The sequence below is a fragment of the Streptomyces sp. NPDC002643 genome (genome assembly GCF_053592555.1).
Map to the genome: position 1 here is coordinate 79,097 of NZ_JBSFVY010000002.1, position 57,671 is coordinate 136,767.

General features: G+C 70.2%; 44 protein-coding genes and 1 other RNA gene (2 of these 45 running past the window's edge). 34 read left to right on the forward strand and 11 right to left on the reverse strand.

Annotated elements, in window-relative coordinates:
* Window positions 1-1,207 carry the 5' portion of an FHA domain-containing protein gene (locus tag ACWD4G_RS02875; protein ID WP_451290360.1) on the reverse strand. Its footprint begins 3,755 nt before the window's first position, so only the first 1,207 of its 4,962 coding nucleotides appear in the window; its start codon is at window positions 1,205-1,207; the stop codon falls past the left edge of the window.
* A gap of 600 nt (window positions 1,208-1,807) precedes the next feature.
* Here ACWD4G_RS02875 and ACWD4G_RS02880 point away from each other — a divergent pair.
* The 7 genes from ACWD4G_RS02880 to ACWD4G_RS02910 all read left to right on the forward strand — a co-directional run bounded on the left by ACWD4G_RS02880 (window position 1,808) and on the right by ACWD4G_RS02910 (window position 19,151).
* On the forward strand, window positions 1,808-3,571 hold the full coding sequence (locus ACWD4G_RS02880) for a protein kinase domain-containing protein (protein ID WP_451290362.1): 1,764 nt from the start codon (window positions 1,808-1,810) through the stop codon (window positions 3,569-3,571).
* A gap of 273 nt (window positions 3,572-3,844) precedes the next feature.
* Window positions 3,845-5,077 (forward strand): serine/threonine-protein kinase, encoded by a 1,233-nt coding sequence (locus tag ACWD4G_RS02885; RefSeq protein ID WP_451290363.1) that lies wholly within the window; start codon window positions 3,845-3,847, stop codon window positions 5,075-5,077.
* Window positions 5,078-5,603: 526 nt separating this feature from the next.
* Window positions 5,604-9,380 carry a LamG domain-containing protein gene (locus tag ACWD4G_RS02890; protein WP_451290364.1) on the forward strand — a complete coding sequence of 1,259 codons (3,777 nt, stop codon included), beginning with the start codon at window positions 5,604-5,606 and terminating at the stop codon, window positions 9,378-9,380.
* A 150-nt stretch (window positions 9,381-9,530) separates the two neighbouring features.
* Complete coding sequence (locus ACWD4G_RS02895) at window positions 9,531-16,037, forward strand: RHS repeat-associated core domain-containing protein (RefSeq protein ID WP_451290365.1); 6,507 nt, start codon at window positions 9,531-9,533, stop codon at window positions 16,035-16,037.
* Window positions 16,037-16,573 (forward strand): hypothetical protein, encoded by a 537-nt coding sequence (locus tag ACWD4G_RS02900; protein WP_451290366.1) that lies wholly within the window; start codon window positions 16,037-16,039, stop codon window positions 16,571-16,573. Before ACWD4G_RS02895 ends, ACWD4G_RS02900 begins: the two co-directional genes overlap by 1 nt.
* Window positions 16,574-16,790: 217 nt before the next feature.
* Window positions 16,791-17,897, forward strand: a complete 1,107-nt coding sequence (gene prfB, locus ACWD4G_RS02905; RefSeq protein ID WP_451290368.1) for a peptide chain release factor 2 — start codon at window positions 16,791-16,793, stop codon at window positions 17,895-17,897.
* A gap of 324 nt (window positions 17,898-18,221) precedes the next feature.
* Window positions 18,222-19,151, forward strand: coding sequence for a hypothetical protein (locus ACWD4G_RS02910; RefSeq protein ID WP_451290369.1), 930 nt, complete (start codon window positions 18,222-18,224; stop codon window positions 19,149-19,151).
* A gap of 90 nt (window positions 19,152-19,241) precedes the next feature.
* Here the strand turns inward: ACWD4G_RS02910 and ACWD4G_RS02915 are convergent, their stop codons facing one another.
* Window positions 19,242-19,433 carry a hypothetical protein gene (locus ACWD4G_RS02915; RefSeq protein WP_189786824.1) on the reverse strand — a complete coding sequence of 64 codons (192 nt, stop codon included), beginning with the start codon at window positions 19,431-19,433 and terminating at the stop codon, window positions 19,242-19,244.
* A 292-nt stretch (window positions 19,434-19,725) separates the two neighbouring features.
* Here ACWD4G_RS02915 and ftsE point away from each other — a divergent pair, with 292 nt between their 5' ends.
* From ftsE to ssrA, 5 genes are all read left to right on the forward strand, one after another.
* Window positions 19,726-20,415 (forward strand): cell division ATP-binding protein FtsE, encoded by a 690-nt coding sequence (gene ftsE / locus ACWD4G_RS02920; protein ID WP_451290370.1) that lies wholly within the window; start codon window positions 19,726-19,728, stop codon window positions 20,413-20,415.
* 61 nt (window positions 20,416-20,476) lie between these two features.
* Window positions 20,477-21,388 carry a permease-like cell division protein FtsX gene (ftsX, locus tag ACWD4G_RS02925; RefSeq protein WP_451290371.1) on the forward strand — a complete coding sequence of 304 codons (912 nt, stop codon included), beginning with the start codon at window positions 20,477-20,479 and terminating at the stop codon, window positions 21,386-21,388.
* Window positions 21,389-21,538: 150 nt separating this feature from the next.
* Complete coding sequence (locus tag ACWD4G_RS02930; protein WP_451290373.1) at window positions 21,539-22,720, forward strand: S41 family peptidase; 1,182 nt, start codon at window positions 21,539-21,541, stop codon at window positions 22,718-22,720.
* Between the two features lie 105 nt (window positions 22,721-22,825).
* The gene (gene smpB, locus ACWD4G_RS02935) at window positions 22,826-23,365 is read left to right on the forward strand and encodes an SsrA-binding protein SmpB (protein ID WP_451290752.1); all 540 of its coding nucleotides are present in this window, start codon (window positions 22,826-22,828) and stop codon (window positions 23,363-23,365) included.
* 114 nt (window positions 23,366-23,479) lie between these two features.
* Window positions 23,480-23,879, forward strand: a transfer-messenger RNA (tmRNA) gene (gene ssrA / locus ACWD4G_RS02940).
* Between the two features lie 147 nt (window positions 23,880-24,026).
* Here the strand turns inward: ssrA and ACWD4G_RS02945 are convergent.
* The 3 genes from ACWD4G_RS02945 to ACWD4G_RS02955 all read right to left on the reverse strand — a co-directional run bounded on the left by ACWD4G_RS02945 (window position 24,027) and on the right by ACWD4G_RS02955 (window position 29,134).
* On the reverse strand, window positions 24,027-25,031 hold the full coding sequence (locus tag ACWD4G_RS02945) for a LacI family DNA-binding transcriptional regulator (RefSeq protein WP_451290374.1): 1,005 nt from the start codon (window positions 25,029-25,031) through the stop codon (window positions 24,027-24,029).
* Window positions 25,025-27,337 carry an alpha-xylosidase gene (gene yicI / locus ACWD4G_RS02950; RefSeq protein ID WP_451290375.1) on the reverse strand — a complete coding sequence of 771 codons (2,313 nt, stop codon included), beginning with the start codon at window positions 27,335-27,337 and terminating at the stop codon, window positions 25,025-25,027. Before yicI ends, ACWD4G_RS02945 begins: the two co-directional genes overlap by 7 nt.
* Before the next feature lie 411 nt (window positions 27,338-27,748).
* A complete protein-coding gene (locus tag ACWD4G_RS02955) occupies window positions 27,749-29,134 on the reverse strand; it encodes an MFS transporter (protein ID WP_451290376.1) in 1,386 nt (461 codons plus the stop codon).
* Window positions 29,135-29,217: 83 nt separating this feature from the next.
* Between ACWD4G_RS02955 and ACWD4G_RS02960 the strand changes: the two genes are divergently transcribed.
* The 5 genes from ACWD4G_RS02960 (at window position 29,218) to ACWD4G_RS02980 (ending at window position 36,241) form a co-directional block, all read left to right on the forward strand.
* Complete coding sequence (locus ACWD4G_RS02960) at window positions 29,218-30,228, forward strand: LysR family transcriptional regulator (protein ID WP_451290377.1); 1,011 nt, start codon at window positions 29,218-29,220, stop codon at window positions 30,226-30,228.
* A 291-nt stretch (window positions 30,229-30,519) separates the two neighbouring features.
* Window positions 30,520-31,551 (forward strand): hypothetical protein, encoded by a 1,032-nt coding sequence (locus ACWD4G_RS02965; protein WP_451290378.1) that lies wholly within the window; start codon window positions 30,520-30,522, stop codon window positions 31,549-31,551.
* A gap of 197 nt (window positions 31,552-31,748) precedes the next feature.
* A complete protein-coding gene (locus tag ACWD4G_RS02970) occupies window positions 31,749-33,992 on the forward strand; it encodes a glycosyltransferase (protein WP_451290753.1) in 2,244 nt (747 codons plus the stop codon).
* Window positions 33,989-35,191, forward strand: a complete 1,203-nt coding sequence (locus ACWD4G_RS02975) for an acyltransferase family protein (RefSeq protein ID WP_451290379.1) — start codon at window positions 33,989-33,991, stop codon at window positions 35,189-35,191. The genes ACWD4G_RS02970 and ACWD4G_RS02975 overlap by 4 nt, the downstream gene beginning before the upstream one ends.
* 138 nt (window positions 35,192-35,329) lie before the next feature.
* A complete protein-coding gene (locus ACWD4G_RS02980; RefSeq protein WP_451290380.1) occupies window positions 35,330-36,241 on the forward strand; it encodes a hypothetical protein in 912 nt (303 codons plus the stop codon).
* A gap of 105 nt (window positions 36,242-36,346) precedes the next feature.
* Here the strand turns inward: ACWD4G_RS02980 and ACWD4G_RS02985 are convergent, their stop codons facing one another.
* The 4 genes from ACWD4G_RS02985 to ACWD4G_RS03000 form a co-directional block, all read right to left on the reverse strand.
* On the reverse strand, window positions 36,347-36,763 hold the full coding sequence (locus ACWD4G_RS02985) for a hypothetical protein (RefSeq protein ID WP_451290381.1): 417 nt from the start codon (window positions 36,761-36,763) through the stop codon (window positions 36,347-36,349).
* 262 nt (window positions 36,764-37,025) lie between these two features.
* Window positions 37,026-37,838 carry a S1 family peptidase gene (locus ACWD4G_RS02990; protein WP_451290382.1) on the reverse strand — a complete coding sequence of 271 codons (813 nt, stop codon included), beginning with the start codon at window positions 37,836-37,838 and terminating at the stop codon, window positions 37,026-37,028.
* A 224-nt stretch (window positions 37,839-38,062) separates the two neighbouring features.
* Window positions 38,063-38,452 carry a hypothetical protein gene (locus ACWD4G_RS02995; protein ID WP_451290383.1) on the reverse strand — a complete coding sequence of 130 codons (390 nt, stop codon included), beginning with the start codon at window positions 38,450-38,452 and terminating at the stop codon, window positions 38,063-38,065.
* Between the two features lie 25 nt (window positions 38,453-38,477).
* Window positions 38,478-38,870: a hypothetical protein gene (locus ACWD4G_RS03000; RefSeq protein ID WP_451290385.1), complete on the reverse strand. Its 393-nt coding sequence runs from the start codon at window positions 38,868-38,870 to the stop codon at window positions 38,478-38,480.
* 294 nt (window positions 38,871-39,164) lie between these two features.
* Between ACWD4G_RS03000 and ACWD4G_RS03005 the strand changes: the two genes are divergently transcribed.
* Both ACWD4G_RS03005 and ACWD4G_RS03010 read left to right on the forward strand, forming a co-directional pair.
* Window positions 39,165-39,704: a GNAT family N-acetyltransferase gene (locus ACWD4G_RS03005; RefSeq protein ID WP_451290754.1), complete on the forward strand. Its 540-nt coding sequence runs from the start codon at window positions 39,165-39,167 to the stop codon at window positions 39,702-39,704.
* A gap of 67 nt (window positions 39,705-39,771) precedes the next feature.
* Window positions 39,772-40,005 carry a hypothetical protein gene (locus ACWD4G_RS03010; protein WP_451290779.1) on the forward strand — a complete coding sequence of 78 codons (234 nt, stop codon included), beginning with the start codon at window positions 39,772-39,774 and terminating at the stop codon, window positions 40,003-40,005.
* Here the strand turns inward: ACWD4G_RS03010 and ACWD4G_RS03015 are convergent.
* Together ACWD4G_RS03015 and ACWD4G_RS03020 are read right to left on the reverse strand one after the other, a co-directional pair.
* Window positions 39,968-40,150 carry a DUF397 domain-containing protein gene (locus ACWD4G_RS03015; RefSeq protein WP_451290386.1) on the reverse strand — a complete coding sequence of 61 codons (183 nt, stop codon included), beginning with the start codon at window positions 40,148-40,150 and terminating at the stop codon, window positions 39,968-39,970. The two genes, ACWD4G_RS03010 and ACWD4G_RS03015, sit on opposite strands and share 38 nt — an antisense overlap.
* A gap of 18 nt (window positions 40,151-40,168) precedes the next feature.
* Window positions 40,169-41,020, reverse strand: a complete 852-nt coding sequence (locus ACWD4G_RS03020; protein WP_451290387.1) for a helix-turn-helix domain-containing protein — start codon at window positions 41,018-41,020, stop codon at window positions 40,169-40,171.
* A 200-nt stretch (window positions 41,021-41,220) separates the two neighbouring features.
* On the opposite strand from ACWD4G_RS03020, the gene ACWD4G_RS03025 reads away from it, so the two are divergent.
* The 15 genes from ACWD4G_RS03025 to ACWD4G_RS03095 form a co-directional block, all read left to right on the forward strand.
* On the forward strand, window positions 41,221-41,751 hold the full coding sequence (locus ACWD4G_RS03025; RefSeq protein ID WP_451290388.1) for an ATP-binding protein: 531 nt from the start codon (window positions 41,221-41,223) through the stop codon (window positions 41,749-41,751).
* Between the two features lie 129 nt (window positions 41,752-41,880).
* Window positions 41,881-43,158: an NAD(P)/FAD-dependent oxidoreductase gene (locus ACWD4G_RS03030; protein ID WP_451290390.1), complete on the forward strand. Its 1,278-nt coding sequence runs from the start codon at window positions 41,881-41,883 to the stop codon at window positions 43,156-43,158.
* Between the two features lie 109 nt (window positions 43,159-43,267).
* The gene (locus ACWD4G_RS03035) at window positions 43,268-44,191 is read left to right on the forward strand and encodes an RNA polymerase sigma-70 factor (RefSeq protein WP_451290392.1); all 924 of its coding nucleotides are present in this window, start codon (window positions 43,268-43,270) and stop codon (window positions 44,189-44,191) included.
* A 381-nt stretch (window positions 44,192-44,572) separates the two neighbouring features.
* Window positions 44,573-45,955 (forward strand): nitrate/nitrite transporter, encoded by a 1,383-nt coding sequence (locus ACWD4G_RS03040; protein ID WP_451290393.1) that lies wholly within the window; start codon window positions 44,573-44,575, stop codon window positions 45,953-45,955.
* A 162-nt stretch (window positions 45,956-46,117) separates the two neighbouring features.
* Window positions 46,118-47,314 (forward strand): uroporphyrinogen-III synthase, encoded by a 1,197-nt coding sequence (locus tag ACWD4G_RS03045; protein WP_451290394.1) that lies wholly within the window; start codon window positions 46,118-46,120, stop codon window positions 47,312-47,314.
* Entirely contained in the window at window positions 47,311-48,228 is a 918-nt protein-coding gene (locus ACWD4G_RS03050) for a hypothetical protein (RefSeq protein WP_451290396.1), read from the forward strand. The genes ACWD4G_RS03045 and ACWD4G_RS03050 overlap by 4 nt, the downstream gene beginning before the upstream one ends.
* Before the next feature lie 61 nt (window positions 48,229-48,289).
* Complete coding sequence (locus ACWD4G_RS03055) at window positions 48,290-48,865, forward strand: class IV adenylate cyclase (RefSeq protein WP_451290397.1); 576 nt, start codon at window positions 48,290-48,292, stop codon at window positions 48,863-48,865.
* Complete coding sequence (locus tag ACWD4G_RS03060; RefSeq protein ID WP_451290398.1) at window positions 48,862-49,413, forward strand: GNAT family N-acetyltransferase; 552 nt, start codon at window positions 48,862-48,864, stop codon at window positions 49,411-49,413. Before ACWD4G_RS03055 ends, ACWD4G_RS03060 begins: the two co-directional genes overlap by 4 nt.
* A 65-nt stretch (window positions 49,414-49,478) precedes the next feature.
* Window positions 49,479-50,153 (forward strand): HAD family hydrolase, encoded by a 675-nt coding sequence (locus tag ACWD4G_RS03065; protein ID WP_451290399.1) that lies wholly within the window; start codon window positions 49,479-49,481, stop codon window positions 50,151-50,153.
* 159 nt (window positions 50,154-50,312) lie between these two features.
* Window positions 50,313-50,948: a CGNR zinc finger domain-containing protein gene (locus tag ACWD4G_RS03070; protein WP_451290400.1), complete on the forward strand. Its 636-nt coding sequence runs from the start codon at window positions 50,313-50,315 to the stop codon at window positions 50,946-50,948.
* Between the two features lie 317 nt (window positions 50,949-51,265).
* Window positions 51,266-51,841 carry a sigma-70 family RNA polymerase sigma factor gene (locus ACWD4G_RS03075; protein WP_451290401.1) on the forward strand — a complete coding sequence of 192 codons (576 nt, stop codon included), beginning with the start codon at window positions 51,266-51,268 and terminating at the stop codon, window positions 51,839-51,841.
* Window positions 51,842-51,870: 29 nt separating this feature from the next.
* Window positions 51,871-52,671: a zf-HC2 domain-containing protein gene (locus ACWD4G_RS03080; protein WP_451290403.1), complete on the forward strand. Its 801-nt coding sequence runs from the start codon at window positions 51,871-51,873 to the stop codon at window positions 52,669-52,671.
* Window positions 52,672-52,778: 107 nt separating this feature from the next.
* Window positions 52,779-55,079, forward strand: coding sequence for a HelD family protein (locus ACWD4G_RS03085; protein WP_451290405.1), 2,301 nt, complete (start codon window positions 52,779-52,781; stop codon window positions 55,077-55,079).
* 519 nt (window positions 55,080-55,598) lie between these two features.
* Window positions 55,599-57,011 (forward strand): malic enzyme-like NAD(P)-binding protein, encoded by a 1,413-nt coding sequence (locus tag ACWD4G_RS03090; RefSeq protein ID WP_451290406.1) that lies wholly within the window; start codon window positions 55,599-55,601, stop codon window positions 57,009-57,011.
* Window positions 57,012-57,427: 416 nt separating this feature from the next.
* On the forward strand, window positions 57,428-57,671 hold the 5' portion of the coding sequence (locus ACWD4G_RS03095; protein ID WP_004000874.1) for an HU family DNA-binding protein. Its footprint extends 38 nt past the window's final position; the window shows 244 of its 282 coding nt (coding positions 1-244); its start codon is at window positions 57,428-57,430; the stop codon falls past the right edge of the window.

Consider the following 57,671-nt stretch of genomic DNA (forward strand, 5'->3'; position numbering starts at 1 on the left):
CATGCGCCCCGGAGCCTCCGTGGGCCCCTGAGCCGCCGGATGAGTCGGGAGCCCCGGAACGGTCGGCCCCCCGTCCATCACCGGCGCCGAAGCCATCCGCCCGGCGCACATCTCTCGCCGAGCCACCCCGTACGCCGCCACCCACCCCGGCCGAGCCCCTGCCCGCCCCGGACGAGTCCCCCGGACCGGCCGTCCCGGCACCCGTCGCCCGCTCGATCCCCGGAGCCCCGCCCTGCCCCGGAACAAGTCGCTGTTCCGCCCGTCGCACACCATGACCAAGCCCCGAGGAGCCCTCGGCCCCTCGCCCGGCCCCACCCCCAAGAGACGGTCCCCCGGAGCCGGAGCCCCCCGCTGAACCGGCGCCCCCCGCCCGGCCCGCAGCAGCGCCCGAGCCATACCCGCCCCCAGCCGCCCCCGCAGCGCGCCCCGCGCCCCCGGAACCGACCCGGCCACCCGAAGAACCGGCACCACCGCCCGACGAACGAATCTCCCCGTCCGAGGAACCAACCCCGCTCCCCGAGCCACCACCCCCCACCGTCACCCGAACGTGCCCCTCCCCGTCCGGTGTGGTCCCCACCCCCCGTACTCCCGACGACGACGCCAGCCGGAGGGCGGACTCGCCGATGCGCAGCAGTGCGCCCGGTGCCAGGCGTACCGGGCGGTCCGTCACGCGGCGGCCGTCGAGGGTCGTGCCGTTCGTCGAACCGAGGTCGACGACTGAGACGCGGCCGTCGGCGGAGAGGGTGACGGCGCAGTGGAGGCGGGAGACGTCGGGGTCGTCGAGGGGGACGTCCGCGTCGGCGGAGCGGCCGATGTGGATCTTGCCGCCGTGGAGGAGATGGACACCGCCCGCGTCGGGGCCCGCGATGACATGGAGCTGCGCGGCGGCCTCGTCGACCTCGGGCCCGGCCTCGGCGGGGGCGCCCAGCGAGAGGACGGCGCCGTCGATCAACGGCGGCTCCCCCAGCGTGCAGCGCTGCGCGTCGAGCCGCTCGGCACCGGCGTACAGCACCACCTGGGCGCCGGACTCCCGGCCCCGCTCCGGCGGTACGGACGCGCCCTCGCCGACGGCGGAGGCGAGGCCCGAGGCCACGGCGGCCAGCGCCGTCCCCGCGGGTGCCGTGACCAGCACGTCGCAGGCCGTGGCACGCCCTCGCGGCTCCGAGGTCGGTCCCAGCGGGTCTACGACGGTCAGCCGGATCTGCATCGCCGTCTGCGATCCCTTCCGCGCGGGCACCCGCGACGACGAGGACGAGACTGCGCGGTCCCCACCGCAGACTTCCCCCACCGCTCACGGGCACGTCGGCCAGTACTGGAGGCATCCTCGCACCTGCCACCGACAACGCGCCCGCCGCCCACCGTCAAGTGATCTTGATTGGTCGGCTCTGCCCCCAAAAGTGCCTGACCAGTGCCCGACAGTTGATCACTTGAGATCGGTCACGTCCGGTTCGCGCCCGTATTCGGAACCGGGTACGTCCGTATCCGGCAACCAACAGCCCACGCCCCCGCGTCTTTCCATCGAACACACCTGGGTACGCGTACGTACTCGCGAGCACGAGCGGCCGACGGAGCGCGACGGGAGCGCGGCGGGAGTCCGACAGGAGGTGCGGAGGGTCACAGCCCGCCGGGGCGATTCACCGCAGGTCGCGGCGGGACGACACCCCGGTAACGCGGACGGCCCCACTACAGTGGGGCGGAACGTCCGAAGTCCGCGGGACGGGGCCGGGCGACCGAGTGACAGGCCGACCGGGCAGACCGAGCACCGGGAACCAGGCACCAGGCAAGCAAGCAGCAGGGAGCGCATGACGTGCGGCCAGTAGGGAGCAAGTACTTCCTTGAGGAGCCGCTGGGACGCGGCGCCACAGGCACCGTCTGGCGCGCCCGCCAGCGGGAGACGGCGGGCGCCGAGGCGGCCGTGCCGGGGCACCCGGGCGAGACCGTGGCGATCAAGGTCCTCAAGGAGGAGCTCGCCGGCGACCCGGACATCGTGATGCGGTTCCTGCGGGAACGTTCCGTGCTGCTCCGCCTCACCCACCCGAACATCGTGCGCGTGCGCGACCTGGTCGTCGAGGGCGATCTCCTGGCCCTGGTCATGGACCTGGTCGACGGCCCCGATCTGCACCGCTACCTCCGCGAGAACGGCCCGTTCACACCGGTCGCCGCGGCCCTCCTGACCGCCCAGGTCGCCGACGCGCTCGCCGCCAGCCACGCCGACGGCGTCGTCCACCGCGACCTCAAGCCGGCCAACGTGCTGCTCATGCAGGACGGCGACCGGATGCACCCGATGCTGACCGACTTCGGCATCGCCCGCCTCGCCGACTCCCCCGGCCTCACCCGGACCAGCGAGTTCGTCGGCACCCCCGCCTACGTCGCCCCCGAGTCCGCCGAGGGGCAGCCGCAGACCTCCGCCGTCGACATCTACGGCGCCGGCATCCTGATGTACGAACTGGTCACCGGGCGCCCGCCGTTCAACGGCCAGTCCGCGCTCGAAGTGCTCCACCAGCACCTCAGCGCCGAACCGCGCCGCCCCTCCACCGTCCCCGACCCGCTGTGGACGGTCATCGAGCGCTGTCTGCGCAAGAACCCGCTGGAACGCCCCAGCGCCGTCAACCTCGCGCGCGCCCTGCGCATCGTCGCCGAGGGCGTCGGGGTGCACGCCAACTCCATGCAGATCGCCGCCGCCGAGGGCGTGGGCCACATCCTCGCCCCCGACCCGGCGCCCGCCCAGGTGCCGGGCACCCCCGAGCCGTTCGGCTCCGCCGACCCGACCCAGGTCCTGCCTCAGGGCGCGGGCCCGGGTGCCGGTGCGCCGGGCGCGTACGACCCGAACGCGGCGACCAGCGTGCTCCCGCACACCTCCGGCGCGGCCCAGCCGCCGGGTGCCGCCGACCCCACCGCCGTACTCCCGCAGACCGGCCGCCCCGGTGCCGGCGACCCGACCTCCGTGATGCCGCCGGTGCCGCCGCACCAGCCGGGCGGGCAGTCGCCGGAGGAACCGCACCCCTGGCAGAACCAGCTCCGCGCCGCCCGCGACCGCAACGAACAGACCCAGGTCCAGTACCTCGACCCCAGCGAGGACCCGCTCCGCCGCCGCCCCCAGCGCCAGGCCCCGCAGCAGCCGCCGAGGCCCCAGCAGCAACCGCCGCGCCGCCAGCAGCGTCCGCCGCAGGCCGGGGCCGCCGGTTACGGCTACCCGCAGCAGCAACAGCAGTACGCGCCCCCGCCCGCGCCCCAGCAGCAGCCGCAGCGGTACGCGCCCGCTCCGCAGCCCCAGCAGCCGGCCCCGCGCCCCCAGCGCGAGCCCCGGCCACCGCGTGAGCCCCGCCAACGCAGCGCCAACCCGATGAAGATCCCGGGCCTCGGCTGCCTCAAGGGCTGCCTCTTCATGATCGTCCTCCTCTTCGTCGGAGGCTGGCTGATCTGGGAGTTCACCCCCCTCCAGGAGTGGATCGGCACCACCAAGAGCTGGTGGGACCAACTGACCGACTGGGCAAGCGACATCGGCACCTGGATCAGCGACCTGACCGGAGACTCCGGCACCGGCCCAGGCGGCGGGGGCTCGGGCCAGTAAGGGGCGCGCTGTCCCCATGCCTGGACACCCCGCGCCCTAAAGGGGCGCGGGGAACTGCGCGAGCAACCCAAGAAAGCCCGCACATACACACGACCCACAGCCCCCCCATGCCCCCCGCAGGGTCTGGGGCGGCAGCCCCAGAATCGCGGCTACCCGCCGGAGGCTGACGTTGGGGATTTGTCGACACCTGGCGGGTGATTTCCGTCCCGGCGGTGAAGGTTGGGCCCACAGGCGCGTAGCTTTGTCGCCAACACGCGGCCTGTAGGAGCAGTCTTGGGACGGAAGATCGGAAGCCGGTACACCGCGAACCAGATTCTGGGGCGGGGCAGCGCCGGCACGGTGTGGCTGGGTGAGGGACCGGAGGGCCCCGTCGCCATCAAGCTGCTGCGCGAGGACCTCTCGTCCGACGAGGAGCTGGTCGGCCGCTTCGTCCAGGAGCGCACCGCCCTCCTGGGCCTCGACCACCCGAACGTGGTCTCCGTACGCGACCTCGTCGTCGACGGCAACGACCTCGCCCTCGTCATGGACCTCGTCCGGGGCACGGATCTGCGTACCCGCCTCGACCGGGAGCGGCGGATGGCCCCCGAGGCGGCGGTCGCCATAGTCGCCGACATCGCGGACGCCCTCGCGGCGGCCCACGCGGCCGGGATCGTCCACCGCGACGTCAAGCCGGAGAACGTCCTCCTCGACATGCAGGGCCCCCTCGGCCCCGGCGGCGCCCATCGCGCGCTGCTCACCGACTTCGGCGTCGCCAAGCTGATCGATTCTCCGCGCCGCACCCGGGCGACGAAGATCATCGGTACGCCCGACTATCTCGCCCCCGAGATCGTGGAGGGCCTGCCCCCGCGCGCCGCCGTGGACATCTACGCGCTCGCGACCGTCCTGTACGAACTGCTGGCAGGGTTCACCCCGTTCGGCGGCGGACACCCCGGCGCCGTGCTGCGCCGCCATGTCACCGAGACCGTGGTTCCCCTCCCCGGCATTCCCGAGGAACTGTGGCAGCTCCTCGTGCAGTGTCTGGCGAAGGCGCCGGCCTCGCGTCTGCGCGCCTCGGAGCTGGCGGCGCGGCTGCGGGAGCAGTTGCCGCTGCTGGCCGGGATGCCACCGCTGGACGTCGACGAGCCCGGGTCGGAGACGGAGGAGCCGGCCGAGGAGGAGACCGTGCCGGTGGCGCCGAGGGAGCGGGTGCGGCGAGGGGCCGTACCGCTGGTGCCCGGGGCGAAGCCGGACTCCAACCGTGACACGCACACGTCGATGAGGGTGCCCGGGCCGGACGAGCTGGCGGGTGGGGCGCGGGGGACGGCGAGGGTGCCCAGGGCCCCGGGGGCGCCCCGGCCGGGCTCGGCCCGCCGTCGGGCGATGGCCCGTCGCCGACGGATCACACTCGGGGCCGCGGCGGTCGCGCTGGTGGTCGCGGCGGGTGTGGGCACCTGGGCGGCGACCTCGGGAGACGACTCGGGCAGCGGGTCCACGGACACGAAGAACTCCACGCCGACATCGCCGTGACGTGACCCATCGACATCCCCGTGACGTGAAATGGCGTGACATGGTTCGCCGCTCAATAGTCACATTGGCATCACAAATCCCACGCGTTGTTTGTGCGGCGTAAAGCCTCGGCATAGAACTGTCGTGCCCTGAACTACCCGGGCAGAAGGGGGACTTGAGATGGCCGGGTCTGCGTCGAGAGCGCTGGGAGCGACACCGATCGCACAGGTGGTCGCACCGGATGGCCGGGCGGAACTGCCCGATGGAGAGCCGGCGCAGGTCCAGGAGTAGACGCGCCTTTTCGTGTGGACGCATCACGGATGCGTCAGGGCTGCGCCCCGGCACGGGTTCTGTGCGCTCTGACGCGGCTGTGTCCGGTGTGATGCGTCTCTGTGTGGTCAATGACGTTCGGATGTGCTGACCCGCGGCATCTGCGAGCCGCCGTCATGTCATGTCTCGAACAATCCAGCATGGGGGACTTGTGAGATGGGGACGACGGCGCCGCGCTGACGGCGCCGATGGCAGACGGGGACGCTCGCTCGCGTCCATGGTGACCGCGTTCGCGGTACTGACCGCGGTGCCCGCGCTGGGGCTGGGCCTGGGTTCCGCCGCATCGGAGGCCGTGGCGGAGGAACCGCCCGCCGAGCAGTCGGAGGGGCAGAAGGCGCTGGCGGAGGCCAAGGAGTCGGGCAAGCGGGTCGAGGTCCTCGGCGAGCGGTCGGAGCGGACGACCGTGTACGCGAATCCGGACGGCTACTCCTTCACCCTCGAAGAATCCGCCGTTCCGGTACGGGTGTTGAAGCCGGGCGGTGGCTGGCGGACACCGGACGCGACCCTGGAGATGCGCTCCGACGGGACCATCGCGCCGAAGGCCGCCGCCGTGGAGATGGAGTTCTCCGGCGGCGGTGACGACACACCACTGGTGAAGATCGCGGAGGGCGGACGGTCCCTGCGGCTGGGCTGGGAGGGCAAGCTCCCCGAGCCCCGGCTGGACGGTACGAGCGCGCTCTACGAGGAGGTCCTGCCCGGGGTCGACCTCAAGGTCACCGCGTCGGTCGAGGGCTTCCGGCACGTACTGGTGGTCAAGACGCCCGAGGCCGCCGAGAACGCGAGTCTGGAGCGGATCGACTACCCCCTGAAGGCCGACGGGCTCCGGCTGGTCAAGGGCGAGGCGGGCAACCTCACCGCCGTCGACTCGGCCGGCAACCGCGTCTTCCGCGCCCCGCCCGCGCAGATGTGGGACTCCGCCGGCACGGACGCCGACGAGACCGACGCCCCGGCCGAGGACGCGACCGGTACGACGACCGGCGATGCGACGACCGCCGATGTGACGGAGGCCGACCCGACGACCGCCGGTGCCACGACCGCCGGTGCCACGACCGCCGCGACGGCGACCGGGGCGCGTACCGTCCGGGCGGCGCTCGCCGCCCCGGCCGCCACCGACGCGGAGGGGCCGAAGGCCGCCGACGCGGCCGGGACACCCGACGGCACCGAGCCCCGCGCCGGGGACAAGGTCGCCAGGATGGATGTGAAGCTCTCCGAGGACGCGCTGTCGGTGATCCCGGACGGCGAGATGCTCACCGGTACCGAGGAGTCGGCGTTCCCGCTGTTCATCGACCCGACGGTGACCTGGGGCGAGTCCGAGCGGACCCTGCTGCGCAGCGACGGCTATGAGTCGTACGGCTGGGGCAACGGCGACGACGACCTGGGCAAGGGCGTCGGCGAGTGCGGTACCTGGAACGGCTACTACTGCGGGCCGGGGTATGTGCAGCGGCTGTACTTCGAGTTCTCGCCCGCGAGCCTGAAGGGCAAGCACGTCCTGGACGCCACGTTCCGGGTGACCGAGCCGTGGGCGTTCCAGTGCGACCCGCGCTGGGTGGACCTGGTGCGCACGAACAACATCTCCTCCTCGACCACCTGGTCCTCGCGCCCCGCGCACCTCGACCTGATGGGTGACCGGCATGTGTCGGCCGGGCGGGGCTCGCTGTGCGACCCGGACTCGCCGGACGCGCCCATCGAGTTCAACGACAACCCCGAGGAGACGAACGAGAACCTGACCCCGACGGTGCGGAACTTCGCGGCGGGCAAGTTCTCCCGGCTGACGCTGATGCTCAAGGCCCATGACGAGACGGACACGGCGGCGTGGAAGCGGTTCAAGAACGACGCCGTGCTGGCCGTCGACTTCGTCGGTCTGCCGGCCAAGCCCACCGGTATCGGCCTGGTCACCGGCTCGGGCACGGTGTGCGAGACGACCGAGTCGGACCCGGCGGTCGTCTCTGACCCCACCCCCGCGCTGACGGCGACCGCGCAGACCGCCGCCGGCGGCGAGAAGGACGCCCAGCTGCGCGTCGCCTACGACCTCGACCACAAGAACACCGACGGCACCTGGTCGGACACCACGGCCGGCAACGGTGACCTCGCCCCGTCCAGCGGCTACGCGGGCGACGGCGTGAAGCTGACGAAGTCCTGGTCCACGCTGACCGAGGGCAAGGTGTACCGGTACCGGGCCTGGGTGCGCTCGTACTACAACGGCGGTGACAGCTATCTCGCGGGGCCGTCGAACGCCTCGACGACCGGCTGGTGCTACTTCAAGGTCGACCCGACCGCGCCCAAGGCGCCCGGAATCTCGATCGCCGCACCGTACAGCGAGTGCACCACCAACGCCTGCGCCGCGGGCGGCGGCCCCGGCACATCGGGCAAGTTCACGTTCACCCCGGCCACCGGTGACGCCAACAACGTGGCCTACCAGTACAAGCTCTCCAGCGCGGACGCCTGGTCGTCCGAGATCAAGGGGGCGACGGCCACGGCGGACATCGTGCCGGAGCGGTCGGGCACCCACAGCGTGTACGTACGCGCCAAGGACGACGTGGGCCGGTGGGGCGCGCAGAACGCGGTGGACTTCCTCGTCGCCGCCGGTGAAGGCCCCGTCGGCCGCTGGCACTTCGACGAGGCGAGCGGCGCCGCCGTGGACTCCGCCACCGCCGACGGCTCCGACGACGCCACCCTGGGCGGCTCCGCCGTCCGCGACGACCGGGGACGCCGCGGGCTGATCACCCACGACACCCAGGGGGTCCCCCTGGAGGAACCGGTCACCGACAAGGGCCTGTCCCTGAACGGGACCACCGGGTACGCGCAGACGAGCGCGCCCGTCCTGGAGACCCGCTCGGCGTTCACCCTGTCGTCCTGGGTGCGGCTGGACGAGACCGACGCCTACGCCACCGTTCTGGCCCAACGCGGCCCGGACGGCACGCCGTTCGCCTTCTGGTACTCGGGCAACTCCAAGACCTGGTACTTCGGCATCCGCAAGCCCGACAACACCGGCTACTCCGGGGTCGCCGCCGTCTACGCCGCCCAGACCGGGGTGTGGACGCACCTGGCCGGGTCGTACGACCCCGCCACGGGGGAGCTGAAGTTCTATGTCGACGGTCGTCTCCAGCGCGGTGCCGTCACGGTGGAGGGCTCGTACGAGTCCACCGAACCGATGCAGTTCGGCCGTCTGCAGAACGGCGCCAGCAGTTACGTCTACCAGTTCCCGGGCTCCATCGACGAGGTCGCCGTCTGGCAGCGGGTGCTCACGCCCAAGGAGATCGTCACCGAGGCGCAGTTGCTCGTCTCCGACGGGTTCGCCGGCGCCGAACTGGTGGCGGACTGGAAGGCCGACCTGGGCAGCGGCACCACCGTGCCCGACACCACCTCCGGGTACGGCCGCAGCCTCACGCTCTCGGGCGGGGCCGCGCTGGACGACGGGGAGATCGTCCTGGACGGCACGGACGACTCGGCGACCGCGCCGGGGCCGCTCGTGTACGACCACGCGCCGTTCACGGTGTCGACACTGGTGACCCTCGACGCCACCGAACTCGCGAGCAAGGACGTCGGCTACACCGGCCAGGTCCTCGGGCAGCGCACGGAGGACGGCTCGGCCTGGGGCTTCTGGTTCAAGCTGACCGGCAAGGACACGGTGCTCGACGAGGAGACCCTGGAGGAACGCACGGTTCCGGTCGGTGTCTGGCACTTCGGCCGGCTGAACGCCGACGGAACGTTCTCCTCGGTGGCGTCCGACGAGGCCGCGGCCCTGGACAGCCCCGTACGGCTCACCGGTCTGTACGACTCCCTGACCGGGACGATCAGCCTCTATCTGGGCCACAACCAGAACGGCGACGACACGGCGTTCACCGTCAAGCTCGGCACCGGTGACTTCGCCATCGGCAAGGGCTTCACCGACGGCGCGTGGAAGCACTATCTGCCCGCACGCGTGGCGGAAGTACGGCTCTGGGCGGGCGCGATGGCCGGCTCCGACCAGATCGACTACCAGGTCGGCGACTGAGCCGGGTGAGTGCGGGCGGTGGCGTACACCGCCCGCACTCACCTCCCGCGCGCCGCGCACGTGCGGCCGTCACCGGCCGCGCGGTCTTCTTCCCGGAGTGCCCTCGGCATTCCGGATCACGGACTTCATCCGAACGGGGGTTCATCAACCATGTCATTCGACGTGATCGGAAAGAGCCGGGCGGAGAGGGTGGGCTGGCACAGACCATGGTCACTGGCGGCCGTCCTCGCGCTGTCGCTCGTGGTACCGACGGGGCTCGCTCCTCTCGCCCAGGCGAAAACCGGCGGCCTGGGCCGTCCCGATGTGCCCGAGCAGCGGGTGAGCAAGGTCAAGGCGGTCTTTGGGCAGGGCGCGAAGAAGGCCCGGCAGAAGGTCGCCGAGGACAAGAAGGCCAACGCCCGGCAGGCCGAGAAGGCACGGGCCGAGCGGGAGACGGCCTGGCCGAAGGCGGGCGAGGCGACCGTGGAGCTGACGGCCGACGGCAAGGGTGAGGCCTCGCCCGGCGGTCTGCCGCTGGCCGTCACCCCCGAGTCCAAGGCGCTGGCCGGGGACGGGACCGAGGCACATGTCTCGGTGCTGGACCAGAAGGCGGCGGACAAGGCCGGCGTCCTCGGTGTGCTGCTGTCCGTCGAGGCGAGCGCCGCCGGCTCCGTCGATCTGAGCGTCGACTACAGCGGCTTCGCCGGCGCGGTGGGCGGCGGCTGGGCCCAGCGGCTGGGCCTGGTGCGGCTTCCCTCCTGTGCGCTGACCACCCCGGAGAAGGCGGAGTGCCGCGAGCAGAGGCCGCTGAAGTCCCGCAACGACACATCGGACCAGACCGTCTCCGCGCGGGTGCCGGTGGCCGAGGCCGAGAACGGTATGTCGACGCAGCTCGCCGAGACATCCGCCTCCGTGCTCGCGGTCACCGCGACGGCCGCCACGGGCGAGTCGCCCTCCGGCCTCGGCACCTACACGGCGACCCCCCTGGCGGAGTCCTCCAAGTGGGAGGCGGGCGGCAGCTCCGGCTCCTTCACCTGGTCGTACGACTTCACGATGCCGCCCGCCGCGGCCGGACCGGTGCCCGGGCTCTCGCTGTCGTACGACTCGGGCGGCATCGACGGGCGCACCGCGTCGACGAACAACCAGAGCACCACGGTGGGTGAGGGCTTCGCGCTGACGGAGTCCTACATCGAGCGCTCGTACGGCAGTTGTGACCAGGACGGCCATGAGGACGTCTTCGACCAGTGCTGGAAGTACGACAACGCCCGGCTGGTGCTGAACGGCAAGAGCAACCAGCTGGTCAAGGACGGCACTTCGGGCGAGTGGCGGCTGAAGGACGACGACGCCTCGAAGGTGATCCGTGACACCGGCGCGGACAACGGCGACAACAACGGCGAGCACTGGACCGTCATCACCGGCGACGGCACCAAGTACGTCTTCGGCCTGGACAAGCTCGACGGCGCCGGCGACGAGCGCACCAACTCCACCTGGACCGTGCCCGTCTTCGGCGACGACTCCGGCGAACCCGGCTACGACGCCGGTGACTCCTTCGGCGACCGGGACGTGACCCAGGCCTGGCGGTGGAACCTCGACCACGTCGTCGACACCCACGGCAACGCCGCCACCTACTGGTACGCCAAGGAGACCAACCACTACAAGAAGAACAAGGCGACCACCGCCAACGCCTCCTACACGCGCGGCGGTTACCTCAAGGAGATCAAGTACGGTCTGCGCAAGGGCGCGCTGTTCACCGATGACGCCGACGCCAAGGTGACCTTCTCCTACGCCGAGCGCTGCACCGCCTCCGACTGCGCCGAACTGACCGAGGACACCGCGGAGAACTGGCCGGACGTGCCCTTCGACGCGATCTGCGCCAGCGGCGCCGACGAGGAGGACTGCAAGACCTCCGCCCCGTCCTTCTTCACCCGCAAGCGCCTGACGGACATCAACACCTACTCCTGGTCCGCCGCCACCAGCGCCTACGCGGCCGTGGACTCCTGGGCGCTGACCCAGAAGTACCTGGACGGCGGGGACATCGGCGACTCCAGCGACCAGACGCTGACGCTGACCTCGATCAAGCGCACCGGCAAGGCGGGCACCGACATCGCCCTGGACCCGCTGTCCTTCACCTACCAGATGCGGCCGAACCGGGTGGACGGCGTCGACGACATCCTGCCGCTGACCCGCCCCCGACTGTCGACGATCACCTCCGAGACGGGCGCGATCACCACGGTGACGCTGTCCTCGCCGGAGTGTGTGCGCAGCGAGGTCGTGGACGCCGCCGAGGACACCAACACCCGCTCCTGCTACCCGCAGTACTGGAACATCAACGGCGGCTCCGAGGCGTCCGTGGACTGGTTCCACAAGTACCGGGTGCTCGCCGTGGTCGTCTCCGACCCGGCCGGCCAGAACGACGCCGTCGAGCACTCCTACGCGTACGAGGGCGCGGCCTGGCGCCACAACGACGACCCCCTGACCCCCGAGGACGAGCGGACCTGGTCCGACTGGCGCGGCTACCGCCAGGTGACCTCCTACACCGGGGCCACCGACGTCACCCGGTCCAAGACCGTCTCGCTCTACCTCCAGGGCATGAACGGCGACAAGAAGAAGGACGGCACCACCAAGTCCGTCACCCTCGCCCCGCTCACCGCCCCCGACCTCGGCATCGCCTCGACCACCGACAGCGAGCAGTACGGCGGACAGCTGCGCGAGGAGGTCACCTACAACGGCTCCACCCCCGTCACCGTGACCGTCAACGACCCGTGGTCCAAGGAGACCGCCCGCCAGGACGTGCCCGACGCCTCCGACGCCGTGGCCCGCTTCGTACGGACCGAGCAGACCACCACCCACACCTATCTCACCGGCCCCAAGACCTGGCGGGCCCGCGCGACCACCACCGGCTTCGACTCCTACGGCATGGCCGTCACCGTCGACGACTCCGGTGAGGTCGGCAAGGGCGGCGACCAGACCTGCACCCGCACCTGGTACGCCCGCAACGCCGACGCCGGCATCACCAGCCTCACCTCACGGGTGCGTACCGTCGGCCGCTCCTGCTCCGTCACCGACGCGAACCTGAGCCTGCCGGCGGACTCCGGGACACGCGGCGACATCCTGTCCGACTCCGCCACCGTCTACGACAGCCCGACCGCCACCGCCTGGAGCGAGAACCAGCAGCCCACCAAGGGCGCGGCGACCTGGAGCGGACGCGCCACCGGCTACCCGACGACGGCGACGGACGGCCAGCGCCCGCCCACGGGCTGGCAGACCACCGGCACCACCACCTACGACACCCTGGGCCGCACCCTCTCCACCGCCGACTCGGCGGGCAACGCGACCACCACCGCGTACACCCCGACCGACGCGGGACCCCCGACCAGGACCGTCACCACCAACGCCAAGGGCCACCGGACCATCAACTACCTGGACCCGAGGCGCGGCCAGGCCGACCGCAGCTACGACGCGAACGCCAAGAAGACGGAGTTCACCTACGACGCGCTCGGCCGGCTCACCGCCGTATGGCTGCCCAACCGGAACCGGGCCGCCGACCAGAGCGCCAACGGCACCTTCGCCTACCACCTCAGCAACACCGAGCCCTCCTCGGTGTCGACCTCGACGCTCAAGGCCGACGGCGAGACCTACAACACCACCTACGAGATCTACGACGCCCTGCTGCGCAAGCTGCAGACCCAGGCGCCGAGCCCCCAGGGCGGACGCCTGCTGACCGACACCCGCTACGACAGCCGTGGCCTCGCCTACGAGACCTACGAGGAGATCTTCGACAGCACCAGCACCCCGAACGGCACCTACACGCGCGCCGAGTACGGCGAGGCGCCCAAGCAGACGGAAACGGTCTACGACGGCGCCGAGCGGACCACCGCCAGCACCCTGTACGTCTACGGGGTGAAGAAGTGGACCACCACCACGAGCCACACCGGTGACTCCACCGCCACCACCGCGCTCCAGGGCGGCAGCGCCCTGCGGACCGTCACCGACGCCCGCGGCCGTACCGTCGAGACCCGTGAGTACGAGGGGACCAGCCCGGCCGACGCCGACTTCGGCACCGGCCCCGGGACGGCGTACGCGTCCGTGAAGTTCGGCTACACGCTGGACGACAAGGAGAAGTCGATCACCGGCGCCGACGGCTCCGCGTGGACCTACGGCTACGACCTCTTCGGCCGCCGTGTCGACGTCGACGACCCGGACAAGGGCAAGGCCGAGACCGAGTACAACGCCCTCGACCAGGCGATCGAGGCGACGGACGCGCGCGGCAGGAGCATCCTGACCGCCTACGACGAGATCGGCCGGGTCACGGGCACCTGGGCGGGGTCGAAGACCGACGCCAACCAGCTCACCGCCCACACCTACGACACCGTCATCAAGGGCAAACCGGCCTCGTCCACCCGCTACGTCGGCGGCAGGACCGGCACGGCGTACACCAAGACGATCACCGCCTACGACAGCCAGTCACGCCCCGTCGCCACCAAGCTGGAACTCCCCGCCGACGACCCGCTCGTCAAGGCGGGCGCCCCGTCCGTCCTGGAGTCCACCAGCTACTACAACATCAACGGCACCCTGCAGAACACCCAGGAACCGGCACTCGGCGGCCTGCCGTCGGAGACCGTCGGCTACGAGTACACGGGCCTCGGCAACGTCACCTCGATCAGCGGCAGCACCGGCTATCTGCTGGACGTCGCCTACTCCGCCCTCGGCCAGGCCCAGCAGCTGACCCTGGGGGTCGCGAACACCGAGGCGCACAAGAAGGCCTACGTCACCAACACCTACGAGGAGGGCACCGGGCGGCTGACCCGCAGCCATGTCACGGACCAGACCCACCCGTACATGCTGCAGGACCTCAACTACGCCTTCGACCAGGCCGGCAACGTCACCTCCATCGCCGACCCCGCCACCCTCGGCGGCAGCAGCGCGGCGGAGACCCAGTGCTACGCCTACGACGGACACCGCCGGATGACCGAGGCCTGGACCCCGGCCTCCCAGAACTGCGCCGACACCCGCAGTGCCTCCAGCCTGTCCGGTCCCGCACCGTACTGGACCAGCTACACCTACGACGCGGCCGGCCAGCGCACCGGCGAGACCACGCACACCACGTCCGCCACCACCACGACCACCTACTGCTACGAGGGGGACAAGCCGCACGCCCTGACCGGCACCAGCACCGACGCCGACTGCGCCGCGCCCGACGAGGTCTACGGCCACGACGAGGCCGGCAACACCGACAGCAGGCCCGGTGAGACGGCCGCCCAGGACCTCGACTGGTCCGACGAGGGCAAACTGGCCAAGATCACCGAGGGCACCAAGGCGACCGACTACCTCTACGACGCCGAGGGCACCCTGCTGATCCGCGCCACCTCCGGCGGCGAACGCGTCCTGTACGCCGGAGCCACCGAACTCCACCTGCGGGCCGACGGCACCATGTGGGCCCAGCGCACCTACGGCTCCGGAGACCTCACGGTCGCCGTCCGCAGCAACGAGTCCGGCGGCAACAAGCTCTTCTACCTCGCCGGTGACCACCACGGCACCCAGAGCCTCGCCCTCACCGCCGACACCCAGGCAGTGATCAAGCGCCGTACGACGCCCTTCGGCGCGGAACGCGGCACCACCACGGGAGGCGACTGGCCCACCGACAAGGGCTTCCTCGGCAAGACGACGGACGACACGACCGGGCTGACCCATATCGCGGCTCGCGAGTACGACCCCGGGATCGGCCAGTTCATCAGCGTCGACCCCGCGCTGGAGTCGGACAAGCCGCAGACCATGAGCGGCTACGCCTACGCGGCCAACAACCCGGCCACCTTCAGCGACCCGACCGGCCAGATCCTCATGGAGTGCCACACCGGCGAGATCAAGTGCGTCGGCGGCAAGCCCGTCACCTCCAAGACGAAGACCCCCCGCAGCAGGAGTGGGGGCGGAGGCCAGAGCAGCTCAGGCACAGCCTCCGGCTCCGGCGGCACGGGCCACTACGTCGTGGGCAGCGCCCAGGAGCCCTACGTCTACTACAAGGACGACTTCCCCTACGACCCCAGCGCCGAGGCCACGGCGAGTGACTACACTGCCTGGCTCAAGTGGCAGGGCAAGAACACCGGTGCCTTCTGGTGCAGTTGGATCAGCGCCTGCGACACGTTCGGGGCCGAGGACGGCAACCTGAGCGACGCGGTCGCCATGTACGCGCACTACATGGGCGGCAGCGGGCTGGACGCGGAACTCGACTACGAGAAGGCGTACGACCAGGACAAGGGGATTCGCGCGGCGGTGGACGAGGAGATCGCGCTGGCCCAGACCTGGGCCGAGAAGATCCAGAAGAGCAACAAGAAGTCGACCTTCGACATCACGGGCAAGGCGACCAACGTCGGCGGCAGCCACTACCCGGAGACCGAGAACTGGCAGAAGGCCATCGGCGAGCACAAGATCTGGGGAAGCGCTTCCGTGAAGACCAGCGGTGACTCCTTCACCATGCGGATCACCATCCGCTCCAAGGACCGCTACGACTTCAACAAGGGGATGAGCGACATCGCGAGCGGAACCCCCGACGAGGTCAACGGCAGATTCGCCACCCTCGGCTGGGCCAAGCCCTTCATCAGCCGAGGGACGGTCACCCGTGAGGTCACCTGGCGGCGCGGCGACATCCTGGGCTCCACGTCCGTCTCCGGCGGAGGCCGCTAGTGGGAGCCCGAACCGGCGCCGCACTCAAGGGCGCGCTCGTCGCCGCCGCGATCCTCTCGGTGGGCTCCTGCGGTTCCTCGGAACCGCAGGGGTCCGCCCCCGGGACGGACAGCGCCTCGGCGGGCTGCGAGATCCGTGACACCACCCAGCAGGTCGCCGACCGCTTCTCCGCGCTGGGCGAGGTCATCACCACCGAATGGTGCGCGATGAACCTCACGACCGACCCGTCCCGCGCCCCCGGCCCGAGCGACATCAGGATGGTCGGCTACTTCGAGACGACGGCCGAGGCCATGAAGACCGTCCTCGACGCCCCGGACAGGACCTTCGAGAAGGCCCAGCCCGAGGACATCCCTGATCCCCTCAGCGGTTCCGTCACCGGGAAAACCGAGTGGCTGACCAGCCCCGAGGTGAACGAGGAGATCACGGCCGGCCTGTACACCGCGACGTTCTACTTCGACCGCGCTTCCAACAGGGTCCTCTTCGACACCATCAACCCGAGGAGAACCGAGGACGAGGGGACAGTGGTCGGAGGCTGAGGGCCGAGGTGGGGGCCTGCGGCCCGATGACAGAAGCGGGGGGCCGCGCCCCCGCTTCTGTCAGGGGCGCGGGGCTGTATCGATATGCGGCTCCGCCGCGTGGGCGCGACCAGCCCCCACCCACCCGCAGCCGAACAACTCCGCACGAACGCCGGCTGCCGCCCCGGCCCGAGGGCACCCCATCATGGTCACCCGGCGGAGCCGTTAGGCTGGACCTGTGGCAGTCGTCGATGTATCCGAAGAGCTGAAGTCCCTCTCCTCGACCATGGAGTCGATCGAGGCCGTCCTGGACCTCGAAAAGCTGAGGGCAGACATCGCTGTGCTAGAGGAGCAGGCGGCCGCGCCGTCCCTGTGGGACAACCCCGACGAGGCGCAGAAGATCACCAGCAAGCTCTCCCACCTCCAGGCGGAGGTGCGGAAGGCCGAGGCGCTCCGCGGTCGTATCGACGACCTCGCCGTCCTCTTCGAGATGGCCGAGGAGGAGGACGACCCGGACACCCGCGCCGAGGCCGAGGCAGAGCTCGCCCTTGTCAGGAAGGCGCTGGACGAGATGGAAGTCCGGACCCTGCTGAGCGGCGAGTACGACGCCCGTGAGGCCCTGGTCAACATCCGTGCCGAGGCCGGTGGCGTCGACGCCGCCGACTTCGCCGAGAAGCTCCAGCGCATGTACCTGCGCTGGGCCGAGCAGCACGGCTACAAGACCGAGGTCTACGAGACGTCGTACGCGGAAGAGGCCGGCATCAAGTCGACCACCTTCGCCGTGCAGGCGCCGTACGCCTACGGCACGCTCTCCGTGGAGCAGGGCACCCACCGGCTGGTGCGGATCTCGCCCTTCGACAACCAGGGCCGCCGCCAGACCTCCTTCGCGGGTGTCGAGATCCTGCCCGTGGTCGAGCAGACCGACCACATCGAGATCGACGAGTCCGAGCTGCGGGTCGACGTCTACCGGTCCTCCGGGCCCGGCGGCCAGGGCGTCAACACCACCGACTCGGCGGTCCGCCTCACCCACCTGCCCACCGGCATCGTCGTCTCCTGCCAGAACGAGCGGTCGCAGATCCAGAACAAGGCCACCGCGATGAACGTCCTCCAGGCCAAGCTGCTTGAGCGGCGCCGCCAGGACGAGCAGGCCAAGATCGACGCGCTCAAGGGCGACGGGGGCAACTCCTGGGGCAACCAGATGCGTTCGTACGTCCTGCACCCGTACCAGATGGTCAAGGACCTCCGGAACAACTACGAAGTCGGTAACCCCGAAGCCGTGTTCAATGGCGAGATCGACGGCTTCCTGGAGGCCGGAATTCGCTGGCGCAAGCAGCAGGAGAAGTAGTAGGGGTCCACGCGCCCGGCGCAAACAGCTCTTTGTCGACAAGGCAACTGCCGCCCCCTGGTCGGTAGTTGCCTTGTGTGCGTGGGGTTGTCTGGGTTTTACGTCACAACCACATCCCTTCACCATGGTCAAACCCTGTGGAACGGGACATCGCGTACGCAACGACCTTGACGTTGCTGAGAAAACTGGGAAGGCTGGCGCGTGGCATGCGCATTACTGGGGCGCATGTGAACCGGGGGTCGTAGAAGCGAAGCCACTTCCCCTGTTGATCGCGGCCCCGGGCGCTGCTCCATCTACTGAAGAGCTACTGGGGGTAGCAGCCATATGACGAAGAAGACACGGGTCCGTGTGGCGCGTATAGCCGCGGGTGCCGTGATCGCCGCAGGCGCGTCACTGACCGCCGCGGGTGCCGCTTCCGCACTCGACCTCAACGTCGGCATCGGGGTCGGTACCGATAACGGCGTCTCCGCCAACGTCGACGCCTCGGTCAACACCGGGAACACCGACGGCGGCACCACCGGTGACAACACCATCATCGGCGCGACCAGCATCGGTGGTGCCACGACCGACGGTGGGGCGACCACGGATGGTGGCGCGACCACCGACGGTGGTGCCACGACGGACGGTGGGGCGACCACGGACGGCGGTGCCACGACCGATGGCGGGGCGACCACGGATGGTGGCGCGACCACCGACGGTGGCGCCACGACGGACGGTGGGGCGACCACGGACGGCGGTGCCACGACCGATGGCGGGGCGACCACGGACGGTGGCGCGACCACCGACGGTGGCGCCACGACCGATGGTGGGGCGACCACCGACGGCGGCTCCAGCTCCAACGGCGGTGCCACCTCCAACGGCACCGGCAACGGTGGTGCCACCTCCAACGGCACCTCCAACGGCACCTCCAACGGCACCGGCAACGGCGGCGGTTCCTCCACCTCGGGCGGTTCCAGCGACGGCGGTTCCACGACCTCCGGCGGTTCCTCGACCGATGGCGGCTCGACGGACGGTGGCTCCGGCACCGACCCCGACGGCGGCAACGACGAGGTCGTCCAGCAGGAGGGCTCCTCCGCGCTGACCGACACCGGTTCCGAGACCGAGGCCCAGGGCACCGGCAACGGCGGCGAGCTGGCCGAGACGGGTGCCGCCGAGACCACGTTCCTGCTGGTCGGCGCGGCCACGATGATCGCCGGCGGTATCGGCTTCCGTCTGCTGCCGCGTCTGATGGCCGGCCGCGGCGCGGCCGCGTAAGCGTTCCGCGCGGACAGCCGACGTATCAAACGTGAGGCCCGGGGCAGCCAGCCCCGGGCCTTCGTCGTGTCCTCGGAGGTGTCGACGCCGCTATGCCGTCTGGTGGGCCAGCAGCGCCACCGCCGCTATCAGGATCGCCAGCAGGGCGATCAGGGTCATGGGGCTCAGGGCCGCGAAGGGGTTCTCCTGCTGGAGTCGCTCGCGGCTGGCCCGGCAGACGTGGCAGCGGCCCTCGGCGACGGGCGATGCGCAGTTCGCGCACACCAACCGGTCGTACGTCATGCGCCTCGCCCTCCTTGCAATGGCCTCACTCACACATTCCTTCAACGTACGGGGGAGCCGGAGCGTTCCGCTGTTTCGCTGCCGGTCCTCTACACCACTGTGCCAGGTTCCCGCGATTTAAGCGCGGGGTCCCTTGCAGGAGGGGGTTGTGACGCCTCGGGTGGGGTGGTTTCGGATGGTTTCGCGGCTGCGGGCCGTGTGTGGTTGCTCGCGCAGTTCCCCGCGCCCCTTAGGGGGCGCGGGTAGCGGTACAGTCACCGTCATCCCATCCCCGACGGCCTGTGGTGCATCCGTGATCCGATTCGACAGTGTGTCCAAGGTCTACCCGAAGCAGACCCGCCCCGCCCTCAGGGATGTGTCCCTGGAGGTCGAGAAGGGCGAGTTCGTGTTCCTCGTGGGGTCCTCCGGCTCCGGAAAGTCCACCTTCCTTCGGCTGATCCTCCGGGAGGAGCGGTGCAGTCAGGGGCAGGTGCATGTTCTGGGCAAGGACCTCGCGCGGCTCTCCAACTGGAAGGTCCCGCAGATGCGCCGCCAGCTCGGGACGGTGTTCCAGGACTTCCGGCTGCTGCCCAACAAGACGGTCGGCGAGAACGTGGCCTTCGCCCAGGAGGTCATCGGCAAGTCCAAGGGTGAGATCCGCAAGTCCGTGCCGCAGGTGCTGGACCTCGTCGGTCTCGGCGGCAAGGAGGAGCGGATGCCGGGCGAGCTGTCCGGTGGTGAGCAGCAGCGCGTGGCCATCGCGCGGGCCTTCGTCAACCGGCCCAAACTGCTCATCGCCGACGAGCCCACCGGCAACCTCGACCCCCAGACCTCCGTCGGCATCATGAAGCTGCTCGACCGCATCAACCGCACCGGCACCACCGTGGTGATGGCGACCCACGACCAGAACATCGTGGACCAGATGCGCAAGCGCGTCATCGAGCTGGAGAAGGGCCGTCTCGTCCGCGACCAGGCGCGCGGCGTCTACGGCTACCAGCACTGACCGCGCCGCCACCTCTGGCGCATCCTTCGTAGACGTCCACGGAAAGGCCTGATCAGACGCCATGCGCGTGCAGTTCGTCCTGTCGGAGATCGGTGTCGGTCTCCGCCGCAACCTCACGATGACCTTCGCGGTCGTCATCTCGGTCGCCCTCTCGCTCGCCCTGTTCGGCGGCTCGCTGCTCATGCGGGACCAGGTGAGCTCCATGAAGGGCTACTGGTACGACAAGGTCCAGGTGTCGATCTTCCTGTGCAACAAGGCCGACGCCGAGGCCGACGCCAACTGCGCCCGGGGTGCCGTCACCACCGAGCAGAAGGATGAGATCAAGTCCGACCTGGGCAAGCTCGACATCGTCGAGAAGGTCTACTACGAGTCGGCGGACCAGGCGTACAAGCACTACAAGGAGCAGTTCAAGGACTCCCCGCTGGCCGCGTCCCTCACACCGGACCAGATGCAGGAGTCGTACCGGATCAAGCTCAAGGACCCCGAGAAGTACAAGGTGATCGACACCGCCTTCTCCGGGCGGGCCGGGGTGCAGTCGGTCGAGGACCAGCGCGATGTGCTGGAGAACCTGTTCAATCTGCTGGGCGGTATGAACGTCGCCGCGCTCGGTGTGATGGGTCTCATGCTGATCGTGGCGCTGCTGCTGATCGTCAACACCGTGCGGGTCTCGGCGTTCAGCAGGCGGCGGGAAATCGGGATCATGCGCCTGGTGGGCGCCTCGGGCTTCTACATCCAGGCGCCGTTCATCATGGAGGCCGCGATCGCCGGGCTCATCGGCGCCGGATTCGCGGGCAGCCTGATCCTGGCCGGCAAGTACTTCCTGATCGACCAGTGGCTTCAGCAGAAGATCCCCCTGGTCACCTTCATCGGCTGGGACGTCGTCCTCTCCAAGCTGCCGCTGGTCCTCGCCATCGGCCTGCTGATGCCGGGCCTCGCCGCCTTCGTCGCCCTGCGCAAGTACCTGAGGGTCTGACCCGCTCGGGAGCGCCGAAGGGCCTCGCGTCCGGGCGGGTGCGACCCGCTCCGGGGGCGATGCGCAAGTACCCGAGGGTGTGACGCATGCCAAGGGGGCCGTACCGGCAAGCGCCGGTGCGGCCCTTCGCGTTGTCCTAGACTCGCCGACATGTCCGGCCGCGACCTGTTCAGCCGGCCCCGCCGCATCAGCCGCGGGGCGGCTCTGTCATTGGTCTTCGCCAGTGTGCTCGCCACCGGCGCCGCGACCGGCTCCTTCGACGCCTCCCGCCGCGAGGCCCTTCCCGCCACCCGCGCCACCGGCCCCGACCTGGCCGAGCGGCAGCAGGACGTCGCCGACGCCGCCGCCGAGGCCATGGCCGAGGGCGAGTCCCCGGTCGAGGCCGCCGAGCGCGCCGTCAGCCGCAGCGGCGACCGCTGGGGCGCCGTCTACTCGGAGGGCGAGTACGAGCAGTTCGAGGAGGCCCTCGACGGCGAGTACACCGGCGTCGGCCTCTGGGCCAAGCAGGACAGCGACGGCCGTATCGAGGTCAGCCGTGTCCAGGACGGCTCGCCCGCCGACACCGCGGGCATCCGCTCCGGCGACCGGCTGCTCAGCGTCGACGGCGAGAAGGTCGACGGCCGCCCCGTCACCGAGGTCGTCTCCTTACTGCGCGGCGACGCGCTCGGCGAGGAGACCGAGAACGCGAGCGCCGGTACGACGGTGTCGCTGGGCCTGGAGCGCGGCACCCGCACATGGCAGCGGACGCTGCGCAGGGCCCGCCTCTCCACCGAGGACGTCACCGTCCGCACCCTCGCCGACGGGGTCACCGTCATCAACGTCGACGCCTTCACCAAGGGCTCCGGGGACATGGTCCGGGCCGCCGTGGAGCAGGCCGGCGGCACCTCCGGCTTCGTCCTCGACCTCCGTGGCAACTCCGGGGGCCTGGTCACCGAGGCCGTCACCGCCGCCTCCGCCTTCCTCGACGGCGGACTCGTCGCCACCTACGACGTCGACGGCGAACAGCGCGCCCTGCACGCCGAGGGCAGCGGCGACACCACCAGACCCCTGGTCGCGCTCGTCGACGGCGGCACGATGAGCGCGGCCGAGCTGCTCACCGGCGCCCTCCAGGACCGGGGCCGAGCGGTCGTCGTCGGCTCCCGCACCTTCGGCAAGGGCTCCGTCCAGATGCCGAGCCGCCTCCCCGACGGCTCCGTCGCCGAACTCACCGTCGGCCACTACCGCACCCCCTCCGGCCGCAGTGTCGACGGCAGCGGCATCACCCCCGACCTGGAAGCCGACGACAACGCCCTGAAGAGCGCCGAGACGGTCCTCAGCGGCCTCGGCCGGTGACCGCCGTCCGCCGCCGGCCGACTCCTCCTTCCGGCCGGCCCCGTTAATCGGCTTCCCGAGAACCCCCTCCATGGTGCGAAAATGGTCGGCACTATGAGCAAGGGAATGTACGTACCGAAGGAGTCCCAGCCCAAGAAGGGTGGGACCGCCGCCAAGGGCCGGGACGGCGAGAAGGGCGGCAAGAAGAAGATCGTCGCCCAGAACAAGAAGGCCCGGCACGACTACGCGATCATCGACACCTACGAGGCCGGCATCGTCCTCACCGGCACCGAGGTCAAGTCGCTGCGCCAGGGCCGCACCTCGCTGACCGACGGCTTCGTCCAGATCGACGGGGGCGAGGCCTGGCTGCACAACGCCCACATCCCCGAGTACAGCCAGGGCAGCTGGACCAACCACTCGGCCCGCCGCAAGCGCAAGCTCCTGCTGCACCGCGCGGAGATCGACAAGCTGGGGGCGAACGCCCAGGAGACGGGTCACACGATCGTGCCCCTCGCCCTGTACTTCAAGGACGGCCGGGCCAAGGCCGAGATCGCGCTCGCGCGAGGCAAGAAGGAGTACGACAAGCGCCAGACCCTGCGGGAGCAGCAGGACAAGCGGGAGGCGGCCCGCGCCGTCGCCGCCGCCAAGCGCAGGCAGCGCGGGTAGCGGATCGCGGACGGCGCGCGTGGTTGCCGGGAATACGGTGGCATGCGCTCGCGTTGGTCACGTACGATGGCACCAACACCGGCCAGCCCGGTGTGAGCATTGAGAACAGAACATGGGGATGATCGGTTTCGACAGCGGATGTCGAGGCAGGGGAAGCGTGTCGAGGAAGCGGCCATGATCTCGTAAACCACAGGCCGAAAAAAATAATCGCCACTGTTAAGAGCGATTCTCCCAAGCAGTTCGCCCTCGCCGCCTGATCTCAGGTAGCGACTCGCGAACTCCTTACTCAAGGGAGTGTCAGCCCGGGGGTGTTCCCGACCCGGTCACTGGCATCAGCTAGGGGACTAAACCTTGATCCCGGTCACGGGGTGAAGAGGGAAATCCAACAGTGACTGAGCCCGTCGGCGACTTGTTCGCGTGATCGCCGGGGCTGAGAAAAGCGCAGCGGACTGCACACGGAGAAGCCCTGGTTCCGCACCGTTGGACGCGGGTTCGATTCCCGCCATCTCCACGACGGCCCCGTCGCTTTGAAGCGACGGGGCCCTTTTCATGCGGCGCCTCATAGCTCGGGGGGTTCTGTTGTGTGGCGGCTGCCGGCTGGTTGTGGCTGGTCGCGCAGTTCCCCGCGCCCCTTTGGGGCGCGGCTGCAGCTCGACTTTCTCTAGGGGCGGCGGGTTGTGCTTGCTCTCACTGTCAATCGGGGGGCCAGCAAGGTGGTTTGCGGGGCCTCTGCTCCCTCCAGTTTGCGCATCAGCAGCTCCACCGCTCTCTCGCCCAACTCCGCCGAGGGGATCGCGATCGACGTGATCGGGACGGGGGCGGTCTGGGCCGACTCGTCCGGGCAGAGGGCTGTGATGGAGAGGTCTGCGGGGATGCGTAGGCCCAGTTGCTCGAAGGCGTCTGTCAGGGGTTCCAGGATCGCCTCGTTGTGGATGACCACGCCGGTCAGGGCGGGGTGTTCGCGCAGCAGGCGCTCGGCGACCGCGCGGGCTGCCGCCGGGGTCGCCTCGCAGGGGTGGACCGTGGAGGTGATGCCGTGGCGGGCGGCGGCGGAGGTGAAGCCCTGGACCACGCGCTGGGCGAAGGCGGTCTGGCGGACGTAGACCTCCGGCGGGGAGCCGATCAGGGCGATGACACGGTGGCCGAGGCCCGCCAGGTGTTCCACGCAGAGTTCGCCCGCCGCCTTGAAGTCCAGGTCCACACAGGTCAGGCCGGACGGTTCGGCGGGGAGACCGATCAGGACCGAGGGACGGTCCAGGGCGCGCAGCAACGGCAGCCGGGGATCGTGGAGTTGGATGTCCATCACGATCAGCGCGTCCACCAGGGCCGTGTCGGCGACCCGGCTGAGGCCCTCCTCGCCCTCCTCCTGGGTGAGGAACAGTACGTCGTGGTCGTGCTCGCGGGCGGTGGTGACGACGGAGGCCGCGAACTGCATGACCACCGGGACGTTGATACCGGGGCGTAAGGGGACCACCATCGCCAGGACATTGGACTTGTTGCCGGCCAGGGCTCGGGCGCCGGCGTGCGGGCGGTAGCCGAGCTGGCGGATGGACGCCTCCACCCTGGCCCGGGTCTCCGCCGAGATGGGGCGTTTGCCGCTGAGGGTGTAGGAGACGGTGCTGGGGGAGACACCGGCGTGCCGGGCCACATCAGTGATCTTCACCATCGGGCGTCACCTTCCAGGTCCAATTCCAGGTCCAGTTCCTGTTCTGGTTCCAGGGTGAGGAAGCCTGTGCCGGGTTCGGCCCCGGCCCTGCGGGTGCCCGCCGCCAGGGCCCACCGAGCCCTCGGGTCGTCGCAGGACGCCCGCAGGACATCGCCCTCGCGTACGACCGTGAAGGTGGTGTCGCCGACGGGGACCGTGACCCGGGCGCCGCGTTCCAGGCCGTGGGCGTGGAGGGTGACGCCGTCGGCGTGGTCGTAGTCGGGGCGGTCCGAGACGGCGCCGACCGGGATGACCGCGCCGGGGCGGACCAGCAGGGGCACGCTGTCGAAGGCGTGGCGTTCGCGGACCCAGCGGGGGCCGGTGACGTGCTCGCCGGTGAGGAAGTGGGTCCAGGTGCCCTCGGGGACGTAGTACGTGACGTCGCCCTCGTCGCTGAAGACGGGCGCCACGAGGAGGTCGGGGCCGAGCATGTACTGGCGTTCCAGATGGGCGCAGCCGGGGTCGTCGGGGAACTCCAGGACCATCGCCCGCATCATCGGCACGCCTTCGGTGTGGGCGGTGCGCGCGACCTCGTAGAGGTAGGGCATCAGGCTCAGCTTGAGGCGGGTGAAGTGGCGCAGGACGTCGACCGATTCGTCGTCGAAGAGCCAGGGGACGCGGTACGAGGACGAGCCGTGGAGTCTGCTGTGGGAGGAGAGCAGGCCGAAGGCGATCCAGCGTTTGAAGAGGGCGGGCGTGGGCGTGCCCTCGAAGCCGCCGATGTCATGGCTCCAGTAGCCGAAGCCGGACAGGCCGAGGGAGAGGCCGCCGCGCAGGGACTCGGCCATCGAGGCGTAGGTGGCCTCGCAGTCGCCGCCCCAGTGGACCGGGAAGCGCTGGCCGCCGGTGGTGGCGGAGCGGGCGAAGAGGACGGCCTCGCCCTCGCCCCGGTGTTTGCGCAGGACGTCGAAGACCGTGCGGTTGTAGAGGTGGGTGTAGTAGTTGTGCATCCGCTCGGGGTCGGAGCCGTCGTGCCAGATGACGTCCGTGGGGACGCGTTCGCCGAAGTCGGTCTTGAAGCAGTCGACGCCCTGGGCGAGCAGGGCTTCGAGTTTGCCCGCGTACCAGGTGCGGGCGGCCGGATTGGTGAAGTCGACCAGGGCCATGCCCGGCTGCCACATGTCCCACTGCCACACGCTGCCGTCGGGGCGCTTGAGGAGATATCCGGCCGCCTTGCCCTCCGCGAAGAGGGGGGAGCGCTGGGCGATGTACGGGTTGATCCAGACGCAGACCCGTAGGCCGCGTGCTTTCAGGCGGGCCAGCATGCCCTCCGGGTCGGGGAAGACCCTCGGGTCCCACTCGAAGTCGCACCACTGGAACTCGCGCATCCAGAAGCAGTCGAAGTGGAAGACGGAGAGGGGGAGTTCACGCTGCCGCATACCGTCGATGAAGGAGGTGACGGTCTCCTCGTCGTACGACGTGGTGAAGGACGTCGACAGCCACAGGCCGAAGGACCAGGCGGGTGGGAGGGCCGGGCGGCCGGTGAGGGCCGTGTACTTGCGGAGGATGTCCTTCGGGGTGGGGCCGTGGATGACGTAGTACGTCAGCTCCTGGGTCTCCGCGCTGAACTGGACACGTGACACCACCTCCGAGGCGACCTCGAAGGACACCTTGCCGGGGTGGTCGACGAAGACGCCGTAGCCCTTGTCGGTGAGGAAGAACGGGACGTTCTTGTACGCCAGTTCGCTGCAGGTGCCGCCGTCGGCCTGCCAGATGTCGACGACCTGGCCGTTCTTGACCAGCGGGCCGAAGCGTTCGCCGAGGCCGTAGACGCAGGTGCCGACGCCGAGGTCGAGCTGTTCGCGCAGATAGTGGGCGCCGGTGGCGTCGCGCATGATGCCCATGTTCTTGTGGCCGCTGGTGGTGAGCGGGCGGCCGTGCGCGAGGAAGTCGACCCGCCAGGGGCCGCCCCGGGCCACCCGGACCGACAGGGCGCCCGAGGTCAGGGTCGCGTGGTCGTCGTCGTACGAGAGCTGCGGGGTGGTGTCGTCCTCGGTGAGTTCGAACTCGGGGCCGCGTGGGCGTTCGCCCGTGAAGTGGGTGAGGGTGAGGCCGATGACGTCGGGCATCGGGGTGTGCGCGCGGATGGTGACCACCGGTCCCGTCATCAGGTCGCCGCGGCTGCGGATGGGGCGGGTCGGGGCGTGGATCTCCAGGACGCCGCCGCCGCCGTCGCCGTCGGTCGGCTCGGTGACGTCGAGGACCTCCGCCGGGTACGCCGCCGTGACGCCCTCGCGTAGCAGCCAGTAACCGTCGGTGAACTTCATGTGGGGGGAGTCTCCTTGGGTCGGCGGGTCGGCGGGTCGGCTGCCGGTCGAATCGCTTCGATGGGATTCGATGAGGTTCGATGAGATTTCGATGTGGGGTGTCGAAGCGCTTCGACGAGGACGTTAGGTGGGGGGTGGGGGTCCGTCAATGGGGCGTGCGGGGTGGTTGGTGGGAGGCGCCTGATAGCTCGGGGGTGCGGGAGGTTTTGGCGGGTGCGGGTGCGTTGGGGTTGCTCGCGCAGTTCCCCGCGCCCCTATCAGGCCTGCGGCCTGATAAAGGGCTGCGGGCTGGCACAGAGCTGCGGGCCGATGAAAATGCACGGGGCGCAGCCCCTGCATTTTCAGGGGCGCGGGGAACTGCGCGACCAGCCACAACGCACCCGCACCCGCCAAACCTCCCGTACCCCCGAGCTATTCGGCGCCGGCGGCAGCCGAGTTGTGCAGGTAGGCCAGGGTCGCGGCCAGTGCCGGTAGGGCGAAGGCCGTGGTGAGGGGGCCGGGGCCGTGGTCGGCCGTCCAGCCGCCCGCCGCCGAGCCTGCCGCGATGCCGGCCAGGAGACCTGTGACGGCCAGGGTCATGCCCTCGTTCAACTGGCCCTTGGGGGTGCGCTGTTGGACGAGGGTCATCGCGGTGACCATCGTGGGGGCCGTGGCCATGCCGGCCAGGAGGAGGGCCGGGGCCAGGGGGAGGAGGGACGCGGTGGTGACGGCCGTCAGCCAGGGGAGGGTCATCAGGGCCGCCATCGCCGCGAGGCAGTGGCGGAAGCGGCGGGGTGTGGGGCCCTTCGGGTTCCGGGCGCCGTAGGCCAGGCCCGCCGCGCAGGAGCCCGCCGCCTGGAGGGCCAGGATCACACCCGCCGCCGAGGGGCGGCCGTGGGCGTCCGCGTAGGCGATCGTCGCGACCTCCAGCGAGCCGAAGACCGCGCCCGTGGCGACGAAGGTGATCAGGAGGGAGGGGATGCCGGGGGCGCGGAGGGGGGATTTCGCCGTCGTACGGCCGGTGGGGGGTGGTTCCGTGGCGCGTTGGGCGGCCAGGAGCACCACGCCCGCCATGCAGATCACCCCGCCTATGAGGGTGCCCGCCTCCGGGAACAGGGCCGTGCAGAGGAACGCGGCGATGATCGGGCCCAGCATGAAGCAGAGTTCGTCCACCGCCTGTTCGAAGGCGTTCGCCGTGTGCAGGGCCTCGGGGTCGTCCTTCAGGAGGTGGGCCCAGCGGGCTCGTACCATGCCGCCGGTGTTGGGGGCGGTGGCCGTCGCCGCGTAGGCCGCGAAGAGGGTCCAGGGCGGGGTCCTCCAGTGGACGCAGGCGACCAGGGCCAGGCCGCCGAGCAGGGCGATCGCCGTTGCCGGGATCGCCACCCTCGCCTGGCCGTGGCGGTCGACCAGGCGGGCGGTCCAGGGGGCGACGAGCGCGGTGGCGGCGAGGCCGGTGGCCACCACGCCGCCGGCCAGGGCGTAGGAGTCGTAGACGGTGGAGATCATCAGGATGGCGCTGATGCTGAACATGCCCATGGGGAGGCGGGAAAGAGCGCCCCCGGCGGTGAAGCCGATGGTGCCAGGGGTGGTGAAGAGGGTTTTGTAGCGGGGGGTGGGGTGGGCGCCTGATAGCTCGGGGGTGCGGGTGATTCGGCGACTGCGGGTGCGTTGTGGTTGCTCGCGCAGTTCCCCGCGCCCCTTTTGGGGCGCTGTACCCGGGCGGCGGCCACGTGGGTTGAAGTCCGCTGCCACCAACATGTCCGCGGTGACTGTGAGCAGGAGTGGGTGGGGCCTCTCGGGCCTCGGTGGGTACGGCATGTATTCACCGTCGCTCCGGCCATGATCCACCGTCCAACACTTACTCCGTGGTGATTCACGCACCCCGGTTGTAAGTTCGCCGGGTGTCCAGCTCTTCCGGTCTTCCCGGCCCCTCCGGTCTTCCCGGCTCTCCCGGTCTCGTCGAACCCCGGCTGTTGCGGGCCTTTCTCGCGGTGGCCGACGAGCTGCACTTCACTCGGGCCGCCGCTCGGCTGTATGTGGCGCAGCAGGCGCTCAGTCGGGACATTCGGCGGCTGGAGCGGGAGTTGGGGGTGGAGTTGTTCGTGCGGACGACTCGGCAGGTGACGCTCACGGGGGACGGGGAGCGGCTGGTGCCGTATGCGCGGCGGGTGTTGGAGGCGCAGGAGGCGTTGGTGGCCGCCTTTCGGGAGGCCCGGCCGTTGCTCGTCGATCTCAACTCGCCGGGGTTGGAGACCGGGCAGCGCGTACTGGGGCGGGCCCGCGAGATCGTGCCGGAGCAGGAGTTGATGGCCCGGTACGAGAGCGGGCTGACGTATGCCGCCGCCGAGATCCTCGCGGGGCGGCTCGATGTGTCGTTCGGGAGGTTCGCGGGGCTCGACCCGGCGATCCGGGCCGGGCTCGAACAGCGGCCCGTGCGGTACGAGCCGATGGCGGTGATCCTTCCCGCAGGGCATCGGCTGGCCGCGCTGGACGCCGTACCGCTGGCGGAGCTGGCGGGTGAGCGCGTGTACGCCGGTGCCGGGAATCCCCGTACGCCGGAGTGGACCGGCCTCGCACGGGAGTTGTTCGAGGGGCGGGGGATCGAGGTGGCGCCGCCGGTGCCGTTGGCCGTGGGGCCCGAGGAGTTCCAGCGGCTGATGGCCAAGACGGGGACGCCCGTGCTCGCGGTCGTCGGGCTGCCCGCCCTGCTGCACACCGTGTCCCGGCCCCTCGTCGACCCCGTACCGCTCTCACCTGTGTCGATGGTGTGGCGCAAGGGGCTCACGCACCCCGGGTTGGATGCGCTCCGGCGCGCGGCGGAGGAGCTGGCGCGGGCGGAAGTATGGCTTTCGTTTCCGGAGGACGGGTGGATTCCGGCCACAGATGCACTCATCATGATGAACCGCGCCTGACAGCACACCCCTGGACATCACGCACAGTTCTACATTCGTCGCCCGGGTGTGTGTGAGGGGCGGGCCGCCCCGGACCGGGTGGGGGCCCGGTCCGGTACCGGAAAGTGCGAAAGCCCGTTACCCCGATACGTCGAACACGCACCCCTATTCTTGTCCCGTGGGGGGAAGTGCGTGCACGTGGAGAACTGGCCGAAGGGCTCTCAGCCGAAGCGGTCGAAGGTCGAACACCAGGGTGGGCCCGGAGCCGACCCCGCCGGGTGGCCCGGCGCGGGTGTCAGCAGGGGGGATGAGGTGGTGTGGCCCGATGCCGCGCCCGGTACGGGGGCTGTGCCCCGGCAGCCGAGTGCGGCGGGGCGTGACGGCAAGACGGCCTCCGGTGGTGTGCGTGGCGTATCGGCTTCCGGTGGTGTGCTGGGTTCCGGTGGCCTACCGGCCTCCGGTGGCGCACCGGCCCCCGGTGGTGTTCCGGCGTCCCTCGGGTCCACCCCCTGGGAGCGGGCCGATCAGCCCGGTCGTCATCACGACCCGCATGAGGTGACCGTCCAACTCGACGGTGCGGGAAGGGAGTTGGGCGGCACGCCGGGGGAGTCCGGTGGGGACGCCGGCGAGGGGGCCAAGGAGTCCGACGGGCCCGTGTTCGTGGACGAGTCGGGGCGGCGCAGGAACCGCTACCGGCGGCTCGGGATCGCCGTCGGGACCGCCTGCGCGGCCTACGCGGCGGTGATCGCCGGCACGCTGCTGTCGGGCAACTCGGACGCCCCCTGGCTGCCGGTGCCGATGCAGAAGGACGACAAGCCCGCGAGCGAGGTGGACTCGCCGCCGCTGCCGGACGAGTCGACGGGCTCCGGCGAGTCCGGGGACCGGGCCGACACGGCGGAGGGGCAGGTGCCCAGCGGTGGTTCGGGGCCGGTCCGTACGGGGGCGTCGTCCTCGCCGGGCGGCAAGGCGTCCGGCGGCGGATCAGCGGGGAGCAAGGGGCGCGAGGGCGAGGACGGGAGGAAGCCGTCGGCGTCCGCCAGCGGCAAGCCCTCCGCCGGGCCCGGGGTCAGCCCGGCGCCGAATCCGCAGCCCAGCGCCAGTGTGAAGGACCCGGAGCCCTCGCCCTCCGCGCCCGAGTCCCCGGTCGGGCCCAGCCCCTCCGCCCCGGCCTCGCCCTCGCCCTCCGAGTCGGCGGGCGCCGCCCCGGGGTCGGGGTCGGACTCCGGCTCGGAGAACGTCGCCGGCGGCCCGCCCAGCCCGGCGCCGGTCGAGACCGCCTCCCCGACCCCGGACGCCCCGCCGCAGAACCCGCAACCCTCGCCGACCCCGGAGAACGCCGCCTGATGTCCCACCCCGAGCACGGCGGCGAGCACCCGCACGCCGCCGAGCGCCGTACGGAAACGGAAGGGGAAGGGGAAGGGGAAGGGGACACGGGCTCGCGTAACGCCGCCCATGTCCGCACCCGCTCCCGCAGCCGCACCCGTACGCGTACGCGAAAAAACGCCGACACCCGCACCACGACCCGTACCACCACCCGCACCATGACCCGTACCGCGCCCCGGACGACCACCCCTGCCGCCACCCGCACCCGCCGCGTCCGTCTGCCGCTGCGGCACATCCTGCCCGGCGTCTTCCTCCTCGCCCTGATGGCGATGCTGATGCTGCGCGGCTATGTGCACAGCGAGATCCTCGCCGACCACCGCGTCGGGCCGCCCGTCGCGAACGACCGGGTGCCCAAGGAGATACTTGAGGGCGGCCCGGTGATCGACACCCGATCGGGGCGCCAGGTGAGCTTCGAGGTGCCGGACCGCGAGCTGGTCCTCACCTTCGACGACGGCCCCGACCCGGTGTGGACCCCGAAGGTCCTCGACATGCTGAGGAAGTACGACGCCCACGCCGTCTTCTTCATCACCGGCACCATGGCCTCCCGCCACCCCGAACTGATCGAGCGGATGGTCGCCGAGGGCCACGAGATCGGGCTGCACACCTTCAACCACCCCGATCTCTCGCTCCAGTCCAAGGAGCGCATCGACTGGGAGCTGTCCCAGAACCAGCTGGCGCTCGCGGGCGCCGCCGGTGTGCGCACCTCGCTGTTCCGGCCGCCGTACTCGTCGTTCTCCTCACAGATGGACAACCGGACCTGGCCGGTCGCCCAGTACATCGGCAGCCGTGGCTACATCACCGTCGTCAACACCACCGACAGCCAGGACTGGAGCCGGCCGGGCGTCGACGAGATCATCCGCCGGGCCACACCGGAGGACGGCAAGGGCGCGATCGTGCTGATGCACGACTCCGGTGGTGACCGCTCGCAGACGGTCGCCGCGCTGGACCGGTACATCGGCGGACTCCAGGACAAGGGCTATGAGTTCGACACCCTCACCGAGGCCCTGGACGCGCCCAGCGCGCACACCCCGGTGAGCGGCCTCGGTCTGTGGAAGGGCAAGGCGTGGGTGGCGCTCGTGCAGGCGTCGGAGAAGACGACCGGCGTCCTCGTCGTCGCGCTCTCGGTCGTCGGCGTCCTCGTCCTCGCCCGCTTCGGGCTGATGCTGATCCTGTCGATCGCCCACGCCCGCCGGGTCCGCCGCCGGGGCTTCGTCTGGGGCCCGGACGGCCCGGTCACCGAACCGGTCTCCGTGCTCGTGCCCGCGTACAACGAGGCCAAGTGCATCGAGAAAACGGTGCGTTCGCTGGTCAAGGGCGACCACCCGATCGAGGTGCTGGTCATCGACGACGGTTCGAGCGACGGCACGGCCCGCATCGTCGAGGAGCTGAGCGCCGAACTGGCCGCCGACCCCGCCGTACGCCATGAGGTGCGCGTCGTACGGCAGGAGAACGCGGGCAAGCCCGCCGCCCTCAACCGGGGGATCGCCAATGCCCGCCATGACCTGATCGTCATGATGGACGGCGACACGGTCTTCGAGCCGTCCACCGTACGGGAGTTGGTCCAGCCGTTCGCGGACCCGCGCGTGGGCGCGGTCGCGGGCAACGCCAAGGTCGGCAACCGGGACACCCTCATCGGTGCCTGGCAGCACATCGAGTATGTGATGGGCTTCAACCTCGACCGCCGGATGTACGACGTCCTGCGCTGTATGCCCACCATCCCGGGTGCCGTGGGCGCGTTCCGGCGCGAGGCGCTCGACCGGGTCGGCGGGATGAGCGAGGACACCCTCGCCGAGGACACCGACATCACCATGGCCATGCACCGGGACGGATGGCATGTGGTGTACGCGGAGAAGGCGCGCGCCTGGACCGAGGCGCCCGAGTCCGTCCAGCAGCTGTGGTCCCAGCGGTACCGCTGGTGCTACGGCACGATGCAGGCCATCTGGAAGCACCGGCGGTCGCTGTTCGAGCGGGGCGCCTCCGGTCGCTACGGCCGCGTGGGCCTGCCCCTGGTGTCCCTGTTCATGGTGGTCGCACCACTCCTGGCCCCCCTCATCGACGTCTTCCTGCTCTACGGGCTGGTGTTCGGGCCGACGGAGAAGACCATCGCCGCGTGGCTGGGCGTCCTGATGGTCCAGGCGGTGTGCGCGGCGTACGCCTTCCATCTGGACAAGGAGCGGATGACGCATCTGATCTCGCTGCCGCTTCAGCAGTTGCTCTACCGGCAGTTGATGTACGTCGTGCTGCTGCAGTCGTGGATCACGGCGCTGACCGGGGGCCGGCTGAGGTGGCAGAAGCTGCGGCGGACGGGGGCGGTCGGGCTGCCGGGTGAGCCCGGCTCCTCGGACGCCCAGGCGCGGTCGCAGGCTCGGTCGCGGTCGCGGGAAGGGAGCCAGGTCGTATGAGCACGCTGGCCCAGGGCTCGGACCCGGCGGCCGCGGGGACCGACGCGGGGACGGAGGCGGCCCGAGCCCCCTCCCGTGACCGCTACTTCGACTTCCTCCGGGCGGTCGCCCTCTTCCGGGTGGTGCTGTACCACCTCACCGGCTGGGCGTGGCTGCCGCTGCTGTTCCCGTCCATGGGGGTGATGTTCGCGCTGGCGGGCAACCTCATGGCCCGTTCGCTGAAACGCCCGCCGCTGGGGGTCGTCAAGGGCCGGATGCGTCGACTGCTGCCCCCGGTGTGGCTGTTGGGCGCGGTGGGCGTGACCGGGATGGTGGCGCAGGGCTGGGGCCCGGACGCGGACGGGCACCCGGGCTGGTGGTGGTTCCATCTGACCTTCTGGGCCCTCCCGATCAGCGATCCGCCGTACGCGGAGGGCCTGCCCGGGGTCCGGGGTTTCATCGGCGCCGACTGGGCCGTGGAACTGGCCGGACCGCTCTGGTACGTCCGCGCCTACCTCTGGTACGTGCTCCTCTCCCCGCTGCTGCTGCGCGCCCTGCGGGCGAGGCCGCTGCCGACGGTCCTGGCCCCGCTGGCGCTGGCGGCGGCGTTCGAGTCGGGGCTGCTGGACGTTCTGCCGGGGGAGCGTTTCGCCTCCGGACTGACGGACTTCAGCACGTTCGGGGCCTGCTGGGTGCTCGGGATGGCACACCAGGAGGGGATGCTGAGGCGGCTGCCGCGCTACCTCGTCCCGTCCGTGGCCCCGGCGATCGCCCTGTTCGGCCTCTGGTACGCGCTGAACGACGACTTCGGCGCGGGCAACGACCTGGACAGTATGCCGTTCGCGCAGTCGCTCTGGTCGTTCGCGACGGTTCTGCTCCTGCTGCACATCAGCCCGACGTGGACGGAGTGGCCGCGCCGGCTGCGCCGCTGGGACGGGGCGATCACCCTCCTCAACTCCCGTGCGGTGACGATCTATCTCTGGCACAACACCTGCATCCTCATCGCGGCGACCCAGTGGGACCGCCTGTGGAGCGTGGTGTTCCTGGAGCAGAACGTGCCGTGGCTGCTGGAGAGCCCGTGGCCGGTGCTGGTGGTGACGTGGCTGCTGATCGCGCTCTGCGTCGTCGCCTTCGGCTGGGCGGAGGATCTGGCGGCGCGGCGGAGGCCGCGGTTGTGGCCGAGCCGGGTGGGGAGCGGGGGGACCCTGCGAAAGGGCTGACCTGCTGGGGGAGTTGGCCGGGCGCGGTCGGGCTTGGTCATGTACTGACCGCGTAACCAAGTGGGATACGCACTTGCGTGCGGTTGAGGGCGTGGTGGATGTTGGGCTCCGATGCGACTTGAGGAGTGACACCCGCCGATGACCCAGCCTCCCGGCCAGCCGCCGTACGACGGTTACGGAGCCCAGCAGCCGCCGCAGCAGCCGTACCCGGGGCCGTACACGCCTCCGCCGCCGGGGGCGGGTCCGGGGCAGGTTCCGGGGCAGCCCGGGCAACCCGGTTACGGGGGTCAGCCGGGGCAGCCCGGATATCCGGGACAGCCCGGTCAGCCGGGTCAGCAGCCGAACCCGTACGCGGGGGCTCCGCAGCAGCCGTACGGTGCGCCGGGCGCACCCGGGATGCCGGGCGCACCCGGCGCACCGGGGATGCCGAACTACGGTGCCCCGTACGGGGGTTACCCGCAGCCGCCCGCGCCCTCGGGCAACGGCGGCAGGCTCGCGCTGATCATCGTGGCGGCGGTGGCGGCGCTGGCCGTGATCGGCGGCGGCATCTTCCTCCTCACCTCCAGCGATGACGAAGGGACCGTCGCCAAACCCGAGAACAGCGTGTCGGCGCAGGCGAGCGAGAGCGAGAGCCCGAGCGAGGAGGCGACCGACGAGGTCACCGAGACGCCGGACGGCGGTTCGATCGGCGGCGGCGGCGAGGACGACGACTCGACGGGCACGGCGCCGGCCAAGGGCGTCGAGGGCCAGTGGCAGGACGCCGAGGCCCGCACCCTCACCATCCGCGAGGAGGAACTCTCCGGTGGTACGGCGGGCCAGCACGCCCTCTCCTACATCGACCTGACCAGCGGCAAGGGCATCCTCAGCGGCGTGGGCGCCTACCGCGACGAGAACTCCTTCCGCATGGCCCTGCGCCCCCTGGCCTCCCCCGACGCGGCCGACGAGGACCTCCTCTACGCCACGGTCCGCCGCTCCGGCGACGACGTGGTCATCACCTGGGACGACGGGGGCACCAACACGCTCAGCTATGTGGGCGCGGCGTCGAGCTGACCGGGGCCGCACAGCGATCCGCCGCGGGCGCTGTCGTGTTGCGGCGCTCGCAGCGGATCGGGGTGGGTCGGAGCCGGCCAGGGGCCTACGTCAGCGGGCCTGGGCTCACTTGAAGTTGCGGGTCTGGACCTCGGTGTTGGGGCTGGTCGGCCTCTTGATGGTGAAGGTCTTGCTGTAGGTGTGCTCCTCCTCGTCACTGTCGATGCAGACGATCTTGGCGTTGGCCGACTGACCGTTCGTCGACTTCGTGACTCCGGTGAACGTCAGGGAGTACGCCTCGGACACGTCCTCACCGGAGAGGTTGTCCTTCTTGGCCTTGCCCTTCGTGGTCACCGTGATCGAGTCCACGTTCGAGTCTTCGAAGCGTTCACAGCTCACGGTTCCCTTGAGCTTGACCCTGCTGGAGTCCGGGTCGGCCTGAGCGGTGCCCGCCGCCGTCGCGGATGCGCCGAACGCCAGGGAGGCGACAGCCAGGGCGGAGCCGTACTTCTTCGTCCTGCTCTTGCTCTTGAAAGACCGCATTTCACTCTCCACTCATCTGCTTCGGCCATGCCGACCGCGGCGATCCAGTGAGCGGCGCGGGGAAGCGCGGCATCGCATCGTCGTGGGCGGTTCGCCGTCGCGTGGGTAGTGCGTCTGTCAGGGGGAGGGCAGTCGTCCGAGCTCCTACGCTCGTCCGTCGACGCCTGAGGATCGGCGTACCGACTACGACTGCTGCATGTGTGACGCCACCTGTTCGACCGTAGCGAGCGTGCGGTGCTATGTCCACTTGTGGGCGTATTGCCTACTGGGTCACCCAGCGGAACGCCGAGATACGGGTGTAGACACCGGGTTTGTTCGCCTTTCCACAGTCCTTGTAACCCCAGGAGGCGATTCCGGCCAGATACTGCCGCTTGCCCTGGGTGACGAGCAGCGGGGCGCCTTCGTCACCGGCGCAGAAGTCCACGCCGCCCTTTTGCTTTCCGGCGCAGAGCATGGTCTTCGCCTGGAAATTCTTGGTGGTGTAGGGCTTGGCGCACGAGGAGTTCGGAAGGATGCCGACATTCGCTTCCTTCAATTGGTTCGAATAGTCCGTGCCGGCTCCGGAGTCGCCCCAGCCGACGATGCGGGCCTTGGTGCCCGCCGTGTACGTGAACGACTTCGGCACGAGCGCGACCGGGGTGTAGGGCATCTTCTTGGTCAGCGTGAGCACGGCGACATCGGCGACGGGAACGCCGTCCTCGGTGTACTTCATGTCGGCGGAACGGTCGACGCCGGCGACTCCGCTGACGGTGCCGCCCTTGCCGTTGAGGTTCTTGCGGCCACCGACGACCGTGGTCGTGTCCTGTGAACCGTCACCTGTGGCAAGGCAGTTGAACGAGGTCAGGACCTTCTTCGGGGCTATGAGAGCGCCGACGCACTTCACGTCGTCGCCCGAGGGGGTCTTGGCGCCGGTCGAGATGTCCACGACGAACTGGTACTTGGCCTTGTGCGTGGCCGCGGTGACGGCCTTGCCGCCGACGATGGCGTGCGCGGCCGTGGCACCGCCGAGCAGCGTGGCGACACAGGCCGACGCGGTCACGACAGCGGCCGTTCTCGTACGGGAGGAAAAAGACATGAGGGTCTCCTGAGTGCGGCCCCGAAGGAATCACGACAAGGGCCGGTGGGGGAAATGGAGTTACCCGAAGGTGAGGCTCAACGTAGCACTGCGAAAATGGGGAAACCGTAAAGCCTGGTGAAGGTTGAGCGCTCGCGGGTTTCTACCCGCACGTAACTTTGCTATTTCCCTTGATTAACCGTGTCAGGATGAACTCGACGCCCCTCGGGGTGCTTACGGGCGCCTCACCTGCGGGCGGTGATGCGCCCGCCGAGTTCGGTGGCCCCCGGGCTGTCGGGGAGGGACGGCAGTCGGGCGGCGATGTTGGTCAGGCCGTCGTCGATCCGTACGGACCGCACGCCGTCGGCGGCTGCCGCGCGGGCGTAGGTATTGCGGTAGTACGCGAGTGCTTTGGGGTTCGTGAGCTTGCGGCCGCGCTGCTCGCACGCCTCGGCGAGCCGTACGGCGGTGGGGATGTGCCCGAGGTCGATGGCCTGGTCCGCGAGTCCGCGCAGGGCGGTCGCGGCGAGTTCGTTCTCGCCGGCCTCGGCGGCGAGCCGGTAGCTGTGCAGATGGTACTTCTGGCTCAGACCCTGGTTGCCCTCGTCCCTCGCCATCCAGCCGATCAGGTGCACCAGCTCACTGGCCGCGGCGAACAACTCACGGCCGCACGGCCACGGGGCCGAACCGGTTCGCGCGGCGAGTGATGGCCTCGGCGTCGGGGAGATCGAGCGCGGCAAGGCCGACGGCGGCGGATGCCACGAGGAACTGCCGTCGGTCCACGTCGCTGCCTCCCAGGAGGATCACTGAGGTCACGGTATCGGCGAGCTGGGTCTCATTGTCCTCGGACAGATCGATGTTGAGTACCTGTTCGATGAACGGCAGCCACGCCCGGGGGACCCTGCGTCCCTTCCCCCACCGGTAGACCTGCTGCCGGTCGAGAAACCCGGGCTTCCCCCAGCGCGCCACCGACAGCTCGTTCGCGAGCTTCTCCTGGCTGCGTTTCGGGCGCCTTGCTTCGCGTGCCGCGCGGATGCGCTCACCAATGGTCATGTCCGGCCCGCCGGTCGTCGGTCCTGGTTCACAACTGGCCTACAGCTGGCAGACATTCTGGCAGCTCCCCACGGCCCGAGTCTGGGCGTTGACTGATGGTCACCAGCCCGACGAGACGGAAGCGGTGCGTTCACTGATCCCGGTAACACGCCGAACACACCGAGGGCTTCGGCACACCCGTAGCTCATGGCGCCCGACACTGGCCGGGGCGTACACACCGTACGCCGCGACCGCCGTGGGTCTGCCATCGGTGGCGGAGCCCCCAGCCCTCCCAAGGAGACGATCGTGTACGTCATGCGCCCGGCCACCGCCGACGACCAGGAGGCGATCGCCGAGATGGTGCGGGCGCGGTGCGCCTGGATGCGTGAGCGTGGCATCCCGGACTGGCCCCGTACCGAGGACGACATCCGCAACGCCGCCTCGCAGGCGGCGAATCCGGCCTTTCCGGTGTGGGTCCTCGCCGAAGGCCATCAGCTCATCGGCTGTACGACCGTCTTCACCAGGACCCCCGAATGGGGTTGGACCGCCCTGGAGCTGGAGCAGAGCGCGTACTTCCTGGCGACGTCCTTCACCCACCCCGCCCATCGGCGCGAACAGCCTGGCCGTCTGATGGCCTGGTGGGCTCTGGACCGGGCCGCCCACGAGAACGTGACGTGGGTTCGCCGGGGCACATTCAGCGAACGCCTCATGACCTACTACCGCGATGTGCAGGGCTGGGACCTGGTCCACACCCCCACACGCAAGGGCCGTACCGCCTATCTCATGGCCCGCAGGTCCGAAGCCATGCCGGTGCTGGCCGGGCTGATCAAGGACTCAGGAACCCCTACCGGGTGACTGACGCACCACCACCCCGTCCCCGACCACCTCGGCCCCGCCGCCCGCCCCCACATCGCGCACCGCGATGCGCCAACGGCTGCGGCAGGCCGGTTACACCGCCGAAGTGGTGCGTCCGCCCATGCCGGAGAACTTCACCGAGATCTGCGACACCGCTATGCGCCGGTACGGCCGTCCACTCCTCGAACGACTGCTGCCGGATCTGATGCTCGGGGCAAGCGAGTTGTACCGCCCCTTGGCTCTCGAACTGTCCCTGCGTGGCCTCAGCGTGAGGGGTGGGCTGTTCGCAGGGTGCGAATGAGAGTGGCCAGGGTGGGTGGAGTGGTGGTGATGACGGTGCCGGGGGCGTCGCTTTCGCGGAGGTGTATTTCGGCCCGGGTGGGGGCGGCTATGTAGAGGCAGTTGGATGCGTCGCCGCAGTAGGTGGACTTCTGCCAGGGCAGCATGGGTATACCGGGTGCCTTTCACAGGTCGTTCGCGATGCTGTGGACCAGATCGCGAGACTTCTCTGGGGCCAGGGCGCAATCGTCCAGCCTGTCCATCACTGATCGGTACTTGGCCAACTGGGCTTCGCTGTCCAGGAACTCGCAGCCATGGTGGCTGTCCAACTGCACCGTGTCGATCTGGGGCACGGGGCCTGCGGCGTAGGTGATGCTCTGCCCCGCGCCCGGGAAGTTCGCGTTCCCGAAGGGGATGACTCGGACGGTGACATGGGGCAACTCGCTCATCTCGACCAGGTGCCTGAGCTGTTCGATGGTCACGGCTCGGCCTCCGAACCCCATACGCAGTGCCGCCTCGTGGATGGTGACGAGGTAGGGGGTGGGGTTGTCCCGGTAGAGGATTGCTTGCCGCTTGATCCGGTGGGTGAGCCGGTGCTCGATCTCGTACTGCCGCAACGGGGGCACGACAGTGCGGAAGATCGCACGGGCGTGGTCGGTGGTCTGGAGCAGTGCGGGGATGTGGACGAACAAGGCCACTCGCAGCGAGACCGCGTGATGTTCGAGTTCCACGAGGTCGATCAGGTTGGCCGGGAGGTGCTCGCGGTACTCCTCCCACCAACCGCGAACCCGCCGTCCGGTCATCGCGCTCAGGGCCTCGATGAGTGGCTCGTCCGCGCAGTCGTACGCCCGTGCCGTGGATCGGATGCGGTCGGCGCTGATGGGGGTGCGGCCGGTCTCGACCATGCTGACACGTGCCTGGCTGACGCCGAGGCGTGCGGCTGCGCCCGTGGTGTTGAGCCCTGCCCTTTCGCGGAGTTTGCGCAGCTCAGTGCCCAGTCTGCGCTGACGCAACGTGGGGCTGTTAGTGGGTGGCAAGGCCTCTCCCTTCGTGCCATGGCTCGGCTGGCGCATCCCTCACATGGGTGAAGCATGGAGAACTTCAGCCCATTTGGTTAGAGGTATCTAACCAAAGAGCCTACGGTGTTCACGTGCCGCTCAACTGGCCGCCCCGGTAAGCCGGAAGCGCCCGTACGGCCGTTGTGTGAACCCACGCCCCATTCCTCCCTGGAGGTCTCATGGTCACCGTATCCCCGCTCGATGCCTCGCTGCCCCGCTCCTGGGAGTACTTCCTGAGGCTGCCGCACGACCCCCGAGCCGTCCGCGTCGCCCGTTTGACCGTGCGGGCGGCACTCACCTCGCACGGCTGGGACGAACTCCTCGATGTCACCGAGCTGTTGACCTCGGAGCTGGTGACGAACGCGTACCTGCACACCTCGACCCCCGCGACCCTGCGTCTGCTCGCCTTCCCCGAAGGCCGGCTCACGGTGTTCGTTGGTGACTACGACCCGCGCATCCCGCCTCCGTTCGATCGGCTGTCCGCGGCCCACTCCGCGAACCCCGAGCCGTCCCCGCCCACCCCCACGGACGACGATGAACACGGCCGAGGCCTCCTCCTCGTCCAGCGCTGCGCCGACCGCTGGGGCTGCTGGCCGCTGGAGGGCGGGACCCGGGGGCTTTCGGGGCCTCCCGGGAGGGGGCGGGGGAAGCTGGTGTGGTTCGAGGTCGGGGGCGCGCGGACGGCGGCGGCTCGGCTGGAGGCGGCGTGACGATGGTTCCCGGGCGGCCTCCGTGCGGCCTCCGCCTTCCGTGAATGTGACCTGCGCCACAAGGTGTCACGGCCGTCACGGACCCGGTGTCTTGAGACCGAACCCCCTTGGAGCGACGGAGGAGACACCATGACCGGCAACAACACCGAAGGCGCCCGGAGCACCACCGAAGGCCCCCGCAACACCATCGAAGTCCTCGTGATCGGTGGCGGTTACGCGGGCGTGATGGCCGCCAACCGGCTGACCCGGCACGACGAGGTGCGCGTGACCCTGATCAACCCCCGCCCGGCCTTCGTCGAGCGGATTCGGCTGCACCAGCTGGTCGGCGGCTCCGACGACGCGGTCGTGGAGTACCGGGAGGTGCTGGCCGAGGGCGTACGGCTGACCGTCGACACCGTCACCCGGATCGACGCCGCCGGGCGCGAGGTGACCCTGGCGAGCGGCGGCGGCCTCCGCTACGACCACCTGGTCTACGCGGTGGGCAGCGGCAGCGCCGACCCGGGGGTGCCGGGGGCCGCCGAGTTCGCGTACCCGATCGCGAGCCTGGAGGAGGCCCGGCGGCTGCGCCCGGCCGTCGAGGCCGTGTCCCGGACCGCCCCGGTGACCGTCGTCGGCGCCGGCCCGACCGGTATCGAGACCGCCGCCGAACTGGCCGAAGAGGGCCGGAAGGTGACCCTGGTCTGCGGCGGCGTCCTCGGCCCCTATCTCCACCCGAAGGGCCGCCGCTCGGTCGCCCGACGCCTCACCGAACTCGGCGTGACCGTACTGGAGGGCCCGAACGCCAAGGTCACGGAGGTGATGAGCGACGCCGTACGCCTCAGCGGCGGCCGGACCCTGCCGAGCGAGGTGACCATCTGGACCGCCGGCTTCGGCGTGCCGGACCTGGCCGTACGCAGCGGGCTGACCACCGACGCCCTCGGCCGGCTGCTCACGGACGAGACGCTGACCAGCGTGGACGACCCACGGATCGTCGCGGCCGGCGACTCGGCGGCGCCGTCGGACCTGCCGTTGCGGATGAGCTGCCAGGCCGCGATACCGCTGGGCGCGCGGGCCGCCGACACCGTGCTGGCCCGGATCGCGGGGGAGCGGCCGGCACCCCTCAACCAGGCGTTCGCCGGGCAGTGCATCAGCCTGGGCCGGGGCGGCGGGATCTTCCAGTTCGCGCGCCGGTACGACGTCGCGGTGGGCCTCCACATCGACGGCCGACTGGGCGCGAGGGTCAAGGAGTTCGTCTGCCAGGGCATCGTCAAGCACCTCGCGGGCGAGGCCCGCAAGCCGGGTTCGTACAAGCTGCACAACGTCTCGGGAGGCCCCCACCGCGGCCGCCTGCTGGCGACCAGGCCGGACGCGACCGCCGGCGGGCAGCCGACCGGACCCGTGCCCGCCCCGGAACGAGCGGCCTCCTAGGCCGTGTCTTGGAACGTGCCAGGGCCTCGCGCCCAGGCGTGATCCGAACGACAGGCCCCAGCGCGCTCCGGCGGCACAGCCCACACTCGAAGAGGGGACGCTTCGCACCATGACCGAGCACACCACCGATCCGACACCGGGCACCCCGCCCACCGACCCGGCCACCGAGTCCTTCGTCGCCCACCGGAACCTCCTCTTCACGGTGGCCTACGAAATGCTCGGCTCGGCCGCCGATGCCGAGGACGTGCTCCAGGAGACCTGGCTGCGGTGGGTAGGCGTCGACCTGGACCAGGTGCGCGACCGGCGCGCGTACCTGGTCCGCATCACCACCCGCCAGTCCCTGAACCGGCTGCGCACCCTGACCCGCCGCAGGGAGGCGTACGTCGGCCAGTGGCTGCCCGAACCGCTGCTCACCGCACCGGACGTGGCCCAGGACGTCGAACTGGCCGAGAGCGTGTCGATGGCGCTGATGCTCGTCATGGAGACGCTCTCGCCCACCGAGCGCGCGGTGTTCGTGCTGCGCGAGGTCTTCGACGTCGGCTACGAGGAGATCGCGGCGGCCGTCGACAAGACCCCCGCGGCCGTACGCCAGATCGCCCACCGCGCCCGCCGTCACGTCGACGCCCGCCGCCCCCGCGAGGTGGTGTCGGAGCGCAGGAAACGGGCGGTCGCGGACGCCTTCGCCAGGGCGATCGCCACCGGCGACCCCCAGCGCCTCCTCGACGTACTGGCCCCCGACGTCGTCATGATCAACGACGGCGGCGGCGTCAAGCAGGCCGCACTGCGGCCGATTCTCGGCGCCGACAAGGTGAGCCGTTTCATCGTCGGCGGCATCACCAAGACGGGCGCGACGATCACGTTCGACCCCACGGTGGTGAACGGCAGCCCCGCCCTGTTCCTCCGCAAGGACGGCGAGATCGACGGCGTCGTGGCGTTCCGCGTCGAGAACGACCGAGTCACCGGCCTCTACTACGTCCGCAACCCCGAGAAACTGACCCGGTTCGAGGCCGAGACCCCTCTCACCCTGCACTGATACGCCCGCGAGCCCTCTCCCCGGCCGCCGTCACACGACCCCTGCCCGCCGTCCCACGCCCCCGGGTGGTGCCGTCGCTGTGGTCTTCGCCACGCTGAGCGACGGCACCGGTGCGCATACATTGGAACGCGGGCCGCGCCCAAGATGGCGTGATCGCCTCTGCCGCACCACGCGGACCTGCGGTGACCATGACCACGGGCGCCCTGTGTGGCGTTCCGCTCACCGATTCCTCACCGATCGGTCCATCCGCCGGTGAGAGCAAAGTTCCTTTCCGGTCACCCGGTGCCACAGTCAGGAAACGCGCTCTGCCTACCTTCGGGACTCATCACCCCATCACCACCCCCTGGTACGAACCGAAGCCCGGAGAAACGTGGAGGCGTCATGACAGCCCCGAGCACAGCCCCCGCCGCGAACAGGGGAGGCCGGTGGATTCAGCACTGGGACCCGGAGGACGAGGCCTTCTGGAACGAGACCGGTGAGAAGGTCGCCCGCCGCAACCTCCTCTTCTCCGTCCTCTCCGAGCACATCGGGTTCTCCGTCTGGACCGTCTGGTCGGTGATGGTCCTCTTCATGGGCCCCGAGTACGGGCTCACCCCGGCCGACAAGTTCTTCATCGTGTCCATGGCCACCCTGGTCGGCGCGATCGTCCGCATCCCCTACACCTTCGCCGTCGCGATCTTCGGCGGACGGAACTGGACGGTCGTCTCCGCGAGCCTGCTCCTCGTACCCACCGTCGCGGCCTTCATCGTGATGGAGCCGGGGACGTCGTTCTCCACCTTCCTGATCTGCGCGATGCTCGCCGGTATCGGCGGCGGCAACTTCGCCTCCAGCATGACCAACATCAACGCCTTCTTCCCGCTCAGGAAGAAGGGCTGGGCCCTCGGCCTGAACGCCGGCGGCGGCAACATCGGTGTCCCCGTCGTCCAGCTCATCGGCCTCGCCGTCATCGGCGCCAGCGGCGGTCCGCGGGTGCTCCTCGGGATCTACATCCCGTTCATCGTGATCGCCGCCGTGCTCGGCGCGCTCTACATGGACAACATCGCGTCCCTGAAGAACGACACCGGCGCCGCCAAGGAAGCCGTCAAGGACGCCCACACCTGGATCATGTCGTTCCTCTACATCGGCACCTTCGGCTCGTTCATCGGCTACAGCTTCGCCTTCGGCCTGGTCCTGCAGACCCAGTTCGGCCGTACGCCGCTGGAGGCCGCGTACGTCACCTTCATCGGCCCGCTGCTCGGCTCGCTGATCCGGCCGGTGGGCGGCGCGCTCGCGGACCGCTTCGGCGGCGCGAAGATCTCGCTGTGGAACTACGTCGCCATGGCCGCCGCCACCGGTGTCATCGTCATCGCGTCCATGCAGAAGTCGCTGCCGCTGTTCACGGTCGCCTTCATCGCCCTGTTCGTCCTCACCGGCCTCGGCAACGGCTCCACGTTCAAGATGATCCCGGGCATCTTCCAGGCCAAGGCCCTTGCCAAGGGGCTTCGGGGCGAGGAGGCCGCGGCGTACGGCCGTCGTCTGTCCGGCGCCTCGATGGGCATCATCGGCGCGGTGGGCGCCCTCGGCGGGCTCGGTATCAACCTCGCTCTGCGCCAGTCCTTCCTCTCCGTGGGCTCCGGCACCGGCGCCTTCGTCTCCTTCCTCGCCTTCTACGGCGTCTGCTTCGCCGTCACCTGGGCCGTATACCTTCGCCGCCCGGCCGCCGCGCAGACCGAGTCCGCGGCCGGAACGGATGCGAAGCCGCAGCTCAGCTACGCCGAGGTGTGACGCAGCACAACCCCTCACCGGGGTGACGTAACACCGACGACATCAAGCCGAACCGAGCCTGTCACGCGCCGTTGACAGGCTCGATCGGCATGTAGGTGCACTTTCCATGGAGCCTTTCCATGGAGCACTGACACAGTGCGACGACTCGGCGGGACGAGAGCCATGTACGACGAACAGCAGCGACCTGAGCGACCAGAACGAGCCGAGCGAGCCGAACGGCCGGCGCAGCCGGACCACGGCCCGCTGGCCGGTTTCACCGTGGGCGTGACGGCGGCACGACGGGCCGACGAGCTCGGCGCGCTGCTCCAGCGCCGAGGAGCCGCGGTCCTCCATGCCCCGGCCCTGCGCATCGTGCCGCTCTCCGACGACAGCGAACTGCTGGCCGCCACCAAGGACTTGCTGGACCAGACCCCCGACATCGTGGTCGCCACCACGGCCATCGGCTTCCGCGGCTGGATCGAGGCGGCGGACGGCTGGGGCCTGGGCGAGGCCCTGCTGGACAAGCTGAGGGGCGTGGAGGTCCTGGCCCGAGGCCCGAAGGTGAAAGGCGCGATCCGAGCCGCGGGCCTCACCGAAGAATGGTCCCCGTCCTCCGAATCCATGGCGGAGGTCCTGGACCGCCTGCTGGAACACGGAGTCGAAGGCCGCCGTATCGCCGTACAACTCCACGGCGAACCCCTTCCCGGCTTCGTGGAGGCGCTGCGGGCGGGCGGCGCGGAGGTGGTGGGCGTCCCCGTCTACCGCTGGATGCCGCCGGAGGACCTCACCCCCGTGGACCGCCTCCTCGACGCGACGGTCGCCCGAGGCCTCGACGCGGTGACGTTCACCAGCGCCCCCGCGGCGGCCTCCCTGCTCTCCCGCGCCGAGGCCCGGGGCCTGCTGCCCGAGTTGCTGGCCGCCCTGAACCACGACGTACTCCCGGCCTGCGTCGGCCCGGTCACCGCCCTCCCCCTCCAGGCCCACGGCATCGACACGATCCAACCGGAACGCTTCCGCCTCGGCCCCCTCGTCCAGCTCCTCTGCCAGGAACTCCCCACCCGGGCCCGCTCCCTCCCCATCGCCGGCCACCGCGTCGAGATCCGCGGCCACGCGGTCCTGGTCGACGGCGCCCTACGCCCCGTCCCCCCGGCCGGAATGTCCCTCCTGCGCACCCTGAGCCGCCGCCCCGGCTGGGTCGTCCCCCGCTCAGAACTCCTCAAAGCCCTCCCCGGCGCAGGCAAGGACGAACACGCGGTCGAAACAGCGATGGCCCGGCTACGCACGGCCCTGGGCGCGCCAAAGCTGATCCAGACCGTCGTCAAACGCGGCTACCGCCTGGCCCTGGACCCGGCGGCGGACGCGAAGTACGGGGACGAGTGACGCGGCGTGTATGGCGGCTCCCCGCCGCTGACGCCGTACGGGGCCACCGAGCCCTTTGCTGGACCGTCGGCCCCTCCGAGGAGCTGGCGGTCCTGCTGGTCCACCGGCGACACCTCGATCACAGCCGTTACGTCAAGGGGTGGATCGGGTGGCGACCGCGACTCCCGTTCACAGGTGAACTGGTCACCGTCGAGGGACAGCGGGAACGGCGCACCCCGGTCCAGAACATCCACATCCGTCCCAGCCACCTGGCCCTCCTCCCGGACTCCCGGTTCCTCCTGGCGAGCGGCCGCACCTTCCGATCCGAGATCGAGGACTCCTGGGCACCCAACGCCGTGGTGTTCTCCGCATCGGGCACGCCTGAAGGGGAGTTCTGCCTCGGCGATGACCTTCAGGCATTGGCGACCGATGTCCATGGAGGCATCTGGACGGCTTACGGTGATGAGGGCATCTACGGCGGCCACCCCGAGTCAGCGGCGGGCCTCGCCGGCTGGAACACCCGAGGCCAGGCCACCTGGACTCCCCAAGGCCGACTGCCGGATCACCCTCTTGAAGGCCGCACCGCAGCAACGGCCAACGAGCACACCTGGCTCGTCTGGTACTCGGGAAGCAGCAGAGGCAGCACCTACCTGACCCGGATCACACCATCCACCGGCGACGTTACCAGCTACCCCAGCCCCGTCCCCGCCCCGGACGGATTCGCGGTCCGAGGCGACAGAGCGGTACTCAGCCGTCGAAACCACAACAAGCGCTCGGTCGAACTCACGCACGTCGAACTCAACGGCACCACCTGGACGGCAACCAGCCGCCGGCGCCTACGGGTCCCCGGCCGAGTGGTCAAGAACTGCGCCCAAGGCCGCAACGGCGCCCTCTGGCTCCGCACGGGCAACACTTGGCTGCGCATAGAGGCATGAGGAGCCCCGCGCGGGCACCACGACGAATCTGTCCGGGTCGGCCGAGGGAGGAGTACCGCAGGTGATCGAGGCGGAGTTGAAGGCCCGGGTCCGTTCGCCCGAGGCGGTCATGCGGCGGCTCGACGAGTGTGGTGAAGCTCGTGTCGAGGTGTACCGGGACACGTACTACGAGCGTCCGGACGGCTCGCTGGGCGGAGCGGGCCAGGAACTGCGGCTCCGGACCGTGCACGAGGCCGACGGGACAAAGGCAGTGAGGACGGTGCTGACCTTCAAGGACGCGGCCGTGGACGAGGATTCCGGTTCGAAGCCCGAGTACGAAACCCGCGTCGACGACGCCGACGCGGCGCACGCGATCCTGCTTGCCCTGGGGCATGTCGAGTCCATCGCCTTCGACAAGCGGTGCCGGAACCACTCCTTCGAGGCGTACGGTCGGAGGATGTCGGCCACCCTGGTCCAGGTTCCCGAGATCGACGGCACGTTCCTGGAGATCGAGACGCTCGTCCATGAGGGCGACGTCAGCGAGGCGTTGAACGATGTCCGGGCGGTCTTCACCACGCTGGGGATCTCCCCGGAGGACCTGACCCGCGACACGTACACCGACGCGGTGCGCTCGGCTCGCGGGCACGCCGGGACATGACCGCGAGCCACCCCGACCGCCGCCTTGAGCTGCGGGAACTCCAAGTCGCCGACACCGAAGCCGTGTTCGCGATCTACGGCAGTGAGACGGCCACCGAGCACCTGTCCTTCGAGCCCCGGACGCCGGACGAGGTGCGGTGGATCATCGCCCGATCCATCGAAGCGGCCCGAGCCGACCCCCGCACCGAACACGCGCTCGCCATCATCGAGCGCGGCACCGGCACCCTCGTCGGCTTCGGCCGCCTGGCCCTGGACCCGCACCAGCCCGGCGGAGCCACCATGGGCTTCGCCCTGCGACCCGACTCCTGGGGCCGGGGCTACGGCGTCGAGACCGTACGACTGCTCCTCGGCCTCGGCTTCGGGGAACTCGGCCTCCACCGGATCTGGGGCGCCCGGTCACCCCTCAACGAAGCCTCCGCGAAGACGATGGCCCGTGCCGGGATGATCGAGGAGGGCCGAATCCGTGAGCATGTCCGCAAGGGCGGAGTATGGCGGGACTCCATCGTCCACGCGATCCTCGACCACGAATGGGCCGCCCGGGAAACATGAGCGGCCGGCGGCGGCAGCCGCGTGCGGTCACCGCGACGACCCTCCACACACGGAAGCCGGTGCACATGGCGCGACTGGTCCTGTGGGACATCGACCACACGCTGATGGACACGCGCGGGATGAACCGCGAGCTGTCGGGGGCGGCGTTCCTGCGGAGCATGGGGCAGGTCATGCGGGAGCCGGCGATGGTCGACGGCGGTACGGAGCCGGTCACCTTTCGGGAGACCGCCGCGCTGCACGGACTCACCACGGACCGGGCCGACTTCGACCGCTTCGCCGACGCCCTGGCCGAGGAACACCTCGGTCGATCGGCGGAACTCCGCGAACGCGGCCGTGCCTTGCCGGGCGCGGCGGACGCCCTCGCCGCGCTCGACGCCGCCGGTGTCCGACAGACCGTCGTGACGGGCAACATCCGCCCGGTCGCCGCGGTCAAGCTCCGCGTCTTCGGCCTAGACCAGCACATCCACTGGGACCTGGGAGCCTACGGCGAAGAGCACGACGTACGCGCCGAACTGGTCCGCCTCGCACTGCGGCGGGCCGGCGCCTCCCCGTCGGAGACCGTGGTGATCGGCGACACCCCCGCCGATGTGACCGCCGCCCACACCAACGCCGTACGGGCGATCGCGGTGGCGACGGGACGCAACGACGAGCCCACCCTCCGGGCCACCGGCGCCGAAGCGGTACTGCCGAACCTCCTGGACACCGAGCTGCTGGTCGAGTTGGTGACGCGTCGGTCCTGAGCGGCGGCGCCCGCTGACCGCACGCCGCTCGGCCGGCGGCCACCACTCACCCTCGCCCCGAGGGTTCCGTTCCGTACGTGCGGCCCGGCACTGTATGGGGTACGAAGCAGTCGAACACCTTGTGCGGGTAACCGGTAACCCCAAGGCGGTGACGGGCACATGGCATCGGGTACGGCCACGGCCACAGCGGCGTCGGAGTCGCTCTCGTACGAGCCCCGCTTCGACTGCGGACGGCTCTGCCTCGACCTCCTCGCGACCACCCACCCCGAGGAACGCCTCGACTCGGTCGACCGGTTGTGCGCGTGGATCACCGGTACCGGGCTGGTCCCCGACCACACCCCCCTCGACCACGCCACCGCCCACTGGCTCGTCGGCTTCCGGGAACTCCGCGGCCACATCGCCCAGTTGATCCCGGCCACCCCCGGCGCCACCCCCGGAGGCCCCCGACCGGCCGCTGTCGCCCTCGACATCTCCCTCGGCCGAGTCAATGAACTGGCCCGCGCGGAGACCCCGGCCCCCCGTGCCGTCCGCACCCCCGAAGGCTCCCTCGCCCGCGCCCTCGACCACGCCCCGGAGTGCGCCGCCCTGCTCGCCGTGATCGCCCGTGACACCGTCGAGTTGCTCACCGACCCGGCGGCCTGCGCGAGCCTGCGCCAGTGCGCCGGCGACAACTGCCCCATCGTGTACGTGGACACATCGAGGGGCCGACGCCGCCGCTGGTGCTCCAGTGAGATCTGCGGAAACCGCGAACGAGTCGCCCGCCACCGCCGCCGCGCCGCCCTGGCCAGGCCCTAGGGCCCTGCACGCCCCAATTCCCCCTGCTTGTCGGCGAATTGCCCACCTGCCTTACCCCATACGGGAGTTGGGCAAACCCAAGCACGCCGTAAAGAAGCAGCAGTGCTGTTTTTCACATCACGGTGCGCCTGTCTTCACAAATCCCGCTCATAGGTGCCGGTTTAAGAAGTGATACGGCCGCATTTGTCCCCCAGCTGCCCCAACTTCCCCAAGTTGAATCGAGAAAGTTGTGGCTCAACTCTGAACACACAACTGATTACCTACGTATCCCGATGTGAGCGACCGACTGGGGGAACCCCCGGACACCGGAGGTAGCCGTGCGCAAGGATTCCGCTGTGGCCGATGAACGCCCGCACAGGGCCCGACATCGCGCGTCGCAGCCCTCGCAGCCAGACGAGGAGCTGATGCGCGCGCTGTACCGCGAGCACGCTGGACCCTTGCTCGCGTACGTGCTGCGTCTGGTCGCGGGCGACCGCCAACGTGCCGAGGACGTTGTGCAGGAAACTCTCATCAGGGCCTGGAAGAACGCCGGTCAGCTCAATCGAGCGACCGGATCGGTACGCCCCTGGCTGGTGACGGTCGCACGCCGCATCGTCATCGACGGCCACCGCAGCCGGCAGGCCCGGCCGCAGGAGGTCGACCCGTCGCCGCTGGAGGTCATCCCCGCGGAGGACGAGATCGACAAGGCGTTGTGGCTGATGACACTGTCGGACGCGCTGGACGACCTGACCCCTGCCCACAGGGAGGTCCTGGTCGAGACGTATTTCAAAGGGCGTACGGTCAATGAGGCGGCCGAGACGCTTGGCATCCCCAGTGGAACCGTCCGCTCCCGGGTGTTCTACGCCCTGCGGTCGATGAAACTGGCTCTGGAGGAGCGCGGGGTGACGGCATGAGCAACATCTACGGGGGGTATGGACCGGGAATGCCCGGGTCTGTGCAAGGAGCCCAAGGTTCCGGCGACAATATCCACGAAACCGTCGGCGCGTACGCCCTCGGGATACTCGACGACGCCGAGGCCACCCAGTTCGAGGCCCATCTCGCCACCTGTGAGTGGTGCGGCCAGCAGCTCGACGAGCTGGCCGGGATGGAACCGATGCTGGCGGCCCTCGCGGATCTGCCCGCGGCACAGGGCACACCCGCGATCGGAGAGTCCCTGGCGGCCAAACCGAGTACGAAACTCTCGGACCGGCTGGTCACCGAGGTCGTACAACATCGCGCCAAGAAGAGCAGGCGCAACTTCTTCATGCTGGCCGCGGGGATCGCCGCCATCATCGCGGGCCCGACCGCGGTGTTCGCGACGACCGGCACCGGCGGAGACGACGACGGGTCGACGACGGCCAATGTCCTTCAGGACAACCCGGCCCAGGCGGCCTTCACGGAGCTGAAGTCGGCGGAGAAGATCTCCTCCACGGACGCGTCCACGCAGGTCACGGCCACGGTCGGGATGAAGGAGAAGAAGTGGGGCACCCAGACCGTTCTTGAGTTGAAGAACGTCGAGGGTCCGGAGAAGTGCTCGTTGATCGCCGTCGGCAAGAACGGCGAGCGTGAGACGGTCACCTCCTGGGCGGTCCCGGAGTGGGGTTACGGCATCAAGAACGCCAAGACCGAGGAGGCCAGGAACCCCCTCTACGTCCAGGGCGGCGCGGCCTTCACCCCCGACGAGATCGACCACTTCGAGGTCCTGACCTTCAGCGGCAAGAAGCTGGTCACCGTCAAGGCATAGCGAAAAGCAACAGCAGACGGCGGACGGACCCCGGTCGGGCGCATAGCCTGTCGGGGTCCTTTTCGCGTACGGTTGACGGCTGCCCAGCACGTCAGAAGGGGGCCCGGGTGGCCGCTCAGGTTCAACAGGACACGCTCGACGCAGCTCACGATTCGGTACGTGAGCGGGAGATCGGCGTCGAACAGGAACATCTGGACCGGGTCTACCGGCGCCTTGAGGAGAAGATCCACGAGGCGGAGTTCCTGATGAACGACGCGGCCAAGCGCGGGCAGGTCGGCACCCCCGGCGCACTGGCCGAGCGGGACGCCCAGGTCTTCCGCGCGGGCGTCCATCTGAACCGCCTGAACAACGAGTTCGAGGACTTCCTCTTCGGCCGTATCGACCTGCTGCTGGGGAAGGACGGAAAGAAGGGCCCCGACGGCGCGTACACCGCCGTCGAACCGGCCGAGGGCGCGGTCCGCCCCGACAACACCGCCGACATCGCCGAGACCCTGCACATCGGCCGCATCGGTGTCCTCGACTCCGAGTACGCGCCCCTGGTCATCGACTGGCGGGCCCCCGCCGCCGCCCCCTTCTACCGCTCGACCCCCGTCGAGCCCGGCCGGGTCGTACGCCGCCGGGTCATCCGCTCCAAGGGCCGCAAGGTGCTCGGCGTCGAGGACGACCTGATGCGACCCGAGCTGAAGGCCACCCTCGACGGCCAGGAACTGCCCGTCATCGGCGACGGTGCCCTCATGGCCGCCCTCGGCCAGGCCCGCGGCCACACCATGCGCGACATCGTCGCCTCCATCCAGGCCGAACAGGACCTCGTCATCCGCGCCCCCGCCGCGTCGGTGACGTACGTGGAGGGCGGCCCCGGCACCGGCAAGACGGCCGTCGCCCTGCACCGCGCCGCCTACCTCCTCTACCAGGACCGGCGCCGCTACGCGGGCGGCATCCTGATCGTCTCCCCGACCCCGCTGCTGGTCGCGTACACCGAGGGCGTCCTCCCCTCCCTCGGCGAGGAGGGCCAGGTCGCCATCCGCGCGATCGGTTCGCTGGTCGACGGCGCCGAGGCCACGCTGTACGACTCCCCGTCCGTGGCCCGCGCCAAGGGCTCGTACCGCATGCTCAAGGTGCTGCGGAAGGCCGCCCGGGGCGCCCTGGAACTGGGCGACGCCCCCACCCGCCTCAGGGTCGTGGCCTTCGGCCGCCGCCTGGAGCTTCAGGCCGAGGAACTGAACCGCATCCGCCACAACGCCCTCGGCGGTACCGCCCCGGTCAACCTCCTGCGCCCCCGCGCCCGCAAACTCCTCCTGGACGCCCTGTGGGCGCGGTCCGGCGCGGCGGGCCGCCACACCGACCCCGAACTCGCCGCCGAACTCCGCTCCTCCTTCGACGAGGACATCACGAGCGAGGACGACTTCATCGCCTTCCTCGACGCCTGGTGGCCCGAGCTGACGCCCCGCGCGGTCCTCGACGCCATGGCCGACGAACGCCGCCTCGGCCGCTGGGCCCGGCGCGTCCTCAACCCCGGCGAGGTACGACGGGTCGCCCGCTCCCTCAAACGCGACGGCCTCTCCGTCCACGACGTCGCCATGCTCGACGAACTCCAGGCGATCCTCGGCCTGCCGGCCCGCCCGAAGAAGAAGCGCGACCTGGACCCGCTGGACCAGCTCACGGGCCTGGAGGAGCTGATGCCCGTACGCGAGGAGACCCAGCGCGAGCGCGCCGAACGACTCGCCCAGGAGCGCACCGAGTACGCCCATGTGATCGTCGACGAGGCGCAGGACCTGACGCCGATGCAGTGGCGGATGGTGGGCCGACGGGGCCGCCACGCCACCTGGACGGTCGTCGGCGACCCGGCGCAGTCCTCCTGGTCCGACCCCGACGAGGCGGCCGAGGCCCGTGACGAGGCCCTGGGCACCCGCCCGCGCCGCCGCTTCACCCTCACCGTCAACTACCGCAACCCCGCCGAGATCGCGGAACTGGCCGCCAAGGTCCTGGCCCTCGCCATGCCGGGCTCGGAGTCCCCGACGGCGGTCCGGTCCACCGGAGTCGAACCCCGCTTCGTCATGACGGCCGGCCGCGACACCCTGGCCCGAACCGTCAGGGCGGAGGCCGCGCGCCTGCTGGACCTCGTCGACGGCACGGTCGGCGTCGTCGTCGCCATGAACCGCCGCGAGGAGGCCGCCCGCTGGCTGGCCGGCCTCGGCGACCGGGTCGTCGCCCTCGGCAGCCTGGAGGCGAAGGGGTTGGAGTACGACGCGACGCTCGTCGTCTCCCCGGCGGAGATCGCCGATGAGTCCCCGGCGGGCCTGCGGGTCCTGTACGTGGCCCTGACGCGGGCGACGCAGCAGCTGACGGTGCTCTCGGCGGACCGGGACGATCCGGACGCGACGGGCGTCCCCGACCTCCTCCGCGACTGACCTCGCCGGTCGGGTGCGGCACCGTCGTGGCTGGTCGCGCAGTTCCCCGCGCCCCTAAAAGCCTGCAGTGGCCCTGAGCGGATAAGGGCCCGGGGGCATTAGGCGGATGAAAAAGCAGGCCGCAGGCCGCTTTTTCAGGGGCGCGGGGCTGTGACATTTGCGGCTCCGCCGCCTGGGCGCGAGCAACCCCCACCCACCCGCACCCGCCAACGCACCATCAACTCCCCTAGCTCCAAGGCGCCTGTTAACCTTGAACACGGCACCGGCTCGATCCAAGCCCCCGGGCCCAACCTTCGTCGCTACGAGCGACCACTTGCCGCGAGGCGAGCATGGCGGGTCGGTGCCACTCGAACTGAACAAGCGGGAAGAAGAGGTCCACGCCGACTGTGACGTGGGCCTCTTTTCATTGAGAACAAAACGACCGCAACCCCACCGGGCTAACGCCTACTCGTCGGTAGGTGCGACGATCGGACGGCAAAACGCAGCAAACGTAAGTGCTCTCAGCAGAGGAAGTCGGCCATGGCAACGGCGCCCAGCGTCTCCTACTCGATGACGGTCCGCCTGGAGGTGCCCGCGAGCGGAACCGCGGTCTCCCAGCTCACCACGGCCGTCGAGTCCCACGGAGGCTCGGTGACCGGCCTCGACGTGACCGCCTCCGGCCACGAGAAGCTCCGCATCGACGTCACCATCGCCGCCACCTCCACCGCCCACGCCGACGAGATCGTCGAGCAGCTGCGCCAGATCGAGGGCGTGACGCTCGGCAAGGTCTCCGACCGGACGTTCCTGATGCACCTCGGCGGCAAGATCGAGATGGCGTCGAAGCACCCCATCCGCAACCGTGACGACCTCTCCATGGTCTACACGCCCGGCGTGGCCCGCGTCTGCATGGCGATCGCCGAGAACCCCGAGGACGCCCGCCGCCTCACCATCAAGCGCAACTCCGTTGCGGTCGTGACGGACGGCTCCGCCGTACTGGGCCTCGGCAACATCGGCCCCAAGGCCGCGCTGCCCGTCATGGAGGGCAAGGCGGCCCTCTTCAAGCGGTTCGCCGGCATCGACGCCTGGCCGCTCTGCCTGGACACCCAGGACACCGACGCGATCGTCGAGATCGTCAAGGCCATCGCCCCCGGCTTCGCGGGCATCAACCTGGAGGACATCTCCGCGCCCCGCTGCTTCGAGATCGAGGCCCGCCTGCGCGAGGCCCTCGACATCCCCGTCTTCCACGACGACCAGCACGGCACCGCCATCGTCGTACTCGCCGCCCTCACCAACGCGCTTCGCGTCGCGGGCAAGGCGATCGGCGACATCCGGGTCGTGATGTCGGGCGCCGGCGCCGCCGGTACGGCCATCCTCAAGCTGCTCATCGCCGCCGGTGTGAAGAACGCCGTCGTCGCCGACATCCACGGTGTCGTCCACTGCGACCGCACCGACCTCGTCGACGCCGCCGCCGACTCGCCGCTGCGCTGGATCGCCGACAACACCAACCCCGAGGGCCTCACCGGCACGCTCAAGGAGGCCGTGCGCGAGGCCGACGTCTTCATCGGCGTCTCCGCGCCGAACGTCCTCGACGGCGACGACGTGGCCGCCATGGCCGACAACGCGATCGTGTTCGCGCTCGCGAACCCCGACCCCGAGGTCGACCCCGCGATCGCCCGTCAGACGGCCGCCGTCGTGGCCACCGGACGCTCCGACTTCCCGAACCAGATCAACAACGTGCTGGTCTTCCCGGGTGTCTTCCGCGGCCTCCTCGACGCGCAGTCCCGCACCGTCAACACCGAGATGATGCTCGCCGCCGCGAAGGCCCTCGCCGACGTCGTCACCGAGGACGAGCTGAACCCGAACTACATCATCCCGAGCGTCTTCAACGACAAGGTCGCCGGTGCCGTCGCGGGCGCCGTGCGCGAGGCCGCGAAGGCCGCCACCGCGTCGTAGAACGGCGTAGAGAACCACGGCCCGGGAGGGGCGGCGGGCTGATGTCCCCGTATACGCGCGGATGTGATCGTTGCCACGTCCGCCCCGATTTCGGCGCGTCGGGGGAGACGGGCTTCCGGGGCGGCCCTAGGGTGGCGGCCAGGTCCGCTCTGGGGGCGGGCGGAAAGCGTGATCATGATCAAATCATGGCGCTTTCCGTGTGACTCCCAAGGGTGTTCGTGTGACTCCCACGGGTGCCGGATTGGCTTTCCCGCCGCAGGTGAGTGCAGGATGCGTCCCTGGGCGCGAGGGTCTGACATGGGACCCGGCTCCGGGGACACACCACGGACCCTGGCAGCATCGGCTCGGCTGAGCCCCACATGCGGCCTCCGCCGCGTGGCACGCCTCAACGGCAAGAAGAACACGGGAGTAACAACATGAACCGCAGTGAGCTGGTGGCCGCGCTGGCCGACCGCGCCGAGGTGACCCGCAAGGACGCCGACGCCGTTCTGGCCGCGTTCGCCGAGGTCGTCGGCGACATCGTCTCCAAGGGCGACGAGAAGGTCACCATCCCCGGCTTCCTGACCTTCGAGCGCACGCACCGCGCCGCCCGCACCGCGCGCAACCCGCAGACCGGCGACCCCATCCAGATCCCGGCCGGCTACAGCGTGAAGGTCTCGG

What these genes read in the sequence shown, in the direction of transcription:
- ACWD4G_RS02945 (WP_451290374.1), bottom strand. Translation starts at nt 25,031, where the DNA reads ATGGTGAAGATCACTGATGTGGCCCGGCACGCCGGTGTCTCCCCCAGC.
- ACWD4G_RS02910 (WP_451290369.1), top strand. Translation starts at nt 18,222, where the DNA reads ATGACGAAGAAGACACGGGTCCGTGTGGCGCGTATAGCCGCGGGTGCC.
- ACWD4G_RS02930 (WP_451290373.1), top strand. Translation starts at nt 21,539, where the DNA reads ATGTCCGGCCGCGACCTGTTCAGCCGGCCCCGCCGCATCAGCCGCGGG.
- ACWD4G_RS03015 (WP_451290386.1), bottom strand. Translation starts at nt 40,150, where the DNA reads ATGCTGCCCTGGCAGAAGTCCACCTACTGCGGCGACGCATCCAACTGC.
- yicI (WP_451290375.1), bottom strand. Translation starts at nt 27,337, where the DNA reads ATGAAGTTCACCGACGGTTACTGGCTGCTACGCGAGGGCGTCACGGCG.
- ACWD4G_RS02975 (WP_451290379.1), top strand. Translation starts at nt 33,989, where the DNA reads ATGAGCACGCTGGCCCAGGGCTCGGACCCGGCGGCCGCGGGGACCGAC.
- ACWD4G_RS03065 (WP_451290399.1), top strand. Translation starts at nt 49,479, where the DNA reads ATGGCGCGACTGGTCCTGTGGGACATCGACCACACGCTGATGGACACG.
- ACWD4G_RS03035 (WP_451290392.1), top strand. Translation starts at nt 43,268, where the DNA reads ATGACCGAGCACACCACCGATCCGACACCGGGCACCCCGCCCACCGAC.
- ACWD4G_RS03010 (WP_451290779.1), top strand. Translation starts at nt 39,772, where the DNA reads ATGCGCCAACGGCTGCGGCAGGCCGGTTACACCGCCGAAGTGGTGCGT.
- smpB (WP_451290752.1), top strand. Translation starts at nt 22,826, where the DNA reads ATGTACGTACCGAAGGAGTCCCAGCCCAAGAAGGGTGGGACCGCCGCC.
- ACWD4G_RS02890 (WP_451290364.1), top strand. Translation starts at nt 5,604, where the DNA reads ATGGTGACCGCGTTCGCGGTACTGACCGCGGTGCCCGCGCTGGGGCTG.
- ACWD4G_RS03090 (WP_451290406.1), top strand. Translation starts at nt 55,599, where the DNA reads ATGGCAACGGCGCCCAGCGTCTCCTACTCGATGACGGTCCGCCTGGAG.
- ACWD4G_RS02915 (WP_189786824.1), bottom strand. Translation starts at nt 19,433, where the DNA reads ATGACGTACGACCGGTTGGTGTGCGCGAACTGCGCATCGCCCGTCGCC.
- ACWD4G_RS03030 (WP_451290390.1), top strand. Translation starts at nt 41,881, where the DNA reads ATGACCGGCAACAACACCGAAGGCGCCCGGAGCACCACCGAAGGCCCC.
- ACWD4G_RS03080 (WP_451290403.1), top strand. Translation starts at nt 51,871, where the DNA reads ATGCCCGGGTCTGTGCAAGGAGCCCAAGGTTCCGGCGACAATATCCAC.
- ACWD4G_RS03040 (WP_451290393.1), top strand. Translation starts at nt 44,573, where the DNA reads ATGACAGCCCCGAGCACAGCCCCCGCCGCGAACAGGGGAGGCCGGTGG.
- ftsX (WP_451290371.1), top strand. Translation starts at nt 20,477, where the DNA reads ATGCGCGTGCAGTTCGTCCTGTCGGAGATCGGTGTCGGTCTCCGCCGC.
- ACWD4G_RS02895 (WP_451290365.1), top strand. Translation starts at nt 9,531, where the DNA reads ATGTCATTCGACGTGATCGGAAAGAGCCGGGCGGAGAGGGTGGGCTGG.
- ACWD4G_RS03045 (WP_451290394.1), top strand. Translation starts at nt 46,118, where the DNA reads ATGTACGACGAACAGCAGCGACCTGAGCGACCAGAACGAGCCGAGCGA.
- ACWD4G_RS02955 (WP_451290376.1), bottom strand. Translation starts at nt 29,134, where the DNA reads ATGCCGTACCCACCGAGGCCCGAGAGGCCCCACCCACTCCTGCTCACA.
- ACWD4G_RS02970 (WP_451290753.1), top strand. Translation starts at nt 31,749, where the DNA reads ATGACCCGTACCGCGCCCCGGACGACCACCCCTGCCGCCACCCGCACC.
- ACWD4G_RS03070 (WP_451290400.1), top strand. Translation starts at nt 50,313, where the DNA reads ATGGCATCGGGTACGGCCACGGCCACAGCGGCGTCGGAGTCGCTCTCG.
- ACWD4G_RS03000 (WP_451290385.1), bottom strand. Translation starts at nt 38,870, where the DNA reads ATGACCATTGGTGAGCGCATCCGCGCGGCACGCGAAGCAAGGCGCCCG.
- ACWD4G_RS03005 (WP_451290754.1), top strand. Translation starts at nt 39,165, where the DNA reads ATGCGCCCGGCCACCGCCGACGACCAGGAGGCGATCGCCGAGATGGTG.
- ACWD4G_RS02980 (WP_451290380.1), top strand. Translation starts at nt 35,330, where the DNA reads ATGACCCAGCCTCCCGGCCAGCCGCCGTACGACGGTTACGGAGCCCAG.
- ACWD4G_RS02990 (WP_451290382.1), bottom strand. Translation starts at nt 37,838, where the DNA reads ATGTCTTTTTCCTCCCGTACGAGAACGGCCGCTGTCGTGACCGCGTCG.
- ACWD4G_RS02985 (WP_451290381.1), bottom strand. Translation starts at nt 36,763, where the DNA reads ATGCGGTCTTTCAAGAGCAAGAGCAGGACGAAGAAGTACGGCTCCGCC.
- ACWD4G_RS03060 (WP_451290398.1), top strand. Translation starts at nt 48,862, where the DNA reads ATGACCGCGAGCCACCCCGACCGCCGCCTTGAGCTGCGGGAACTCCAA.
- ACWD4G_RS03025 (WP_451290388.1), top strand. Translation starts at nt 41,221, where the DNA reads ATGGTCACCGTATCCCCGCTCGATGCCTCGCTGCCCCGCTCCTGGGAG.